We start from the raw sequence: 44613 nt of genomic DNA, 5'->3' as shown, positions 1-44613 counted from the left end.
GCGCCCGCGCGGGGGGGGTGGGCGCCCCCTCCGCGGGCGCCCCCCCCCCGCGGCCCCCCCCCCCCCCGGGGCCCCCCCCGGGGCGGCCGGCCGGCGCGCGCGCCCGGGGGGTTCCACGATCGGTGATCGTGGCCGGATCAGAACGAGATGTGCAGGTCGTTGCCGGAGCCGATGTCGCCGGTGTGGACGTTGCCGATCGCGTTGTGCCCGAGGTCGTTGCAGTTGCCGACGTGGGAGACCACGTCGTGGACGTCGGAGACACCCGCGCCGTTGCCGATCGCGCCGGTGACGTCACCGGCACCGTTGTGCGCGACACCGACGGCGTTGTGCGCGGCGTCGACACCGTTGTGCGCGGCGTTGGCGATCTGCGTGCCGACGTTCGCGCCCGCGTTCCCGGCCAGGTCACCGCCGAGGTGCTTGACGTCGAGGTCGCTGGCGTTCTGCAGGCCACCGGTCAGGTCGCCGATGTGACCACCGACACCGCCGAGGGCACCGGTCACGTCGCCCGCGCTCGGGGCGTGCCCGCCGAGGTCGCCGATCGGGTTCGGCAGCTCGCCCGGGACGGGCAGGCCCGCGCCCTGCGCGGCACCGGCCAGCTCGCCACCGACGTGCTGGGCCTGGCCCACGGCGTTGTCGAGGCTGTTGTTGACCTGGCCCGCGGCGTTGTTGACAGTGAAGTTGGCCTGGCCGACCGGGTTGGAGTCGATGCCGTGCGCGAGGTCACCCGCGTAGCCGAAGGCACCGGTCGGGTTGTGCGCGAGCGCGGTGACACCGGCGGCGGCGTTGGTGACGTCGGCCTCGCCCGGCAGCTGCGGCAGCGCCGGGGCGTGCAGGCCGAGGTCCGGGGTGCCGGGAACGGCGGGAACGCCCGGAACACCGGCCGGGACGGACGGGATACCTGCCGGGACCGACGGGACACCGGCGGGAACCGACGGCAGGCCGGGCAGTTCGGCACCCGGCAGCTCCGGCGCGGCCGGGAGGCCGAGGCCCGCGGTCAGCGCGTGCAGCTGGGCGATGGCGCCCTGGAGGCCCTCCTGCGGGACGTCGGCACGCTCGGTGAGGTCACCGAACTGCGGGACGCCGCCGAGGCCGTTCAGGTTGTCGACCGGGACGTAGTCGAGCACCAGCGGGATGACCTCGTGCACGTCGGCGGCGCTCACGTCGCCGAGCCCGGCGGCGGCGAGCGCCTGCTGCGGGTCGGAGCCGAACGCCTGCAGCGCGGCCGGGTTCGAGAGCAGGTTGAGGGTGAAGTCGTGCAAGGTCTGCACGGAGCTCATGAGGAATTCTCCTGTGGGGAAGGTCCGTTGGGACGGGGACGGCGAGGACCGTCGCTGGTCCCCGCGTGTCGATCAAGCTAGGGAAGACCGGCCCCGGGGCACATCGGGGATTACTCCGAGTCGTCGTTCGGTCAGCCAATAGGGGATCGGTATGACATCGTTAGGGAGTTAGGGGCTCATCCGAGACGCCGCCCGTTGGGTTAAATCCACTCCCAGCTTGCTTGAGTGACCCGAACGGGTGAGGATTTCCGGGCCCTAGGGGTTTCCCGCCGGGTCGCGCGACGAAGGAGGAGATGCCGGTGTCCTACGTCCTCGGCATCGACGTCGCCCCCACCAGGACACACGCCGCCACCCGCACCCGGCTGGGTGACGGCTGGGGGCAGCCGGAACCGCTGTGGCTCGGCGAGCAGGCCCCGTCGGCCGCTTCCGCGCTGTTCCTGGACGACGAGGGATATCTGCTGACCGGTGACGCGGCCGCGCACGCCGGGGCCGAAATCCCGTCCCGGCTGCTCACCGGATTCCACCAGCGGATCGGCGACGAAGTGCCGATCATCGTTGAAGGTGAACGATTTTCACCCCAGTCGCTGAGCGGCGTGCTCGTCGAGGGCATCGTCGAGCACGCGGCCGAACTGGCGGGCGGAGCCCCGGAACAGGTCGTGCTGACGCATCCGGCGGGCTGGGGTGGTTACCGGCGCGAGCTGCTGCGCCGGGAGCTGACCACGGCCGGGATCACCGCGGTGACCCTGGTGCCGGGCCCGATCGCCGCGCTGCACGCCCATCTGCCCGCGCCCGGCCCGGCCGACACCGCGGCCGCGGTGTGCGAGTACGGCCCGGACGGGGTGACCGTCACGCTCGCGACCGCTTCGGGCGCGAGCGGCTGGCGGCAGGTGACCACGGCCGAAGGCGTCGCGCCCGCCGCCGCGGTGAGCACCGTCTTCGCGCTCGCCCACACCGCGTCGGTCCCGCCGAAAGCCTTGGCGGGCATCGTGTTCTGCGGCGCGATCGCACCGGGTTCGCTCCCGGGGCGGCTGCCGTGCCCGGTGTTCGCGGGCCCCCATCCGGAACTCACCACCGCGCTCGGCGCGAGCGCGGTGACCACCAGCGCCCCGGCGCGGCGGGCGGAAGCCGCGGTCGAGACCACGCTGCTCCCCCAGCCCGCCCTCGCCCCCGAGGTCAGCGAACGCCCGGCGCGTCCGCCGGTCGAGATCACGCCGTTCACGCTGCCCGAACGCCGAGGCCCGGGCAAGCTGTTCGGCAAACGACGTCCGCTGGCCGCCGCGGCCACCGTCCTCACGCTCACCGCGTCGATCCTGACGATCACGCTGACCACGCACGAGGCGACCGCGGGCAGCAACCCCCGCCCCGCTCCCCCGACCTCCTGCGCCCGGCCCGGCGCAGCCGCATCCGCTGAGGGTCACTGTTGAACGCACTGCTGGCGACTTCCGGCACCGAGCTCGTCCACCCCGCCGCCCAGCGGCTGCTGGCCGATGTCTCGGCCGATCCCGCCGATCCGTTGCGGCTCACCGTCGTCGCCCCCGGCGGCTACGGCAAGACCACCCTGCTCGACGCGCTCGACGCGTGTTATCGCGCGGCCGGGATCGAGGCGGTGCTCGTCGACAACGCCGACCGGCTCGGCGAAACCGAACTCGACCGGCTCACCGCGCTCGCGGACCGGACGGACGCGCCGATCGTGCTGGCCCACCGGCCACGGCCGCGAGCGGCGCTGCGCCTGCTCGGCGAGACGTTCGGCAGGCGGACCCCCGGCCTGCGGCTGTCCCCGCTCGGCGTACCGGAAGTGGGGCGGCTGTGGGAAAAGGTCACCGGCGACCCGGCGGATCCCGCCGCGGTGCGCGAGGTGCACGCCAGGACCGGCGGCGTGCCCCGGCTCGTCGTCCGCGCGGTCACCGGCAGGCTGACCGAGTTCCGCGGTGAACTGGCCGAACTGGACGACGACGTGCTGCGCTATCTCATCGCGGCCGAGGCGGGCGCCGGCCGGAACCTCGACCTGCTGAGCGTCCTGCTGGGCCGCACTCCGGACCGGCTGCCCGAGGTCGTCGACGGGGCACGGGCGACCGGGCTGCTCGGCACCGACGACGTGCTGCTGCCCCTGGCCGCGGACGCGATCCGCGCGTTCAGCCCACCGGCCCGGCGGCTCACCGCGCTGCAGCGGCTCGTCGACCTCCAGCTCACCAAGGGACTGCCGGTCCTCGACCTCGCCCGGTCACTGCTCGACGCCGGCGGGGCCGGGACGAGCGCGGCCGCGGCCTTCGCGGCCGCCGCGCGGGAAGCGCTCCCCGCCGACGCGAAACTGGCGGCACGTTTCGCCGAAGCGGCGGCGGAAGCCGGAGCCCGCGGCCCCGAGCTGACCGCGGGCTGGGCCCGCGCCGCGGCGCTTTCCGGTGATCTCGACACGGCGTTGCGGCTCGGCGACAGCATGCTCGGCGGTGAGGACGCCGACACGCGCGCGGCGGGCGCGGAAATCGCCGCGACGGTACTGGCCCATCGCGGCGAACTCGCCCGCAGCGCGGAGCTCTATCACTGGGCGGGCCGTGGCAGCGCGGACGCCTTCGCGGCGATCGCCCTCGTCGGCACCGGCGACCCCGACGGCGCGAACCGCCTGCTCGACTCGCCCGCTCCCGGTGTCGTGCCGACCCTGTTCGCGGGCGCCGCCACCCGCATGGCGCAGGGGATCGCCGAATCGGTGGCCCCGGGCGGGGCCGCCGAAAGCCGCGCCGCGGAAGCGCTTTCCACCCTGGTGGGCGCGGCGACGATGCTCGAACCGGCCGGCGGCGGGCTCGCCCTGCCGGACAGTCCCGCCGCGCTGGCCGCGCTCGCCGGGCTGCACTCCGGTGAGCTGGCGCTGGCCGAGTCGGTGCTGACCCGGGCGCTGGCGAACCGGATCGGCGGCGATCTGCTGGCCACCCGGCACCGGCTGCTGCTCGGCTGGGTCGCGATGACCGCGGGGGATCTGGCCACCGCCGCCGAGCATCGCGACGCCGTGACCAACCTCGGCCGTCCCCTCGAAGCGCGGGACGAGCTGTTCTTCGCGACGCTGGACCTCGGGCTCGCCCGGCGCGCCAGTGATCTCGTCGGGCTGCAGCACGCGTGGGAACGCGCCTACCAGGCCTCCATGCGGCAGCAGGCGGACCTGTTCACCCTGCTGCCGCTGGGAGAACTCGCCATCGCCGCCGCGAGGGCCGGTGCCCACGCCAAGCTGGCCCGCCAGCTCGACCGCGCGCACGCGTTGCTGGCCCGGCTCGGCGACCCTCCTTTGTGGACGGTCTCACTGGCCTGGCACGAACTGCACGCCGCCATCACGCTGGAGGATTCCGCCGCCGCGGAAACCCAGCTGGCCACGCTGACGCGGCACGCGGACCACGGCCGGTACCCCGCCACCATGGCGCGGGCGGCCCGAGGCTGGCTCGCCGTGCTCGGCGGCGCCGTCGAACCCGGCGAGGTCTCGGCGGCCGCCGCCGAACTGCACGAGCTCGGCCTGTGCTGGGACGCCGCCCGGCTGGCGGGACAGGCCGCGATCCGCACCTCCGACCGCAAGGCGATGGTCCACCTGCTCGAAGCGGCCCGGCAGTTCCAGGGCAGCACCGCGCGCCGCGAGACCGGCACGCCCGAACCGGCCGGGACGACCGGCCTGAGCGCGCTGAGCGAACGCGAACTGCAGGTGGCGCGCCTCGTCGTCGACGGGCTGACCTACAAGCAGGCCGGCAGCAAGCTCTTCATCTCCGGGAAGACCGTCGAGCACCACATGGCCCGCATCCGCGGCAAGCTCGGCGCCGGGGACCGCCGCGAACTGCTCGCCATCCTGCGCGAACTGCTCGCCCAGCACCCCTGACCCGGCGCTCCGGACCGCACGGCCTAGGCCCGCACCCGCAGCCCCATCGACGTCATCAGCACCGTCGCCTGCTCCGGCGAGATGATCGCCTCGGTCAGCTCGACGTTGAACGGGTCGAAGGCCGACAGATCGCTCCCGCGCAGATCGGCGCGGCCGAACTTGGCGCTGTGCACCTGGGCCGCCGAGAGGTCGACGTCGGCGAACACCGTGTCCACGCAGTTCGCCGCGGTGAGATCGGCCTCCCGGAGCCGCACCTGGTGGAACCGCGCACCACGCAGGTCGGCCCCGGGCAGCCCGGCGAACGACCAGTCCCCGCCGGTGACCCGCAACGGCCGCAGCGAGCATTCGGTGAACACGCTGCCGACGAGCTTGCACCCGACGAACTCCGCGTCGAACAGGTTGCAGCGCTTGAAGGTGCAGCCGGTGAACGCCGAATCGGTGTGCCGCGACGAGTTGAACCGCACGTTGCCGAACACGCAGTCGGTGAACACGACACCGCGCGTGGCCGCCTCGGTGAGATCGACCTCGTGGAACTGGCACCGGACGAACGTGCGCCCGGTCAACTCCTCGGCATACCAGTCCTCCCGCTGGAAGACGGTGTCCTCGGTGGTCTCCCGCCGGGACTCGGCTGTGGGTTCGCTTGGGGACTCGGGCTGGGCATCAGACATGGCTTCTCCGCACCAGGCCACGCTAACCTCTGCCACCGACATTCCGGCCACGGACGATCCCGGAGGAGTGCGATGTCCCAGTGGCTCAGTGCCGGCGAGGTCCGCGCCGCGGTGCCGATGCCTGCCGCCGTGGACTCCGTCCGCGACGCGTTCCTCGACCTCGCCGACGGCTGCTTCGTCCAGCCGCAACGGCTGGCCTTCGGCGGCGAGGCCGCGGGAGGCGACGCGCCCGCGGCGGGCACCGTGCTGGTCATGAGTGCCTACCACCGGCCGACCGGTTCGGCCACGGTGAAGACGACCAGTGTCGTCCGCGGCCGGGACCCGCTGATCCAGAGCACGCTCGTGTGGACCACCGCAGAACGGCAGTTCGTCGCCGAGGCCGCCACCATCACGACCCTGCGCACCGGCGCGGCCAGCGGAGTCGCGACCGACCTGCTCGCACCCCGCGACGCCTCCCGGCTCGCCCTGATCGGCGCCGGCGCCCAGGCAGCCGACCAGGTCCGCGCCGTGGCCGCCGTCCGGGACCTCCGCACGCTGACCGTGTTCAGCCGCGGCACCGGCCGGGCCCAGGCCCTGCTGGCCGAGCTGACCGCCGAGTTCCCCCGGCTCGTCACCCGGGTGGCGACCAGCGCCGACGACGCCGTCGCCGATGCGGAGATCGTCTGCTGTGCCACCTCGAGCGACACGCCGGTCCTCGCCACGGCCGCGCTTCCGGAACGCGTCCACGTCAACGCGATCGGCTCGTTCCGGCCCTCGATGCGCGAACTGCCCGCCGACCTGCTCGCCACGGCGTCGGCCGTGGTCGTCGATCAGCTCGACGCCTGTCTCGAGGAGTCCGGCGAGATCCGGCACGCCGTCGAGACCGGTCTCGTCGATCGCGCCGCGATCCTGGAACTGGGCCCCGCGTTGCGCACCCCGCCCGCCACGGACGGACGCACCGTGTTCAAGTCCGTCGGCGTCGCCGCCCAGGACTGGGCCGTCGCCCGCCTGCTCGACCCGGCCTTCGCCGTGTCACCGCCCGCTCACGGATAGCCGCTTTCTCCCGCCAACCCTTTCTCCCTCCGTTACGAAGATCTCTTCCTTCGGGTGACACCCATCTCACCCCCGCACCAGGGGAAACGCCGCCTGCCCGCGACGTTCCCCCTGGTCACCGAGGCCGCCTCCGCCGCGCCCGCCGGAGACCACCCTCGGCCCATCCCGTACCCCGCCGCTCCCGGCGGCGACGTGTTTCGGCAACACTGGTCCGATGAGCGAGGGGCGATGGTTCGACAGCTGGGTGCCCTGGCCGGAGCTCTCCGGCCTGGCCGCGGCCGGCCGCTCCCTGCTGCCCAACGTCCCGGCCACCCCGGCCGCGCTCGCCCGCACCGTGACCGAGCAGCTCATCGGGCGCAGGCTCACCGCCAAGGTCGGTGACCGCGAGGTCGGCCTGACCCTGACCGAACTCGACTACCCCGCCGGCTCGCTCAAGCTCGCGACCGGCCGCGTCGGCGACGTGCGCATCGTCGCCGAGGACGTCGACTGGCCGGAGCCCGGTGACGGCACCGGCGACACCGACGACCGGATCCCGCTGCGCCGGGTCACGGTGCTGGCCCGCGACGTGAAACTACGGTCGCTCCCCTCCCCCGCGGCCATCCCCGCGGGAGTGGAACTCCAGATAGCCGTCGCCGCCGACATCGTCCAGCGGCGCGTGGCCGAGCATCGCCCGGGAATCGTGGCGACTCCGGCCGAAGACGGCCTGCTGCACGTACGCTGGGCCCGGCGGCCGCTCTGGGGCCACCTGACCCTGGAATCCACTGTGGACGATTCGGCGGTCGTGCTGACCCCGCGCTCGTTCCACATCGGACGATGGAAGTTCCGCCCGCCCCAACGGTTCCAGCCCATCCGGCTACCCCTGCCCGAACTGCCGCCGGGGATCCGGCTGACCGCGGTCGAACCACGGCACGACGAACTCGTCCTGCACACCGTCGCCGACGAGTGGCCGGAACGGCTCTCCCGGATTCCGCTCTCCGATCTGCTGAGCTGGCTGACCACCGCGGCCCTGACCTTGACCCTGCCGAAATTGGGCGCACGTCCCTGACACCTCCCCTTGTCACGCGGGCCGTGTGACCCACACCACGACCATACTCGAACGCCCGTTCGATGCCATCACACGATCAGGTGCTCCGCCACGCGCGTTCAGGAAGCCTCGGCGACCGCCTTGACGTGGCCGTTGCGGACGCGGATCAGCCGCGTCATGTACCGGTCGAGCGCCACTCGCTCGACGAGAGCCCCCAGCAAGCCGAGCGGAGCCGCGAAGTCGACGACATCGCGCATCACCGTCCCACCACGGCCGTCCGGCGCGAAATGGTGCGCGTGATGCCACCGCCGGAACGGGCCGGCGACCTGCTCGTCCACGAAGTACCCCGGTGGTTCACACGCGGTGATCCGGGACGTCATCCGCCACCGCAGGCCGAAATGCCGCGCCTCCCAGGTGACGGTGTCGCCGAGCGCGAGCCTGCCGGAGGTGACACCACCGACCGCCCGCTCCGCGGCACCGGCCATCGACGCGGTGTGCACCTCCACCTCCAGCGAGACATCGAAAACACGCCGCGGCGATGCGGCGATGCCGGTGGTGAGCTCGAAACGCGCCATGACCTCAACGCTACGGCGACACCGCCCCACCAGGTCGACCATATCGTTTATCGATGCTATCGTCTTTCGATAACATCGAAAAACGATATGAAGGAGGCACCGTGACCAAGGCGAGCAAGCAACGCAACCCGTTCCAGCCCCTGCGTGGCATCGCCGAGGTGCTGTCCATCGTGTTCTGGCTCCTGTTCATCTTCGCCGTGGTCCAGACCGTTTACACCGCGGGCTGGTGGCCGGGCGCGAAGCCCACCAGCATCTGCGTCGACGCGACCCACTTCGTGTCCTCGCACATCACCGGAGACCTCGGCACCAGCCTGAAGCCAGGAGTCAAAGCGAGCGCGAACGTGACGAATCTGTGCGCCGAGCCGCCGAGTGCCGGCCAGCGCTTCGCTCGGATCGGAGATCAGCTGCCGCCGGGCGTCTTCATCGTCGGCGCGCTGATCGTCCTGCTGCACTTCCTCAAGACCGCGACCAGGAAAGGGCCCTACTCCGACGTCGTTCCCGGCAAGCTGCGCTGGCTCGGCTGGTATCTGCTGATCGGCGGGCCGGTGCTCGCGATGATCTCCGCGCTGGCGCGGTTCTTCCTGCGCCGGAGCATGGTCACCGACCTGTCCTCGGGCTCGTGGTTCAGTGACTGGGTGGGCGAACTGCCCTGGTGGGCCATCGTCGCCGGCGCCGCGGCGCTGTCCTTCGCGCGGATCCTGCGGATCGGCAGCCGGATGCGCGAAGACCTCGAAGGCACCATCTGATGCCGCCGGACGAGCCGCACGGCATCGAAGTCCACCTCGACCGCCTGCTCGCCGAACGCGGGATGACGCTGACCGAGCTGGCCGAGCGCGTCGGTGTCACGGTCGTCAACCTGTCGGTGCTGAAGAACGGGCGCGCCAAGGCGATCCGGTTCTCCACGCTGAGCAGGTTGTGCCAGGTCCTCGGCTGCCAGCCCGGCGACCTGCTCGGCCACCGTCCCTAGATCGACGCCTGTTCGGTGATCGGCAGGCAGATCTCGAACCGCGTGTTCCCCGGCTCGGACTCCACGCGCACGTCGCCCTGATGCCGTTCGACGACGATGCGCCACGAGATGTCGAGCCCGAGACCGGTGCCCTCGCCGACGGGTTTCGTGGTGAAGAACGGTTCGAAGATCCGCTGGCGGATATCGGCGGGGATACCGGGGCCGGTGTCGCCGATCTCGACCCGCAGCTGGTCGTCGACGCGCCATGTCCGCAGCGTCAACGTGCCTACGCCGTTCATCGCGCCGAGCGCGTTGTCGATGACGTTCGTCCAGACCTGGTTCAGTTCGCCCGCGTAGGCCGGGATCCGCGGCAGCTCGCGGTCGTACTCCTTGACGACGCGGACGCCTTCGCCGATCTTGCCGGCGAGCATGACCAGCGTGGAGTCGAGGCCCTCGTGCACGTCGATCCACTGGTGCGGCGCGCGGTCCATCTGGGAGTACTGCTTCGCGGCGCCGACCAGCGCGGTGATGCGCGTGGTCGAGTCCTCGATCTCGCCCATGAGCATCTCGGTCTCGAGCGCGTAGGCGAGCCAGCGGACGGCACCGTCGAGGAACGTCTCCCCCACCGATTCGAGGACGTGGTCGAGGTCGGCGGCGGTGAGCCCGGCCGCGACGAAGATGCTCGCCAGGTCCCAGCCCTGGCCGATACCGTGTTCGTCGAACCAGTCGCCGATCTCGTCCTCGCGGTCGGCCTGCTGCATCGCCGTCAGCTTCGGCGCCGAAGCGACCTGTTTGACCAGCCGCTCCTGGACTTCGAGCAACAGCTCCAGCAGCTCGGGTTCGATGTCCTTTTTGGCCAGCAGCGCGAGTTTGTGCCGCATCCCGGCGACCCGCTCGCGCAGCGACGCGGTCGCCCGTACCGCGGCGGCGGCCGGGTTGTTGAGCTCGTGGGTGAGCCCGGCGGACAGTTCGCCGAGCGCGAGCAGACGGCGTCGCGAACCGATGACGGTGTCGCTGTTGCGCCAGCCGAGGTACATGCCCTCCAGCAGGTGGGTCGCCATCGGGAACCACTGGCGGAACTCGATCGCGAACTCTTCGGCGGGCAGGGTGAGGAAGCTGAGGTCGCTGACCGCGTGCACCGACGCGCCGTAACTGTGTTCGGAATCCTGGTGCACGAAGAACTGCGTGGCACCGCAATAGGCGCCGCGCTGATCGGAGCGGGTGACCTCGACCTCGGTGCCGCTGACCAGCCTGGTCAGCCGAAGCGCCCCGGAAAGCAGCAGGTAGAAGCAGGTCGCCGGGTCGCCCTCGCGGATGATCGTGGTGCCCGCCGGGTAATGCTCGACGACGGCGTGCTCGGACACCCAGTCCAGCTGTTCCTCGGTCAGATGCTCGAACAGGAAGAGGCCGCGGAGTTCGTCCCGCGGCAATGCGGGTTCGCTCACTGTTCCTCCAGGTAGCGGTGGACGAGGGTGACGGCCATGGCGCCCTCCCCGACCGCGGACGCGACGCGCTTCACCGACTGCGCGCGCACGTCCCCGGCGACGAACACCCCGGGAATGGACGATTCGAGGTAGTGCGGGTCCCGGTCCAGCGGCCAGCCAGGTGGTCTGCGCCCCTCGGTGAGCAGGTCGGGCCCGGTGCGGACGAAACCGTGGTCGTCGCGCAGCAGGTCCTCGCCGAGCCAGTCGGTGCGCGGCGCGGCGCCGATGAAGATGAACAGGTGCCCGGTCTCGACGGTCTCGGTGACGCCGTTCTCACAGACCGTGAGTGCTTCGAGATGGTCCGCGCCATGGGCCTTCAGCACGGTCGTGCGGGTACGCACCTGGATGTTGCCGATCGCCGCGATCTGCTCGATGAGGTAGTGCGACATCGAGACCTCGAGCGATTCCCCGCGGATGAGGATGGTGACCGCGCGGGCGTGCTTCGAGAAGAAGACAGCCGCCTGACCAGCGGAATTGGCGCCGCCGACGATGTAGACGTGCTCGCCGTGACACTCGGGGGCCTCGGTGGCCGCGGATCCGTAGAACACGCCCCGGCCGGTCAGCTCGGCGACGCCGTCAGCCTCCAGCGCGCGATAGGAGACGCCACTGGCCAGCACCACCGCGTGCGCGGCGATCTCGGTGCCGTCACCGAACGTGATCACCCGCGCCGAGCCGCGCGCCTCCAGACCCACGACGTCACGGGCGGTCAGCACCTCCGCGCCGAACTTCTGCGCCTGGCGCCGGGCCCGGTCGGTGAGCTGGGCACCGGAAACGCCGTCGGGAAAGCCCAGGTAGTTCTCGATGCGGGAACTCTGCCCGGCCTGTCCGCCGGTGGCCTTGCGCTCGACGAGCACCGTGCGCAGCCCCTCGGACGCGCCGTACACCGCCGCGCCGAGCCCGGCCGGGCCGCCGCCGACCACCACGAGGTCGTAGAACTCCTGGGCCGGACGGGTGGACAGGCCCACGGCGTCGGCGATCTCGGCACCGCTCGGCTGACGCAGGACCGTGCCGTCCGCGGTGATGAGCACCGGGATGTCGGCGGCGGTGGCCCCCGCGGCGTCCAGCAACCGGCACGCCTCGGCGTCGTCGACCGAATACCAGCGGTAGGGCACGGAGTTGCGGGCGAGGAAGTCGCGCACGTGATACGACGGCGAGGACCAGCGGTGCCCGACGACCTTGATGTCCTCGACCGACCGGTCCCCCACCGTCCGCCACGCCTCGACCAGCGCGTCGACCACCGGATACAGCTTCTCCTCCGGCGGATCCCACGGCTTGAGGAGGTAGTGGTCGACGTCCACCACGTTGATCGCCTGGATCGCGGCGTCGGTGTCGGCATACGCGGTCAGCAGCGCGCGCCGGGCGTGCGGGAACAGGTCCATCGCCTGCTCCAGGAACGAGATGCCGTCCATCTGCGGCATCCGGTAGTCGGCGAGGATGGCCGCGACGGCGTCGCCGCGCAGCTTGATCTCGCGAAGCGCGTCGAGCGCGTCGGCCCCGGAATCGGCGCGGATGACGCGGTAGTCCTTGCCGTAACGGCGGCGCAGGTCACGGGCTACGGACCGGGAGACGGCGGGGTCGTCGTCGACGGTCATCAGGATCGGCTGGCTCACGAGGAGCAGCCTACGGGGAAGCACCGCGACAACGGAGCGTTCCGGGGAAGCGGCCGGTCACGACCGCGGGGCACCCCCCTGCGAACGCCGTCGCGACGGGGTGTATCTTATGAACACACGAAACGCGGAGTTCACCTTCGCTTCGGGGCTATGGCGCAGCTGGTAGCGCACCTCACTGGCAGTGAGGGGGTCAGGGGTTCGAGTCCCCTTAGCTCCACAGTGACGAAACACCGTCCGACTTGCCACTCAGCGCAAGTAGGGCGGTTTTTTCGTACTAGCGAGCTTTGAGTTTTGGGAGCCCAAATTTCAGTTACTGTTCAGTAGCTGAAGCAAAACTGGAGCAAACCGTGACCCCATTTGATATGGGGTCACCAAGACTGCTCCAGTTCTGTCAACCATCCGAGTGATCGTTCGAAGGTTTCTCGCGCGAGCGATGACCGCCACACCAGTCCTGCGCGCACTCGCCGCAGCTGGCGCGCTCGCACTCGCCACCGCCGCGCTCGTGGCCCACCGGCTTTCATATCGGAAACGAATGTAGGCGAGCAGGTCGATACCCTAAGCTGGTGCGGATGAGGGGAAAGTTCGTTTTCGACGCGCGCTTGAGGACGACGAGTTCGGTGGAGTCCTTGCCCTGGCTGGCCAGGACAGTGACGTTGTTACGAATAGGTGCGGATGGCTTGGTCACCCAGGCCAAGACTGACGCCGAGAAGCGCACGATGCTCGGTGCCGCCGAAGAGCGTGACCTGCTGATCGTGGCGTGGCCAGGTGAGTGGAGCCAGGATCTCTTCGTCGTCGACGACTTGCCGGCGGCCAGACTCGCTGTCGGTCTCCCACGCCGGAGGGTGGTTCCCGCCGTGACGGCGAACGAGCACCCTGAACCTTCCTTGCGTACCGGCTGGTCCTCCGCCGAGTCGCGTGGTCTGTGGGAGCGTCTGGCCGCGTTGCCGGATCTGCCAGAAGAAGGAAAGCGGCAACTCGTCGACAAAGCCGCTCAGTGGATATCGTCGCGGGGGATCAAGCCGCTGCTCGCCCGAACGGACCTCGACGACGAGACGCGGCAGAGGCTGCTGGCCGGCGTGGAGTCGTGGGACGCGGCGGACCTCGTCGCGGCCGAGTGCTGCACCGCCGCGGAGGCTCTCGAACTGCTGAACCGGTTTCCCGCCGAGGCAAGCGTTCTCGGGGCCGCGTTACAGCGGCCGGAGATCGAGCAGGCGGCCATGCGTGAGGTCGCCACGCTGTCCTACGACGACGCCGCGAAGCTGTGGTGGGATGCCAAGAACTGGCCCGCTCAGGCGAAAACACGACTCGCCGCGACCATCCTCGACGTGGTGCTCGGTTCGCAGCCACCGGAACCCGCGTCCGAAGTCTGGGGGTGGCGGGATCGGCACACCCCGGAGATGCTGCTCAGAGACCTGATCACCGAGCAGCCGTCCGATCGGCGCAAGGAACTGCTGTCCCACCCGGAACTGGGTTCACGGATCAGGCGCGCGTTTCTCGCCGCGGACGAACTCACCGATACCGAACTGCTTCAGTGTCTGCCGGAATTGAAGACCGCGGAGGCCACTGATGTGGTCGTCTATCTGAAGCGTTTTCCACGGCTCACGCAGCTGGCGCGAGACGAGGTGGGCGACGTGATCGCCAGCATGATCGCCGGCGGATGGGATCCGGTGCGGATCGCCCACGCGGGCGGATGGGCTGATCTCGTCGTGGTCGCCAGCGCGACTACCAGTTCCAAGTGTGTCGATGCCTTGGTGGCCGCCGCAGTGGGCGTCCGACCTCGACAGCAGGTCTCGTACTATCAGCTCGTCGACGCGATCGTGGCAAACCCCGCTGCATCGACCTCGCAGCTCCGTCGCCTGCTCGAACACCTACCGGAGGATCACCTCCGTGACATCGAGGAGCCGCTGCCCGCCCGCAGCCGCGCCCGTCGTCTGTGCGCCGAGGTGCTCGCCGCCCGGCAATCGCGTACAGCCCCTGCGGCCAAGCCAGCGCCAGCCACGGAAAACCTGCCGACGGACGAGGAACTCTCGGCGATGGCAGACCCGGTGGCGGCACTTGCCGACCTCCTCCGCGATCGGGGCCCAGAGCGGGACGCAATCGTCGCTCATGCCCTCAGCTCCGCCCATATGACCGACGACCTCGCCTGGCGCGTGCCGGTGCGCGAACTCGAGTGCCATCCCGTGTACGGGCCGCGGCTCGCGGCGAAAGTCGCCGAAATCTGCGGTGACTCACCCGACCGATGGCGAGCGTTCGCCGCAGCGTGGGGAACGCAGACACAACTCCTCACCACGACCTTGCTCAAACGGATCGAAGCGGCGCGCGGCGACTAACTCCATGAGCTTCCGCCTTGTCCGGACATCTTGACCCAGAGGTGTCCGGACTACCGGAAGGTCGTCCCAGGCCGACGAGGCAGTTGGGCGTAGATGTCGTGCGCGGTGCGGCCTTGGATCATCAGACAGCAGGTTTCGCACAGGATCCCGCCTGGCCCGGGTGGGCGCAGCCCGCACTTCGCGCATTGTCTGACCGCGTGGACGCGGCGGTGCCCGGTGTTGGCACATTCGGTGGTCCGTGGTGCCGGCCGACCGCGGAGCCGGGTTGCCGTACCGGGCCGATATTCGCCGCTGAGCTCGGTCATGTCCTGGAACAGCTCGAGGTCGGCGGGTGAGATGAGCCGGACGTCGCCGAGCAGGTCGCGCATCGCGACGAGTTCGCCGGCGGGGAGCATGGCGGCGACGTCGTCGACGGTGAGGCCGGGCCAGGGCTCGGGTTTCGGGTGCAGGCGTCCGCAGGCGCCCTTGGATCGTCGGCGTTTGGTGCGGCCGGTGGTGGGGCGACCTGCGGTGGGGCAGGTGTTGTAGTCGCTGATCGTGCAGCGGGTGGGGATCATTCGGCGGGGGCCGAGGGCGGGGGCCGCGCGCCGTGGCGGCAGGGAGCTCCAGGGTAGGTCGTTGCAGCCGAGCGTGGGCACCTCGTAGAACCAGGGTGGTTTGCGGTCGGAGTCGAGGAACCAGACCGGCAGCCAGCCGGCGCCGAACGATCTCGTGGTTCGGGATTTGACCTGGCGTGGCTCGATCGCGGAGCGCTGGACTTCGATCCCGGTGCGGTAGGGCCCGTCGATCGCGACGTCCAGGACGGTGCTCCTGCCGGTGTTGTACTCCTTGGTCGCCTGGTAGCCGGCGTCCTCGGCCGCGCGGTACCAGTAGTCCTTCTGCCGGCGGTGCTCGTCCGACTCCGATTTGATCTCGTGCTTCTGGGTGCAGCCGCTGCCGCGGAAGTGCACTGCCCAGTAGCGGCCGCGGTAGAGCTTGACGAACATCTCCGCGCCGTCGTCGTCGCCGGGTGCCTGCTGACACAGCAGGACGCGGTCGCCGCGGTCGATCTGCAGGTGCAGCGCTTTGATCAGGTCGTAGTCGGCCGGGCTGAGCTCCGCCAGGTCGAGCTCGCGTTCGTTCCCGTCGTGGTTGTACCGCACCAACGTCGACATCGGGCGCCTCCCTGCGACAACTTCCCAGGGTACGACCGCGCACCGACAGTTTCCTCGAAGTTCCTGCTCAGGACGTCAACGCGTTCGTAGACCCTGCAGGATCCGGCTCACCCCGGGCCCTTCGACATCGCTCGGTACACGCAACTCTGCTGCATTAGCTCAGCTGCCGCCGACGAAGTCAGGTGAGGGCCGGATTCGCTAAACATCCTGAGGGACGGTCCCGACGTCCTAGAGTGGTGATCGTGACCACGGCGACCCAAGAGGCGTTCCTGCGCGATTTCCATGCCAGATACCCGGCGGCGGCCGTTGACTGGTCGGGATGGTTCACCCGTCGGTGCCGTAGTCGGAGGCGACGAATCCGCAGTCTCAGGGCACGTTTTCGGTGTAGAGAACGCGCATGGAGTTGAGCGCGGCGGATGTCACGGCAATCCCTGGACATGGCGTCCTCGGACGGAGCGACTTCGCCAGAGCGCATGCTCGCCGCTTCTAGAGAGCACCCGCGGGAGAGGTGACGGCCGAGGCACGTGGCTTGAGGGAAGCCGTGCGCTGGTACCGCCACCCCTCCGATGTGCCGGATCGTCCTGGCCGCGGGGGGGAAACCAGGATTGCGCGACCCGGCGAGCCACGGTCTGACGTCGGCAAGTAACTGTGATGGCTGTGTCCTGCCCGGATGCCCGGTCTCCAACGGACGCAATGCGGGGCCAGCAAGCCGGTACGCGGGAGGCGCCTGCCGGGTGGCCCAGTGCGTGGCATCGAACCAACCTCTGGCGCAACGCCGAGCGATGTCGTCGGGTACACGACCTGTTGCAACACACACGGTGTCGCCGAGGTCGACTTGGCTCAGCATCCCCTCCTCGCTTCCCGTCGGTAATCACGACGACGACCCGCCCCCTCGACGTTTCGTTGCCGCATTAATCGACACATTCCTGATGGCAAATCGAATCTCGCAAGACGTCTAGGGGTCTATTACGAAAATCGCATCAAATCGTGCGATTTCTTGCCACCTGACACGCAACTCGCACCACTGCAACCTCGTCGACACCACGGGCCAAGGCGACACCAAGAGCTTCACTTTCCCCTGCTACAGCAACGAAAATTGCACGAGCGGGCGTGACACCACCTCCCCGTGGCGCCGCCTTGCACCGGGAAGCGATGAGATCGCAAATCTCTTCACTTCAGTTGAAACTCTGACGCAAGGAAGAATAGACTGAGCGATGACGCACCGTCAACCAGTTCGAAGTTCTTACCTGATTGATCTTCATTTCAGTACAAACCAGAGGTGGGGGCATGGCTGCAGATCAGCGTCGGTCGTTCGCCGAAATCCTGGACGAACTCTGCACGGCTCCACCGGCGGGCCGACGTCGGCCCTACTCCAATGTCGAGCTGGCCGAGGCAGTCGGCGTGAGCCACAGCTACATCGCCCAGCTGCGCAAGGGCACACGCGACAATCCCAACCTCCGTGTCGTCGACAGACTGGCCTCGGCGCTGCGGGTTCACCCCGCCTATTTCGTCGGTGGCCGCCGGGAGCCGCCCCTCCCCACGCGAGTTCGGCGTCCGTTCCGGGACAAGCTGAACCGGTTGTTCGCCTTGGTCCACCCACCTGGCCAAGGGGAACTGACCCTCAACTTCGTCGTCGGCGCGGTGCGGCGCCGGGGTCAGGAGCTGGGCGACCGGCACTGGACGATCTCGCCCAGCACGCTGGCCGGTCTGCGTGATGGTTCGATCGTCGATCCCGAGTTGAAGCATGTCCTGGCGCTGGCGGACGTCTTCGGCGCCGATCCGCCGTACTTTCTCGATGACGAACTGGCCGCGCTGGTGGACGAACAGCTGGAAACGCGGCTGACCATGGCGTCGCTGGGGGTGGACACCGTCATCATGCGCGCAGGCGAGCAGGAACTCGAACCACGGATCCGCGACAAGATCATCACCGCTCTGACGCAGGCACTCAAAGGCAACAAAACCACACCGGAAAACCAGGAGGACCCCGGCGGTGCGAAGCGAAACCGCACGATCAACCGCGACAGGCCGGAGACCAACGACGACACGGGCCGCTGATGACCACCGTCGCCATCTGGAGTGCTCCGCCGACCCGACACGGTGACCTGATGAAATCCAGAGAGATCCGCAGATTGCGGAACGAGCTGATCGATGAACTGGCCCTGGACAAGTCGGCGACGACCGAGACCGTGTGCGTCCGGTTGTGCGAGATAATGGCCCAGCGGCTGCAACGCGAGATCCGGCTCCGGTTCGACGACCTCGGCGACGGAGTGAGCGGGCTGTGGGCAGTCACCCACGACGGCGTGCACGTCATCGTCGTGACGACGGCGCGCAGCTGGATGCACCGCCTGGTGATCCTGCTCCACGAGATTGCGCACATGCTCTGCCGACACGAACCGGTCACCCTGACCAGCGGCGAGGCCCGGCGCCTGTTCTATCCCGACCTGCCGCCAGCCATGCTGGAGATCATCGCCGGGCGGACCTGCATGACACATCACGAGGAAATCGAAGCGGACATCCTCGCCGGCGAACTGACCCGCGGCCTGATCCACTGGGCGGGACGCCAGGACATCCAGCCCTTCGACCCCGCCACGGAAGACGCGCGAGTAGCGCGCACCTGGTATGCCCTGGGCTACTCTCCCTGGCGAGGTGAGCATGGGCAGTAACCTGGCTTATCTCCTCAGCGCCGCCTGCGGGGCCGCCATATTCATTTACAAGCTTCCCGCGCTGCTGCGTGCACCCCAACAGGCCCGCCGCACCATCCGGCCCCTGTGCCTGGGTGGGCTGGTCACCTTCGCCTCATTCTTCTTCGCGGCACCGACGATCGCAGAGCAGGCCCGGGCGCTCACCGGTATCGCCAACCTCGCACCACTGCTGGTCCACATCTTCTCCATCGGCGTGGTCTGCGCGGCACAGACGCTGGTGCTGAACTGGCGATTCGACGCGCCCCAGGCATGGCAGCGCAGTCGGCGGGTGCTGATCGGCGGCGCCGTGGTGATGACTGCCATGTGCGTGCTGTTCGCCCTGAGCCCCCGAGTCGAAGAACGGCATCTCGACTTCACAATGGCGTTCGCGACCACGCCATACCTCGCCGAGTTCATCATCCTCTACTTCGTGGCCTACCTGCTCGGATTCTGCGACGTCGTCTACCAATGCTGGCGCGGCGCGCGTGACACCCCGGACGACAAGAAGTGGCTGCGCCGCGGTATCCGACTGACCGCCATCGGCATGCTCTTCACCGTGGCGTACGCGGTGATCTCCGTGGTCGCCGTCGTCGCGGCCTGGTTCGGCGTAGATCTCAGCTATTGGGGCGCGTTCGTCGCGCCGCGGGTCACGACCTTGGGAGTGCCGGAGTTCCTTGTGGCCATCAGCATCGCCTCCTGGGGCCCTCGCCTCCCGTCGGTTCGGCAAGCGGTGCGCAACTGGTGGACCAGCGGGCGCGACTGCCGACGGCTGCGGCCGTTGTGGACGCTCCTCAAGGATGTCGATCCGAGGATGGTGCACACTCCCCGCACTCTGGCCGATCGGATCAGCATCGAGTTCCGGCTGTTCTGGCGCGTGGTGGAGATCAACGACTGGCTCGAGCGGCTGCGCGCCCTCGCCGACCCGGACCTGGCCACGGTCGCGGCACACCGGGCCGCGGACGTCGGGCTGCCGGACGAGCAGGCGGCGGCACTCGTAGAGGCGGCGCAGATCCGCGTGGCGCTGCGGGCGTTCTTCCGCGGCGCTCCGCGCCGGACACGAGCCGCGCTCGAAGGGACTCCCGCTCCGGAGAACAAGCACGCGTTCGCGACCGAACGAGGGCGCCTGGTCGCCGTGGCTCAAGCCCTCGCAAGCCCGCACCTACCCGGCCTGATCCCTGACCAGCATGAAGCGGAGGCAACGCGATGACCCACCGGACCCGCATCGAGCACGCCCTGGTCCTCGGCGGCGGCCTGGCGGGGATGCTCGCGGTGCGTGTGCTCTCCGAACGCGCGCACCACGTCACACTCGTCGACCGCGACCGGTTCCCGGACGGGCCCGAACCCCGCAAAGGGCTTCCCCAAGCACAGCACACCCACCTGCTCATGGCCGGCGGCGCACGCGCACTCGACCAACTCTCCCCTGGACTGGTGGACACACTGCTGCACGCCGGAGCGCAACGGCTCGGCCTGCCGAATGAGGTCCTCACCTCCTCCCGCCTCGGCTGGTTCCCTCGCTACGACGAAATGCAGTTCCTCATCAGCGCCAGCAGGTCCCTGCTCGACCATGTGATCCGCCGCGAAACCGCCAAACACCCGATCACCGTCATCGAGAACACCGACATCGCCGGGCTGCTCGGCAGCCCACGACGCGTCACCGGCGCCATACTCCGCGACCTCGACACCCACCGGACACGTGAGGTACCAGCCGACGTCATCATCGACGCGACCGGCCGGAGCTCGAAGGCCCCCGAATGGCTCACCCGGCTCGGGCTGCCATCGGTCACCGAAACCGTGATCGACCCCGGAATCGTTTACGCCACGCGCTTCTACCGCGCCCCCACCACACCGCAGCGTTTCCCCGCCATCAGCATCCAGCCGGATCCGCACTCCAAGGCCGCCGGTGCCGGCGGGGTGGTCATGCCGATCGAGAAGGGCCAATGGATCGTCACCGTCGCCGGCATGCGCGGCGCCGAGCCCTCCGCCGACATCGCCGGATACGAAGAATTCGCCCGCCAACTGCGCCATCCCATCATCGCCGACCTCATAGCCACCGCCGAACCTCTCACCCCACCCCGCGGTTTCCGCGCCCCACCCAACCGGCATCGCCGCTTCGACCGCCTCAAGCCCTGGCCAGATGGATTCGTCGTCCTCGGCGACGCCTACTGCACCTTCAACCCCATCTACGGACACGGCATGAGCGCCGCGATCACCAGCGTCCTCGCCCTGCGCGACGGCATCAGAAAACCCGAACCCGATTACGCGGCCATCCAGCGCGCGGTCGCCAAAGCCGTCCAGCCCGCCTGGTCCATGGCCGCTGGCCAAGACGTCCGCTACCGCAGCACCATCGGACCAACCCAACGCCGCAGCGGACGACTCCAACAGCGCTACCTGGACCGCCTCAGCCGCGCCATCGGCGAACACAAAACCGTGGCCAAAGCCCTCCTCGACGTCTACACCCTCTCCGCCAGCCCGCGCCGACTCATCTCCCCCACCGTCCTCATCAACGCCATCCGCCACCCACAGCCCGGACTTGACCGCGCCAATCCGCCACTCTCACCGCCCGAGCTCGCAATGCTGCAATAGCACGTTGACTGCCCTCCGTGACCCTGCGGACGATTACGGCCGAGATAGCCGCTCATCCGAGTTCCGAACGACATCTCCGCCGCACTTCTCCGTCAGCGCCGACAAACCCCCAACGCCAGCTCTACGCATCCAACGCTAGAAGCGCCCTCGTCTCAGCAGCGAACGCGCCAGCATTCGACCGTCAACTACCACACTTTGCGACACGACTTTTCGAAAACAGCAACAAACATCTACCCAGAGATCGGAATCAGGAATATTAAAACTACATATCTACACTAATCCCAAAGGGGGAGCCACACAGAAGTCGATATTTTATGACGAGACGAGGCGGCACTCGGAGGAAATGGCCATACAGCTCACGCCGCGTCCGGCAGGGGCAAGGCCGGCGCAGGTCCACCACAAGGCGTTTCCCTCGGATCGTGAGCCTGGACAGCGGAAACTTCTCAGGCATCCCGCTTCCTGGGTGACTCAGTAGCGAGAAAGATTAAGCGGGGCAGCATCGAGCAAAGAAAGGGGAGGATACATGTGGAGTCCATCTTTCATGGCAACACGTCCGCATCAACGGAGGAGCTCCAGTACTTAGCGGTACGGCTGGGAAGTCATGATGACAGCTCAATAGCCACAGAGAACGTCTCGCTTAGCCAGCTACGACCGGCCGATTCACCACGGAGCGGTTACGACGACAACGATCACATTCGGTCGCTTGCCGAGTCAGACTGCACGCTGCCGCCGATTGTTGTCCATCGCCCGACGATGCGTATCATCGATGGAACATATCGAACCCGGGCGGCCTCCCTCCGAGGCGAAACCTGCGTCCAGGTAAGGTTCTTTGAAGGCAGTATCGAAGAGGCGTTCGTACTGGCGGTCGAGTTGAACTCCAGGCACGGCTTACCGTTATCGCGTACGGAACGATCCACCGCAGCAACCAGGATCGTCAGGTCCTACCCGCACTGGTCGAATACGAGGATAGCTGCTGTGTGCGGCATCTCGGACAAGACAGTCGCCGCCATCCGAAGGCGTTCAACCTCGGAGTTTCCGGCCTTGAACGGCAGAGTCGGCCAAGACGGGCGCGTCCGACCGATCGACCCAGCACACGGAAGATTGCGCGCCAGCAAGGTCCTTGCCGAGCGACCTAACGCCTCCTTGAGGGAGGTATCCCAAGCAGCTGGGATCTCTCTCGCGACCGCCAGGGATGTCCGGGAGCGGCTACGGCAGGGCGAAGACCCTGTCCCCGTTCGTCTTCGAAGAACCAAGAAGGAATCACACCAAGGCGATCCTCAAAGATCAGGAGCCTTCGAGAGCAGGAGTCGTTCGACGACGCAAATGTCTGCGGAGCGATACGCCGACATTATGGGAACCCTGAGAAGGGATCCTTCGCTGAGGTTCACCGACGCAGGGCGCACGACCCTTCGCCTGCTAGATGTGCATACTATCAACGATGATTGCTGGGAGTATCTCGCCGCAAACATCCCTTCCCATTGCAGCCACGCCGTCGCGGACGCTGCTCGACGATGCATCGACATTTGGAGCCGTTTCATCGACCAACTGGAATCTCGCAGCGCTGATAACTCTGGCCATTCACCGACCTAATTTAAGTCGACCGGCCCCTCTGAGGGGTAACGAGGCAGTCGCGTTGAAACCCGGACAGCGTGTCGCGACCGCGCGTGGGCCTGGGGCTGACATGGTGTCCGACGTGAAAACGTCCAGGGCTCGAAGCCTGGGACCGAGCCGCGGAGTCCTGTGCTGGCCCAGTTGCGTCTCAGCCTCAAGGTGCTACTCCAAGCCTTGTCGCCCAACTCCCTATGCTGCGCAGGTGGTGGACGAACGGGCAGCCTCCACGGGCTCCTGGTGCTCGACGAGGTCCCACGTAGTAGCCTTTATGTGAATCGAGATCCCGGCATCAGGCGGAATATAGTGTATTACGTAGATTGCACGATCGTCTCCTACAACAGCGCGTCCGACCTGCCCCGTTGTATCGAGTCTCTTCAGCGTCAACTCGACGTGCATGTCGGTATCACGGTCGTTGATAACGCGTCATCCGACGACAGTGCGGCGATAGCCGAGCGACTCGGGGCGGTCGTGGTGCGAAATGGGGGCAACCGCGGCTTTTCCGCGGCGGTGAACCAGGGGACGCGCCATGGGACCGCGCCATGGGTGCTGGTTTTCAATCCCGACGCTGTTTTTCCAGCAAACGGCATTGCTCAGCTAATCAAAACAGCGGATTCCCGGAGGGGGATCGGCTGCGTTGGTCCACGAGTCGTTAACGAAGATGGAACTGAATACCCCAGCGGCAGGCGTTTTCCCACTATAGTGGATGCGACAGTCCATGCTCTACTGGGAAGGGTCAAGCCGGATAATCCCGCCACTCAGCGCTATCATGCCCGGGAGATCGATCGTACCAGTACTGCGACCGTCGACTGGGTATCCGGGTGTTGCATGCTGGCACCGAGGCAGGTATGGGAAGATCTGGGCGGCCTCGACGAGGCGTATTTTATGTATGTCGAGGACATGGATTTTTGTCTCCGCGCCCGAAAGGTTGGATACGCCACCTTGTATGAACCTTCTGTGAGCGTAACGCACCTCGGCGGACGGTCGTCTCGGTCTCGGCGAATCCGTAGCATCTACCATCATCACCTAGGTGCATTGCGTTTCCAGTGGCGCCTCGGCACCGGAATCTCTCGTGTGCTCACCATTCCGTTTGCCGCAGTATTTCTGGGACTTCGTTTTGCGTTGACCGCGGCCGCGTCGCTCGTCCAGTGGTTCGGCAACCGCTGACGCTGGCACGCTGGTTGCGGAAGTTCGGCTCGGATGTTTGAAGATCTACGCGAGATCGCGTCAGCCTCACCGATGCAAGCTCATCCGTCTGGGCCTCGTGACGTCGACTGGCGCACGCCCATCGACGCCGCTGTCTCGCCAATTGGCATGGGGAACGGGCGAACGGAAGCGGCGCAGTGCCACACCCTGCCCGCGACGCCACGGCCGCCGCGATCTGATCAGCGCGGGCGGCCGCCATGCGAAGGTCCTTCTCGGCCGAGGCCACGCTGGGGGGCGGCCAGAGTACGCTCCTCGCTCGCCAAGCTAGCCGATACCGTGCCAGGTAACCGTGGTGAGGAGGTACACGACTGCCACGATGTCCGGAAGTCGGCGCTTGACTACGGTCAGTATCTATTTTCACCCCGTAGAGCCGAAGCATCGGGCAGTGGCGTGCCGCCAAGCCTCGTAGGCGGGCAGGTCACCGTCGAGTGGATCGGCCGGCTGAGTCTCCCGAGTGACCCGCGCCGCGTTTTCCGGAGTGGTACCGCAGAACACCGATGTCGCATGCTCGGTGTACGGCGCGACGAACCCGCCGGAGACCCGTGCCTCGGCGGCGAACGCACTTCCTTGCGCCAACGCGGGTAGATGTGCTCCAGCGTGGCCGCGGAACCGCACCAGTTCCTCCCTCGTCACACCGCCAGCGTAGGTGGCAGCGAGGCCCGCGCCGCTGTACAGATCGGACCGCCGCATTTCCGGGAACTTTTCGATTATGGCGGCGACCTCGTCGGGATCGGTTCCGCCGACGAACCAGATCGCACGCCCGATCCCCTGGTCGACCACCCGGTTGGCATAACGACCACAAGCTTTGTCCGGCCAGCTGAGCGAGAGATTCTGGTGCTGCTCATGCACGTACTTCCTGGTGTGGAAGTAGCCCTGGTGGAAGCCGTAGCCGTCGAGCACTAGCCAGCGCAGCAACGGATCCATGCGCTTAGCTCGGGGCCAGCAGAAGCGTGGCAACCGTGCCATCGCCCAGCCGATTCCGACGTAGACCAGATAGCGTTGCTCAGCGCCCGGCTCGGTCTGCAGCAACTGCGCGATCCTGCAGGATCCGCGCATCCGCAGGCTGTCCAAGATGGCCAAGCCCATACCAGCTCCCTCGTAGGCGAAGCCCCGGAACTGATCCGGAATGGAAGCCAGTTGCGCAATGGTGTCCCGCATCGACCGGGAGCCGACCGCGATACCGTACCCCTCGAGGAAGGCATGGCCGACAGCTTCCAGTAAGTACCGCGAGACGGCGTCTTTTTCGTGGAAGCCTCGGATGTCGAACCGGGTCTGGGCGGTGCTCGGGGTGAGCACTTTCCGCCGGACCGCTCTGAAAATGTCGCCCGGCCCGTGCCTTCTCCCAGGCCAGGGTGGTGTAGACCTTTCGCGCAATGGCATATGTCAACTCCTCAGGCGCCGGGTTCGACGATGTGGAAACGTTGCTTGGTCCAGGTGGGTCGATGGGGCTGCGCTCGGCAACGGCCACCCCGTCCGCGATCAGGGTCGGATTATCGGAGTCGCCCCTGACGAGAGCGTATACCTTTGGTTCGGTGTGTCTACCGCGCGTGGCCGCCACGGCGGTCCGAAGTGTAATTTGCAGCCTGGCGGCCATCGACGATGCCGAGGGCGACGATCCCGGACATCGACGTTGGTGACGATTTCGTGGACGGCATGGTCATCGACCCCCATCACATCTGGTGGAATAACTACGAGCTACTATTTGTCGCACGCTGACAACCTTTTCACATAGTTCGCCCTCGACTGCTACGAAAAATCCGACAGCGGCTGTCTCATGTTCCTTAAAACGTAACTTCTCAGGATGCACGAAGCGGTGATCAACGCCTTCGGCGACTGAGCGCCGGCAGCAGAAACCCATTGGCCGACGATGCCAGAGCAATCGATCATGGAGTTTCCCTTGCGTGGCGAGCCGTACTTGTGGGATAACAATGAGAGCTGGACGGACTATAGGGGAGAGAGGACCGAGACAGCTGCGTGACCATCTAGCGACGTCTAGGTGATCGTGGTCCGCGACCTTACTCGACGTTGCCACCAGGCAGCGACAAGGGCGGGCCGAAGAAATTTTGTGCGCGCAGCGCCCGCCACGTTGTGGATCTACGTCTTGGCAAGTTTTGTGTCCACCCCGCTGCTCGAGTAAACGCGATGCGCGCAGCGCCTCCATGTCCGTACGGTGGGCCAGACGTAACTTGAGATCTGGGGGTTTCGATGCGAACAGCACCCCTTAAGCGGCCGATATACCAATCGGCACTATTTGCGGTTCCCCTTGTCGCGGTCGCGCTGGGATTCATGGTCGCCCCAGCCCCGAATGCAACCAGCGCTGAGCCTCTTGCCCTCAGCGTCACCTCTATCACGCCAGCGGAGGCTCCGGTCCAGTCGCTGCGCAAGGTCAACCCCTCCGTCGCCCACATCGCACCGTGGATCAGCTCGGTCGGCGCGGGAGCGGCAGTCGCTGACCTCGACGGTGACGGCTACGCCAACGACGTCTGCCTTGTCGACGCGCGCTCGGACTCCGTCAGCCTCCACCACATTGATCGCGCGGATATGACCAGCAAACCGAAGGTGACGTTGCTCAACCATGATGGGATCGCCACGAGCGGAGGCACACCGAAACCACCCTATGACGCGGACAAGCAAGCGCCGATGGGCTGCCGGCTCGCCGATATCGATGGGAACGGGTGGACGGACGTTCTTGTCTACTTCTGGGGGCGCGCACCAGTCGCGTTTCTCAACTTCGGTGGCTGGCGATTCGAGCCGCATGAGGTGCTCCCCAACGGAGCAAACCTCGATTGGTACACGAACACCGCGGTATTCGCCGACCTGAACGGTGATGGCGTACTCGACATCTTCATCGGCAACTACTTCGGAGACGGCTCCGAGCTCCTCGACCGAAGATCGTCGAAAACCGTTGCCATGAACGACTCACTGTCTCGAGCGTTCAACGGCGGCAGAAACTACGTGCTTCTCGGGCGCCCCGGAGCCCGAGACGCCTCCTTCCAGCTCATCGCGGACGCCTTCCCGGATGACTACTCGAGGGGCTGGACGCTCGCCGCGGCGGCGGCCGACCTCAACGGCGACTCGCTGCCCGAGCTCTACGTCGCCAACGACTTTGGCCCGGACCGCCTCTTTGTGAACCGTTCGGCGGGTGGCCAGCTCGCGTTCGAGAGCGTCGATGGCGGCGGCAAGGGTATTGCTCAACCCCGGTCAACGATCATCGGTAAAGACTCCTTCAAAAGCATGGGCGTGTCCATCGCCGACGTCAACGGCGACGGCAGGTACGACATCTACGTCAGCGACATCACCCAGCAGTTCGGCCTGTTCGAGAGCCAGCTACTCTATCTGGGCGAGGGCCTGACCGACAACGGCGTACCGCTCTTCCGATCGGCGGCCGAGGAACTCGGCCTTGCCCGCACCGCCTTTTCGTGGGACAACAAGGTGGCCGACCTGAACAACGACGGACGGCCCGAGTTGTTACAGGCCACCGGATTCGTGCGCGGCGCCGTGAACCGATGGCCGCAGATCCAGGAACTCGCGCTCGCCAACGACACGGTGACTGCCGACCCCGCCTACTGGCCCGATCTGAAGGGGGCGGACATCAGCGGCAAAGCGCCCCGAGTCGTGCTGACACCAACCCAGGACGGCCGGTACGCGAACATCGCCGAAGCCTCCGGCCTGCGTGACGCGGGCGTGACACGCGGGATCGCGCTTGCCGACATGGCAGGCAACGGCACCCTCGACTGGATCGAAGCCAACCAGTGGGCCGACGCCCGGCTCATCGTGAATCACTGCCACGACTGTGGCACCTTCCTCGGCCTCCGGATCCTGCGCGCCAACAACACACCCGGCGGTCCACCAGGTGATCAACGTGCGCCGCTGGTGTTCGACGGTCTCCGTCCGCAACAGGAACTAAGGTCGAGCGCCGCGATCGGCGCCTCGACCTCCGTCACCACCGCTGACGGAAGAACGTTCCGCTCCTACGTGGACGGAGGAAACGGCCACGGCGGCCAGAGCAGCACTGACATCCACTTCGGTCTCGGGCCGGGCCCCAAGGAACCGTCCACCGTCACGCTGACCTGGCGCGACACCGCGGGACAGGTGCGTACCGCCAAGGTCGAGGTCGGCCTCGGCTGGCACACGGTGGTGCTGCCGTGAACGCGCCGTCGACACTCGCAACCACTCCGGCGCGACCGCGCACCCGGATGCGGGACCTCCCGGCGAAGATGCGGCCGACTGACCCTACGAAACTGCGGTTAGCCGCACTGCGGCGGTTCGCCGTCGGAATCACGATCCTCAACATCGCTGGGCACCTGTTCCTCGGATTCGAGCAGACCATTGCTCAACTGATCGTCGTGGTGCTGACGTGCTACGTCACAGAACTCGCGGTCGAAACGCTCGTAGCCGCACGCGACTCGAGGCGGCCCGGCTACCTTCCCGACGCCGACTCCCCCTCTCGCCGCACGCGCGTTCTGACCCTCGTCAACTTCCTCCTCGCGGCGCACATCAGCGGGTGCGCGTTGGGGATGCTGCTGTTCGTCAACGATCGCCTCGATCTGTTCGTCGTCGCAGCGGTCGTCGCGATCAGCAGCAAATACCTCTTCCGGGTCCGCGCCCGCAGCGGCGACAAACACTACTTCAATCCGTCGAACTTCGGCATTACCGTGGTGCTGCTACTGTTCGCAGACACCGTAAGCATCGCGCCACCGTACCAGTTCACCGAATACCTCGGTCATCTCGGTCAGGTCGCGCTTCCGGCATTTCTGGCCTGCATAGGCTTGTTCATCAACTTCATCTTCACCGGCAAACTTCCACTGATATTCGCGTGGGTCGGCGGCTTCACGGCTCAAGCAGCAATCCGCGCCTTCTTTGATGAAGAAACCTCATTTCTCGCCTCGATCGCTCCGCTTACAGGGATGGCGCTCCTGCTGTTCACGCTTTACATGATCACTGATCCCGGAACGACGCCGCGGTCGAAGCTTGGCCAGGTCGAGTTCGGACTTTCGGTTGCCGCCGTCTATGGAACGCTCATGGCCTTCCATGTGGCCTTCGCCTTCTTCTTCGCACTCACGATCGTCTGCGCTTGCCGCGGAATCGGAATGTGGATGGCGAACACCGCGGCGTGGCAGCATCACACCGGGTACGGCCGGTTACGATCTAATGTGGCGGAGCTTCAACGACGATCGTCAAACGTCGCACGTCAGAGCGGAGTCGGGTCGCCGATGGAACTGGTCGACGAACAGGCCAGGCGCTCGCGCTAGTCGACTAGACCGAAGGGGAAGAAGAGAAGTGGAACTCGAAGATAAGATTCGAGAGACGGTCGCCTCCTCAGTCATGGTCGAGCCAGAAGATATCGGACTCGACCAATCGTTTACTGAGCTGGGCATCGACTCGCTGAGCCGTATTGAGCTTGTCGCTCTCGTCGAGCAGCACCTTGGCAAGATCGTGCCTGAGGACGAGATTCCCGAACTGGACACCATCAACGAGGTCACACAGTTCGCGAAAGCGATCGCGGCCGTATGATCGCCAGAAACCCGGTCATCACTGGCCTAGGAGTCGTCAGCGCCGCCGGCATCGGAACCACGAACTTCTGGATGGGCCTGCAACACGACACACCTCGATTCCGTGAGGTCTCGCTGTTCCCGACGGACGACCTGCCGAACCATGTCGCGGGCGAGATCGGGCCCTGGACGTCTGGTTTTGATCGGATCGACGTCGACCGGCTCGACACCGCGCGAACTGCCACCTTCGCACTGGCGGCGCTCAACGAAGCGATCTCCGACGCCGACCTCGGTGGCATCCAACCAGACCGTGTACTGGTTGGCACGACGGTCGGTGACGTCGCGGACCGCGAACGAGGATGGCGCCAAGCCGCGCGGACGAGCGCCGGTCACCCTGGCTCCCTAGGCGTGGATGAATCACTCCGCACTCAGATCGCACAGCACATTGGTAGCTCGGTCCCGGTCGAGTTGACCGTCGCGGCGTGCGCTGCGGGCAACATGGCACTGATCCGTGCGGCACAGCTTATCGCTGGCGGCTTCGCAGACGTCGTGATCTGCGGAGGTGCGGAGACGATTTCACGGCTGGCATTCAGCGGGTTCTCGCGCATGCGCGCGATGGCGCAAGAGCGCTGTCGCCCGTTCAGCGACAACCAAGACGGTATGCTGCTAGGCGAAGGCTCCGCTTTCCTGATCGTGGAGTCGGCCGCCCACGCCACCGCCCGTGACGCAACAGTGCTAGCGACGATCGCCGGGTACGGCCTCACCTGCGACGCGAAGCACCCCGCAGCGCCGGACCCCTCCGGCGAGGGCGTAGCTCGGGCAATGACATCCGCGATCGCGGCCGCAGACCCGTCGGAAGTTGACTACGTCTGTGCCCACGGCACTGGCACACCGCAGAACGACGCAGCCGAAGTCGCAGCCTACTTGCAGGTGTTCGCTGCGCCGCGCCCGCCGATCAGCTCCATCAAGGCGCTTATCGGGCACTCTCTGGGCGCTGCTAGCGCGATTGAGGCGGTCGCCTGTGCGCTCGTGATCACACACCAGCGCACGCTCCCGCAGTGGGGGCTAGAGGAAGCCAGCACATCCCATGGCGTCCGGCCAGCGACCGGCCGACGCGACGACCCGGCCCACATCGATCTAGTGCTCAACAACGCGTTCGCCTTCGGCGGCAACAACACATGCGTCGGCCTACGTCGGCCCGACACTGCTTGGGGAGATACCACCGCATGACGAACGAGATTTACTGCTCTGCGGCGACTGTCGCGACCAACATCGACCCCAGCCAGGTCCCGGACCTCGTCGTCCCGGCACCACCGAGCGACCTCGCCGCCCTCATTCGGCAATACCGTTCGGTGCGTTCGGCAGTGGTAGTGCAGGCCATGAAGGCATGGCTGCAGCGAGCCGGATCCGACCTTCCTGACCCCGACCGTCGAGGCATAGCTCTCGGCACGGCAACTGGCGCCGGCCCTGACATCGAGGAGTTCCTTGACGAGTCGATTCGCCTCGGAGACCACCTCGTGAATCCCGCGAAGTTCCCGATGACCGTTCACAACGCAGCGGCCGGTAACGCAGCGATCGCCGCGCATTGCCGCGGCCCGAACATAGTCGTTAGCGAAGGCATACACTCTGTTTGGTCGGCGCTCACCGCAGCCCATGCCTTGCTTCACGACAACAGCGCCGACATCATGTTCGTCGGAGGGTTCGAATCGCAGCGGCTGGCCAACGGCTCGACGGGCACCATCGCGGCCTTCATCGCCCTCAGCGCGGGCACAGCGATATTCGGTGAGAACCGCATTGCTTCACCGAACACGCGGTCACACTGGGCGGGTGTGCTACCGAGGCCGCAGGGGCACGCGGACTCACCCGAAGATCCCCATCCCTGCGAGGTCGGTGCGGCAAGCGTCATGGCCCTCGTCAAGTTCGCGAACACATTTGCCCCCGCGCACGGCGGCGCGGCTGCGATGGGAGTAGTCGATGAGTCGGAGGCGGTGGCACGATGACCTCATCACCGGAGATCGACACGCGCCACGCGGCCAGGAGCGACACGACGCGGCCCGTGACATTCCTAATCGGCGCCAGTGGTGATCTCGGCCGAGCGATGGCGACCCGCTTCATCAACGCGGGCCACCACCTCGCACTCACCTACAACGCGCACGAGGAGCGGATCCGGGGCCTCCTGCGATTAGCCGACCGATCCGGGGTGGACAGCATTGGCAGCCAATGCGACACGCGGAACCCTTCGTCGATTCGTTCGACCTATCAAGGCTTCGTCGATGCACTCGGGCCGCCCACCGCACTTGTCTACTGCGCTGGCATCCGACGCGATTGTCTCCTCCTGCGCATGACCGACGATGACTGGGCTGACGTTCTCGACACGAATCTGCGAGGAGCAATGCAGTTCGTTCGCCTCGCGGGCTCGGATATGGTTCGTGCCAGGTTCGGCCGAATCATCCTAATCTCCTCCATCTCCGGACAGGTCGGCGTTCCGGGGCAAGCCAACTACGGCGCGAGCAAAGGCGGCCTGGACGCGATGATCAGAGCGCTGACGCGAGAGTTCGGGCAGTTCGGCGTCACGATCAACGGAGTCGCACCGGGCTTGGTGGAGTCGGCCATGACCGCCGAGCTTCCAACAGCTGTCAAACGTCGCTATCTGAACCGTATCGCGCTCCGGCGCTTCGCGGAGCCAGCGGACATCGCCCCACTCGTCAGTTTCCTCGTCTCGAACAGCGCGCGTTACATCACCGGTCAGACCTTCGTTGTCGACGGCGGATTGACAGCCTAGGCGGCGCTGATGACCAGGGGAGTGGTAATCACCGGACTCGGTGTGGTCAGCGCCGCTGGCATCGGCATCGAGCGAACATGGCGAACGATCGAGAACGCACCACCTCGCGCTGAGGTCGTCGAGCTGCCGTCCACCCATGAGAAGGACCGCAGGGTCAGGCTATTCCTCGCTCCGGATTATCGAATCGCCGACATCACCGAGACCTGCATCGACGGCGTTCAACTTGAACGCGAAGGCATCGACCAGCAACGCGACATCAAACACCTTATCGCCGCGGTCGGCCTTGCCATCGACGATGCCGACTTGCGGTCGACCGCGCGCCTGGACCTGCGCGAGATAGGACTCGTGGTTGCCGACGAACATCCAGGAATCGAGCGCTTGGCACGTACCTTGTACGCGTCGGTTGCCTCCGCTACACCACCGCGTCCCGACTACGACGAGCTGTCGGAACAGATCTTTGCGCTGAACACATACCTCGTCCCTTACCTCGTCGCTCGAGCGCTCCACATCGGCGGCGAGTGCGCGTTCGTCAACTCCGCGTGCGTGTCAGGCCTCACCGCGATCGACAACGCCGCCACACAGATCCGGCTCGGCCGCAGCTCACTTGCCATCGCGGCCGCCTCTGACGACCCGCTCAGCTCGGGCAAGTTCCGATGGTTCGCCGACATGCACCTGTACGCGATCGACGGGGTTCCTCGGCCGTTCCACGCGGAGGCTTCGGGTACCGTGTTCGGCGACGGCGGCGCTGCGGTCGTTCTCGAAGACGAGGAGCAGGCTCGCCGCCGCGGCGCGCGGATCTACGGCCGCATCCTCGGCGCCGGGTTCACGCAGGACGGGTGGCGTATCAACGCACCCAACCCCGTGGGCGCCAACCAAGCGCGCTCCATCCGACGAGCGCTCGATGAAGCGGACCTCGACACAGAACGCATCGACGCCATCGTTCCCCACGGCACAGGCATCCCGATGATCGACAACTACGAGGCCAAAACGATTCGCGAGCTCTGGCCGGACCGGCGCGCACAACCGGTGTGCCTGCCGCTCAAGCCATTCGTCGGTCACAATCTCGGCGGTTCGTCGCTGCTAGAGACAGCTTTGCTGCTCAAGGCGATGAAGGAGCGGCGCGTTCCCGCGGTACGCGCCGAAGATTCGGCTGCCGTCCCGGCTCACGGCCTCGACCTTCCTACCACATGGTCGGCGAAGGTCATTCGGCACGCTGTCAAGACCGCCGTCGGTTTCGGCGGGTTCTACGGAACGATCGTCGTGGAGGCGATGTAGATGCGGGGCGAACTGACCGACCAGACATATGCCGCAGCTGGCCACCTTGAAGCATTCGTCGACGAACACTACCTCGACGCGTGCGCTCACGCCTGGGAGATCACGAGCGAACTCGCGCAGTCGATCCTTGACGCAGTCGACGGCGATGGTGTCGACCCGGCCGACGAGCATCGAGTGCACTGCCTCGACTGGCTTCGCCGGGCAGCCACCTACCGGATGCTGCCCAGATCGACCCACGTGGCGACCTCGTCAGCGGGCGCCCTCGCCCCAACGGTCGACCTCCTGCGCCACGCGGCCAGCGCCTACCCCCGGTTTATCGAGAGCGCCACCTCCGGCTGGTCGGTTCTTTTCGCTGGTGAAGGCATGCGACTGTGGAACAGCTACTTCCACTCGCGCAACGGGCTATACCGACCTCTGAACGCCGCTGCCGTGGCCACAGTCACCCAGACCCTGCGTACGGGAGGCGGCACACAGATCCTAGAAGTCGGCGCCGGAACCGGCGGCGCTACCTCTCACCTGCTCGCGGAATGGCCCCGCGACCTCGCTAGCACATACGACTACACCGTCACCGACACGAGCGCCAGCCTCTTGGCGGCTACCCGACGGACGCAGCGCGAGCAAGCCCCGTCCAACGTTCGACTCGAATTTCGACGATTCAACTTCGACCTCCCCGACGACCAGGGTCTGACGCGGGGGAGCTTCGACCTCGTGCTTGCTGTCAACGCGTTGCACAACGCCGCCGATCTCCCCTTGACCCTACGCAACCTTCGATCGCTGCTGCGCCCGGGCGGTACTTTGGTACTCAGCGAATCGCTCTGCGCTCCCGGCGATCTCGTACACCAGGAGCTCATCTTCAACCTACTTCCCTTGCCAGCTGACGCCTATCGACGCGGAAGTCGTTTCTACGCCGAGGCGATGTGGCGAGCTCACTTCGACGCCGCCGAAATCGACGCGACCATTCAGGTCAACGCGATGGGCCCCGAGCTAGTGATGGTGGCCAGCGCTACTAAGGGGCAGCCGTGAGCCAGCGGGCCCGTCCTCGGGGTGGCGACGCCCGCACCTTCACCATCGACGCAGGGCCCACGGCGCGCCCCGTGCGCGTATTACTCACCGGCGCCACGGGATTCCTCGGCAGCTGGGTCGCCGAGGGGTTCGCCGCACTTGGCGATCACGTAACCACCTTTTCCGGGCGGCTGCTCGCTGAACCATCCGCCGGAACGGCCCGAGCCTTGCGTACGGCAACAACCGAGGCCGACGTCGTCTGCCATCTCGCCGCCGCGACACCGACCCAGCCCGGCCCACCAGGCGACCTTGCCTATGCACACAGCAACGTCCGCGCGACGCGCCTGCTTCTCGACGCGGTCGCCGCGACGAGCCGCTGTCATATCGTGTTCGCATCAACCGCACTGATTACCGGCCTTGGCGAAGCGTGGACCAGGCCGGCCTCCAAGAGGGTGGCGTACGCCGAGTCGAAGCTGGACGCCGAGCATCTGGTCGAGCAATACAGCTCTCACGCGGACTCGGGTATCTCGTTGAGGTTCCACGCACTCTGCGGACCGCGAAGCCAGCCCGACCGCGGCGTCGTCGCAGCAGCGCTACGCGCCGCACACGAAAACCTGCCCTTTCCCATCTACGGCAAGGGAACATCGAGCCGCGACTACCTGCATGTCCTCGATGCCGCGTGCGCGACCATCTCCGCAGCACACCAACCGACCGCACACTATCGGGCCATCGAGATCGGCAGCGGCCAGCTGAACACCATCGAAGCCGTCGTCACGGCCGCAGAACGCGTGACCCGACGCCGCGTACGACGCCGATACCTGCCATGCCGCGCCGATTTCGACCAGCGGACCGCGTGCGACCTGCGCGCAGCCCGTGAAGCGCTCGGCTGGACACCGACCCGATCCCAGCTCACGACGATCGTCCGCGACCAGTGGGCCGAACAGCAGACCCCAGGCACCTTCGCGACCCAGCTCGTGTGGGACATCGACGCGGCTGGTCGGCCGTCCACGGTGATCCTGCCTCACGGGGACCGTGTCGCCACGAGGCGATCAGGAGGCCGACAATGACGAACGCACGTTCCGCTTCGCAAGCGCCGACCAGCGCCACACGGGCATTCGACCTGATCGTCATCGGGGGTGGCATCGCAGGATTATCGGCCGCCTACTACTGGATCGCAGACGTCGACCGAAACGCACGCATCTTGATCATCGAGCAAAGTGCGCGGATAGGTGGCCCAGCGATTCAACACACTTTCGACGTCAACGGGCAGAGGCTGATTTCACCGGGCGGCGCACACGAACTCACCTTTCCCTCAGCCTTCGCCCCCGCGGTGAAATCCGCCATGTCCGTACTCGGCATCGAAACCAAGCGCTTCTACTCCGACACCGCACCGACGCACTACCTCGACCGAGGCGCCGGCGGCCACGGATTCGCCTTCGCAGCGTCGGTCTGGGGACGAAGCCACCTAGTCGTCTACGACCAGTCAACCACCGCCAGCTTCACCGAGGCACCCGTCGCGCTTCGCGCAAGACCAGAGATCGCTGCGCTAGTCAGCACGCCAACCGACTGGCTCCAGGGCCGAACCGATAACGAAAAACTCGCCGAGCTCCGAAATCGCAGCTGTGACCAACTGCTTCGCGACTTCGCCTCGCTCGGCGAGGACACGCATCGATTCTTGCGATACAGTACATCCGCGCAATCGGGAATGACGTTCGACCAGCACCCCGCTCTCGACGCAGCGCTCGTCGGCTACATGGGCCTGAACGGGCTCGGCATCCGCGCGGTCGGTATCCCCTGGGAAGGCCTGACCCAAACCGGCGCACGGTTCTTCCCCCACATGGACCCGCCCATCTTCCGGTTCCCGGACGGCAACGCAACCATCGCTCGGGCGATCGCGCACCACCTCATCCCCGGTCTCTTCGAGGCCGCAAGCGTTGACGAGCGGCTCACGGCCGCAATATCCGTCGACACGCTCGATCGGCCAGGTAACCAGGTCCAGATCCGCTTGAACTCCACGGCCACCAGCATTCGGCACGACGGCCCCGACAACGTCCTTGTCGACGCCGAACACTTCGACGAATGCACGGCCACGTACCGGGCCCCAGCCGCGATCGTCGCTGCCCCAGCAGTCGCCGCAGCGCGGCTCATCCCAGAGCTCGAGCGAGACCAGCAGGCGACTGCCGCATCCCTCGGCCGCTATCCCATCGTGTCCGCCTCAATAGCGCTCCGGAACTGGCGCGCCTGGCAGGCGCTCGGCATCTCTCGCATCTCCTGGCCCGGCCACCCCACATGGCAGGTCGCAGCACTCGAGTTCCCCGTCAACATTGGCGCCTTCACCGTGTCGCAGTCACCCGACCACCCCACGACGGCAACCACGCTCGGATCACTCACCGCGGCAGGCATGACCCCCGCCGCCGGCGCAACCGCAGGCCGTCAGCGGCTTCTCACTGCTGCCGCACGCCGCGAGATCGACTCAGAACTACGGCGCCTGCTGACCGACGCCCTCGCTCCCGGTGGATTCCATGCCGAACGCGACATCGCCGAAATCCGGATCGAGATCTGGCCGCACGGCTACGCGCGCTACAGCACCTCGCGTGACCTGCCCGGCGACGGCAGTGCCCCAACCGAGGCCAAACGCAGGCTCGCCGCTGGTGTCGGCCGGATCGCCATCGCCGGTGTCGACGTCATCGACCATCCGTTCCTCGACGGCGCGATGGAGTCGGCTCACCTCGCCGTTTCCCATCTCGCAAGCCGTCAGGCGGCCGACCAAAGCGACCACTAGCACAACATCCTGTACGACACCATTCAACACGGAGGTACGCATCGCGATGAGGCTACTTTTCTGCAGTTTGCCCGCACACGATCACCTGCTCGAGCTGATGCCCGTCGCCGAAGCCGCCAAGCGGTGCGGCCACGACGTCGCCGTCGCCGTATCGGGGCGCTTCGCCGCCACCGTCGAGGCGCTCGGCCTCGAGCACATCACCGCGGGCCCGGACTGGATCGGCGACTTCATCGACAGCATCGACCGCAACGTGCCTCCCGAGGAGATGGACGACTTCACACAGGACTTCATGGCTGAAATGTTCTGCGGAGACCCGGCCACCGCCATGGGCCACGACGTCGCCGAAGCGATCGAGAACTGGAATCCTGACCTCGTCCTACGCGACACCGGCGAACTCGGCGGCTATCTCGCTGCCGAGCGAGCAGGCCTGCCGCACGTCACCGTCGGCGTCGTCGACTTCAACGGCATGATGCTCGGCAGCGGCGTCGTCGCCGCACTCGACCGTCGCCGCCGGCAGTTCGGACTGCCACCGGACCCCGACGGTCGACGCCAGTATGCCTACGGCCACATCAACATGCTTGCTCCGGACTTCGTGCCGGAAGAACTCGAACTACCCAACGTCTTCACTGTCCGGGTGGACGGCGTCCGTCGCGGCGACGTGCTCCCGGCGTGGGTCGGCGAACTCGTCGACGACAAACGCCCGCTCGTCTATGCCAGTTTCGGCACCGCCGCCTCAACGATTCCCTCCTATGGGCCGCCACTGACAAAGGTGATCACCGGCATGGGCGACGTCGACGCCAACGTCATCGTCTCGACCGGCAAGAGCCTCGACTGGCACGGCAAAGAGATCGTAGGCGGGATCCAGGTTCCCGAGAACGTCCGCGTCGCCGAGTGGGTGCCCCAAGGACTGCTCATGCGCTCCATCGACATGCTGATCACACACGGAGGCCCGGCCACTTCCCGACAGGCGATCGTCAACGGCGTCCCCGTCGTGGTGATTCCGCTCCTCTTCGACGCGTTCAAAATCGCCGACCGTTTCGAGCAGCACGGCATGGGTGTGCAGTTGGACTGGACGAGCCTCACCCCTGGAGACGTCGCGACCGCGGCGACCACCGTCCTCAACGACCCGACGTACCAGCGGGCGGCGCGTCGGCTGCAAGCCAGGACGCTCACGGTGCAGCCGATCGACGACGCCGCGGTCAAGTTCCTCGAAAGGATCCATGCGGAGAACGCGCGCTGACGACGACAACCGGCTGTCACTGTTCGCCCGTGCAGATGACGCCGACGGCGACGTCAGAACTGCCATCACGCCAAGTCCCCGACAGCGGCTACATAGCCCGACAATGACAGGCCCGGACCGAACTCTCACTCCTCGAGCAACCAGAATGACCACACCACGACGCGTCTGCGCCATCCGCGACCCCATTCCGGCCTACCGACGAGGAATCGCACGCGAACTCGAGGCCGTCGGCTACGAAACCGCCGAACCAGGCGACTGTATCGCGTGGATCCAGCGCTTTCACCAGGCAGCTCATTCCACCGAATATCGCCTCGCGGCGCTCCTGTCCATCCGGAGCGAAGCCGATGTTGACGTCCTTGCGATGCTGCGCACATATGATGAGCAGGTCGCACTCCTCGCCCTGCTCGTAGACCCTGACATCGACAACTACCGCCAAGCGCTCGACGCTGGCGCTGGCGGAGTCGTTGACTACGCCGCCTCACCCGACGACATCGTGGCGGCGCTCGACGCGACGTGGGACGGAGCGGTCCGACTGCCCCGAGCCGTCGTCATCGAATTTCTCAGCCGCCCCAGAAGGAGCAACGGGATTCCGCCGGTGTGTGAGTCCGACGTCAGGCGTCTCGCCGCACTTGCCAACGGATGGAGCGTCGAACGCCTCGCCAACCATGAAAACTTCTCGACACGGGAGATGTTTCGGCGCCTGCAGGAGCTGTACCACACGCTCGGCGTGTCGAACCGCCATCAAGCCATCGCCGCCGCCGCTCGACATGGCCTCCTCGACGGATCCCTGGAGACCGGGCAAGGGCCAAGCTGCCACCGAGCGGCGAACCGCTGACAACCTCACACACAGTCGCCCCGACGACTGGACAGACGCTCCACCGGGTGCGGCCACACAATGCGCCCTAGGTCGAACGCCGGCGAGAGCGCCGAACAGCGCACGATTCGACCGGGCAGCTAGCCGATCCGGACGTCCGGCACGTAGCGGATCCATCGGCCGCCCCGGTCGATGAACTTCCGCTCCTTGGCGAGGATCTCGTCGGTGTGATTCCAGCCGAAGAGCAGAAACGTGTCTGGATAGGCGCCGAAATCCGTCGGGAACGGCTCAACCGGGATGTGCGAGCCCGGAGTTACGAGGCCCTGCTTCTCGGGCGTCGTGTCATAGATGACAGGAAGAAGGTCAGGTCCGATACCGCAGTAGTTCAGAACCGTGGTGCTCTTCCCGGTCGCGGCGTATCCAGCGACGCGTCGACCCGATCGGTGCTCCTCGACAAGCACGTCTCGCAGCCGGGCCCGACGGGCAACCACCTCTGCCGCGAACACCTCAAGCCGAGCCAGACTGTGCTGTCCTTCACGATCTTCGGTTGCGATTACGGTGGCAACGTCAGGCGACGGAGCGCGACCATCACGTGCGAGAGTATACCGCAGCTCGCCGCCGTGAACGTCAAGATGTTCGACATCCACTAGCGCGAACCCGTGCAGATTCGCGATGCGTGCGACTGCGGTTGCCGAAAACAGGTAGAAATGCTCATCATAGATCTGGTCAAACGAAACGAGGCGAAGGACGTCGCCGAGATAGGGACCTTCGAAAATAACGACTCCGCCGTCATACAAGAGTGTCTCCAGTCCTTTGAAGACGGTGTGGAGATCCGGAATATGGCAGATCGTGTTTGCCGCGTAAATGATGTCGGCCGGACCGAACTCGTTGCGTGTCCGGGCAGCTGTTGCGGCGTCAAACCAGTCCACGCGAGCGTTGACCCCACGGGAGATCGCTTCGCGGACCATGCTGGCGGCCGGATCGATGCCGAGGTGCCGAATGCCACGATCGGCGATCGCGGCGAGCATGGTGCCGTCATTGCTGCCAATCTCGACGACGAAGGGGTCCGGCGTTGTCAACCCGGCGACGAGACGCTCGGCGGTCGCGGTGAAATGTGCCGACATCCGAGCGGACGACGAGGTGCGGAACGGATACCCGGCATGGAACATCCGTTCGGCTGGCCCTGGCTCGGCGAGCTGCACGACTTTGCAACCGTCGCAGACCATGGACCTCAGACGAAGCCGGAACTCAGCCGAGGTGTCGTCGGCCCTTCGGAAGGCGTTCGCCAGCGGTTGCAGGCCGAGATCCAGGAACTGCGTCACCTCGGCGCCACAGGATCGGCAAGGCATATAACGGATACTAGACAAGTACCAGCCGCCGCAGCCCGCCGTCTGCGTGGATTCCCTACACCGTGGCGTGGCCATGTCGGTGCGCGTCGCGGGTGTGCCGTGATTCTTGGCGTAGGTTGTCATTGGCTGGCGTGCCCCTCCGGTGCTCATTCGCGGCCCGTGCGCTCTAGAGTCACGGGGTACCGGAAAACCTTCGGCGGTTCGATCTATCTGATTGCTCGGTTCTGATGCGCCAAATTGGCGTTATCAGCTCTCCATAATGATGACGCGCACGAAGATCGAAAGGTCAACGCGATGATCCAGATTGGTGATATGCTCCTCGAAGAGCTCGGCAGGGATCTTCCCAGTGAGATCGCCGACCCTGTTGCCGCCTTGCGCGGCCGCGCAGGGCGGGTGCTCGAGGTCATGACGCCGCGGCGAACCTTCGCCGATGGAGGCCGCGGCTACCACGCGCTCGCGCAGACAACGATCGAGGTCGTTGTTGGCACGAACCCCACCGACGAGAGCGCGCCACGAGAACGGTTCGAGTTCCCGGAGTCCCCATGCGTCATCCAAGTCCACGACCCGGTGCTCACGCTCAACGGCGCACTCCGGCTCGACCTTGAGATCAAGTCGTACCGGACCTCGACGGTCAGTCATGTGTTGTTCCCCGGGGAGAAGGTCGCCCTCGGCCTAGGCCGGTCGTTCGACGTCAGCCTGCCGCCGTCGCTTGGCCGCTTGGAGATCCCGCTCGGGATCGACTTCGCCGCCGGCGATGTGGTGCGGAGTCACCAAATGATTTACCTCGCCGTCGAGACACCGGTCGGTACGCTGCACAATCCGGACGCGGCCCACATGTTCGCGACGATCAACAAGGTTCCCCCGATCGGCTTCAGCTACGTTCAAGAGGGCCTCGTGCCGATGGCGAACGCGAATGACGAAGTCATCGCGATCAAGGTGTCCACCGTAACCACCCTGCGCGCAGTGCTCCCGGAAGACTGACGCCACGGCGATGGACCGGGGTTCGTTCGGCAGTTTCGCCATCAGCGGCCGGTTCATCCAACCAGGCTAAGTCGAAGCAAAACGGAACGACAGAAAACTGGTCGATCGAATGAAATCCCGGGCGGGAGCAGAAAATTCGAACGCGCGGCGCACGCTGCAGTTGCGGTTCGCCGACAGCCTTGCGTCGGCGACAGGCAAGCCCGGTATCTCGGTCGTGCAACGCGTTCCGCGCGTTCCGCAGGTCCCGACCGGCCCCACCTGGGTGGCGGTCGGTGACCTGCATCCGCGTCATGTGAACTTCGACCAGATCGCGAACACTCCAGGTGGCCAATCGGTCTGGCACATCGTCTACGGCACCGAGTTGTCGGGCGGGCTCGCTGGACAGACCGAAGACGTCGAGTTTCAGGTCATGGATCCCCACGGCACCGGTGCGATCAACAGTGTCGGAGCCTTCACCGGCTACCTCGATGGACTTGAGGGCGGCTTCATCTTTAAGTCGGAAGGCGTGCAGAACGCCGACGGAACGTTCGTGATGGACTTCGCCATCGTGCCAGGCACCGGCTATGGTGAAATTGCGGATGTGGCCGGACGCTACACGGTGGTCGCGACCCGCGAACATTGCCACCCAATCGGTGATCCAGATACCTGTGAAACGCTGGTAGTGTCGTATACCCTCACGTACCGTCTACCACAGGCGTGAGATCTGCACGCACCTACCTGAAGGGACAGCCTGTCGTGCCGAACTTCAAGAATGTCAACGCGGTTTTGCCGGTCGCCGACCACGCCGCGGCGCTCGCGTGGTACAAGCGGTGGATTGGACGGGATCCCGATGTCGTGCCCACCGAGGGCGTGGCGGAGTGGAAGTTGGCCGAAAACGCATGGATCCAGGTCGCCCACGCTCCAGAGGCCGCTGGCAAGACCAGCGTCGTCATCGGTGTCGAGGACATCGATACCCACGTTGCTGGCCTCACGAGTGAGGGCGTGACCTGTGGCGAGGTTCAGGACTACGGCTTCATCAAGCTGACGGATGTCGTGGATCCGGAAGGCAACAAGATTAACTTTGTGTGGGAGAACCCGAACTACACGCCTCCGTCGGAGTAGGTCGACGCCGGAAGCGAGTGGGAGACATTCGCTTCCGGCACACCTTCCACCCGCCTTTGCCAGAAGGAGTCGTCATGGCAGCAGCAGCCTACGGAGACAGCTACGCCGAACTCTTTGACTTCGTCTACGGTGCGCAGGCGCCCGACTCGACGGTGGACGCACTGGCTCAACTGGCTGGAGACGGGCCGATACTCGAACTGGGCGTCGGTACCGGCCGCGTCGCGATCCCACTTGCCGCCCGCGGGCTCACGGTGACCGGTATCGACAGCTCGAAGGAGATGCTCAACGCCCTGGCCGCTAAGCCCGGCGGCGAAGCCGTGCGAACCACACTCGGCGAGCTACCGCAGACGACAGTAGACGGCCAATACAGGCTCGTCTCGTGCCTCGATAACACACTCTTGCTTTTGACGACGCAGGATGCACAAGCACAGTGCATCATGAACGCCACCCAACTCCTAGCCGATGACGGAGTGCTGGTTGTTGAGATTTTCGCGGGTAGCCCACCAAGCGATCTCGCAGTAGTGCCCGCGTACCTCGGCGAGAACGCCACTGCGTTGTGGGCCTACCGGCTAGATCCGCTGTCACAGCAGTTCCATATTCACGAAATCATCTTCGGTGATGATCTGGTGCGTGTTATCCGGTTCGATGGTCGCGGGGTTTCAGCTGCTGAGCTAGACCTCATGGCACAACTTGCCGGGCTGCGGCTGCGCGAGCGGTGGTGCGACTGGGAGCGGACGCCCGTCGAACCCGACAGCCGCCTCATCATTTCGGTCTACGAACGTACGACCAACCGTTGACGCAGGCCAACGACAAAGTCGGCTTATCCCAGGAGAGTCCGAACCCTCAACGAGACGTCGATCGCCCGAGCCGGGTTCGGCGCAGCCAAAGCTCGGCCACGGGTAGCTGATGCCCAGACTCGGGGAGCTACCAGCAGGATCTGCTCGACGCGGCGTCGGGGTCTTCGTCGGCTCGGCGGCCCCGGTTTCATCCGGAATACTGGGCCCACGCCGTCAGCCTGTTGCCGGTGGCGGACTGGCCACTGCTGCGCTGGTGCATGCCGTCCACGGTGACCGCGGCGGACCCGGCCGTGAACCTGTTCGGGTTCGTCGGTCACGCCTATACCGCCTACGGCATTGGCGTCTGCCTAGTGTGGCAGCAGCGCTACGTTCGCCTGGCACAGCAGTGGCTGGCTCGCGACCTGACCGTATCGTCGGCCGGGCTGATCGTGATCGGCGTATCCGCTGTCCTCATCTGCCTGACCACTGCCCTCCGCCTCGCCGGCGTGGACGCGCCCAGCTGGCTGCCGCAACCGGTGGTGGCGGCAGGTAACCTGCTGTTCCTGGTGGTGTCGCGGCACCGGGCGTGCGGGTGCGGTGGTCGGCATCCCGGGTGTGGTAGCAGCATCTGCAGGCCTACCACCGGCTGCGGCCGCTGTGGACGTTGCTGCGCGCCACATTCCCCGAGAACTCGCTCACCCGGGCACCCGCCAGCCCAACGCTGGACCATAGTCCAGCTCAGCGTAGCCGGGTAGAGACCGTTGGCGCCGGCAACCGGCACGTCCGGAGCCGGGGGGCGCGGCCCCGGTGGGCGCGTAGGCGGGAGGGGTGGCGGGCGGTGGCGGGGGCGGGCGGGGGGGGTGGGGTGGGGGGCCGGGGCGGGGGTCCTCTCCGCGCGAGCGGGGGCAGCCCCCCCCGCGGGGGCCGGCGTGCGCGCCGGGCACCCCGCCGCGGCCCCGCGCCCGGTCCCGCCGAGCAGCGCGCCGGCCGTGAC

The 44613-nt window shown here is 66.6% G+C and carries 37 protein-coding genes and 1 tRNA gene; 30 read left to right on the top strand and 8 right to left on the bottom strand.

Annotated features, from left to right (window positions below):
- Positions 1-137 precede the first annotated feature (137 nt).
- A complete protein-coding gene (locus tag ACFWX1_RS22740) occupies positions 138-1277 on the bottom strand; it encodes an IniB N-terminal domain-containing protein (RefSeq protein ID WP_378390324.1) in 1140 nt (379 codons plus the stop codon).
- A 293-nt stretch (positions 1278-1570) separates the two neighbouring features.
- On the opposite strand from ACFWX1_RS22740, the gene ACFWX1_RS22735 reads away from it, so the two are divergent.
- Both ACFWX1_RS22735 and ACFWX1_RS22730 read left to right on the top strand, forming a co-directional pair.
- Positions 1571-2701: a molecular chaperone DnaK gene (locus ACFWX1_RS22735; protein ID WP_378390322.1), complete on the top strand. Its 1131-nt coding sequence runs from the start codon at positions 1571-1573 to the stop codon at positions 2699-2701.
- A complete protein-coding gene (locus ACFWX1_RS22730) occupies positions 2698-5124 on the top strand; it encodes a LuxR C-terminal-related transcriptional regulator (protein ID WP_378390320.1) in 2427 nt (808 codons plus the stop codon). The genes ACFWX1_RS22735 and ACFWX1_RS22730 overlap by 4 nt, the downstream gene beginning before the upstream one ends.
- Before the next feature lie 23 nt (positions 5125-5147).
- On the opposite strand, the gene ACFWX1_RS22725 is transcribed toward ACFWX1_RS22730, so the two are convergent.
- Complete coding sequence (locus tag ACFWX1_RS22725) at positions 5148-5792, bottom strand: pentapeptide repeat-containing protein (RefSeq protein WP_378390318.1); 645 nt, start codon at positions 5790-5792, stop codon at positions 5148-5150.
- A 72-nt stretch (positions 5793-5864) separates the two neighbouring features.
- Here ACFWX1_RS22725 and ACFWX1_RS22720 point away from each other — a divergent pair, with 72 nt between their 5' ends.
- Positions 5865-6824 (top strand): ornithine cyclodeaminase family protein, encoded by a 960-nt coding sequence (locus tag ACFWX1_RS22720; RefSeq protein ID WP_378390316.1) that lies wholly within the window; start codon positions 5865-5867, stop codon positions 6822-6824.
- A gap of 214 nt (positions 6825-7038) precedes the next feature.
- Positions 7039-7869, top strand: a complete 831-nt coding sequence (locus ACFWX1_RS22715; protein WP_378390314.1) for a hypothetical protein — start codon at positions 7039-7041, stop codon at positions 7867-7869.
- Between the two features lie 98 nt (positions 7870-7967).
- Here ACFWX1_RS22715 and ACFWX1_RS22710 read toward each other — a convergent pair whose 3' ends face one another.
- On the bottom strand, positions 7968-8423 hold the full coding sequence (locus ACFWX1_RS22710; RefSeq protein ID WP_378390312.1) for an SRPBCC family protein: 456 nt from the start codon (positions 8421-8423) through the stop codon (positions 7968-7970).
- Positions 8424-8524: 101 nt separating this feature from the next.
- On the opposite strand from ACFWX1_RS22710, the gene ACFWX1_RS22705 reads away from it, so the two are divergent.
- Positions 8525-9169 (top strand): hypothetical protein, encoded by a 645-nt coding sequence (locus ACFWX1_RS22705; RefSeq protein ID WP_378390310.1) that lies wholly within the window; start codon positions 8525-8527, stop codon positions 9167-9169.
- On the top strand, positions 9169-9390 hold the full coding sequence (locus ACFWX1_RS22700; RefSeq protein ID WP_378390308.1) for a helix-turn-helix domain-containing protein: 222 nt from the start codon (positions 9169-9171) through the stop codon (positions 9388-9390). The genes ACFWX1_RS22705 and ACFWX1_RS22700 overlap by 1 nt, the downstream gene beginning before the upstream one ends.
- Here ACFWX1_RS22700 and ACFWX1_RS22695 read toward each other — a convergent pair.
- The gene (locus ACFWX1_RS22695; protein ID WP_378390306.1) at positions 9387-10814 is read right to left on the bottom strand and encodes an ATP-binding protein; all 1428 of its coding nucleotides are present in this window, start codon (positions 10812-10814) and stop codon (positions 9387-9389) included. The genes ACFWX1_RS22700 and ACFWX1_RS22695 overlap by 4 nt on opposite strands.
- Positions 10811-12463, bottom strand: coding sequence for an FAD-dependent oxidoreductase (locus ACFWX1_RS22690; RefSeq protein ID WP_378390304.1), 1653 nt, complete (start codon positions 12461-12463; stop codon positions 10811-10813). The genes ACFWX1_RS22695 and ACFWX1_RS22690 overlap by 4 nt, the downstream gene beginning before the upstream one ends.
- 144 nt (positions 12464-12607) lie before the next feature.
- Between ACFWX1_RS22690 and ACFWX1_RS22685 the strand changes: the two genes are divergently transcribed.
- Together ACFWX1_RS22685 and ACFWX1_RS22680 are read left to right on the top strand one after the other, a co-directional pair.
- Positions 12608-12680 (top strand) — tRNA-Ala (locus ACFWX1_RS22685).
- Between the two features lie 352 nt (positions 12681-13032).
- Positions 13033-14793, top strand: coding sequence for a hypothetical protein (locus ACFWX1_RS22680; RefSeq protein ID WP_378390302.1), 1761 nt, complete (start codon positions 13033-13035; stop codon positions 14791-14793).
- A 50-nt stretch (positions 14794-14843) separates the two neighbouring features.
- Here the strand turns inward: ACFWX1_RS22680 and ACFWX1_RS22675 are convergent, their stop codons facing one another.
- Entirely contained in the window at positions 14844-15947 is a 1104-nt protein-coding gene (locus ACFWX1_RS22675; protein WP_378390300.1) for a hypothetical protein, read from the bottom strand.
- A gap of 1287 nt (positions 15948-17234) precedes the next feature.
- Between ACFWX1_RS22675 and ACFWX1_RS22670 the strand changes: the two genes are divergently transcribed.
- The 6 genes from ACFWX1_RS22670 (at position 17235) to ACFWX1_RS22645 (ending at position 23986) form a co-directional block, all read left to right on the top strand.
- Complete coding sequence (locus tag ACFWX1_RS22670) at positions 17235-18002, top strand: helix-turn-helix domain-containing protein (protein WP_378390298.1); 768 nt, start codon at positions 17235-17237, stop codon at positions 18000-18002.
- Positions 18002-18610, top strand: coding sequence for a hypothetical protein (locus tag ACFWX1_RS22665; protein WP_378390296.1), 609 nt, complete (start codon positions 18002-18004; stop codon positions 18608-18610). Before ACFWX1_RS22670 ends, ACFWX1_RS22665 begins: the two co-directional genes overlap by 1 nt.
- The gene (locus tag ACFWX1_RS22660; protein WP_378390294.1) at positions 18600-19835 is read left to right on the top strand and encodes an MAB_1171c family putative transporter; all 1236 of its coding nucleotides are present in this window, start codon (positions 18600-18602) and stop codon (positions 19833-19835) included. Before ACFWX1_RS22665 ends, ACFWX1_RS22660 begins: the two co-directional genes overlap by 11 nt.
- Positions 19832-21211: an FAD-dependent oxidoreductase gene (locus ACFWX1_RS22655; protein ID WP_378390292.1), complete on the top strand. Its 1380-nt coding sequence runs from the start codon at positions 19832-19834 to the stop codon at positions 21209-21211. Before ACFWX1_RS22660 ends, ACFWX1_RS22655 begins: the two co-directional genes overlap by 4 nt.
- A 525-nt stretch (positions 21212-21736) precedes the next feature.
- A complete protein-coding gene (locus ACFWX1_RS22650; protein ID WP_378390290.1) occupies positions 21737-22801 on the top strand; it encodes a ParB/RepB/Spo0J family partition protein in 1065 nt (354 codons plus the stop codon).
- A 324-nt stretch (positions 22802-23125) separates the two neighbouring features.
- Positions 23126-23986 carry a glycosyltransferase family 2 protein gene (locus ACFWX1_RS22645; protein WP_378390288.1) on the top strand — a complete coding sequence of 287 codons (861 nt, stop codon included), beginning with the start codon at positions 23126-23128 and terminating at the stop codon, positions 23984-23986.
- A 396-nt stretch (positions 23987-24382) separates the two neighbouring features.
- Here the strand turns inward: ACFWX1_RS22645 and ACFWX1_RS22640 are convergent, their stop codons facing one another.
- Positions 24383-25405 carry a DUF1702 family protein gene (locus ACFWX1_RS22640; RefSeq protein ID WP_378390286.1) on the bottom strand — a complete coding sequence of 341 codons (1023 nt, stop codon included), beginning with the start codon at positions 25403-25405 and terminating at the stop codon, positions 24383-24385.
- 906 nt (positions 25406-26311) lie between these two features.
- Between ACFWX1_RS22640 and ACFWX1_RS22635 the strand changes: the two genes are divergently transcribed.
- The 12 genes from ACFWX1_RS22635 to ACFWX1_RS22580 all read left to right on the top strand — a co-directional run bounded on the left by ACFWX1_RS22635 (position 26312) and on the right by ACFWX1_RS22580 (position 39433).
- Entirely contained in the window at positions 26312-28174 is a 1863-nt protein-coding gene (locus ACFWX1_RS22635; protein WP_378390284.1) for a CRTAC1 family protein, read from the top strand.
- Positions 28171-29277 carry an enediyne biosynthesis protein gene (locus tag ACFWX1_RS22630; RefSeq protein WP_378390282.1) on the top strand — a complete coding sequence of 369 codons (1107 nt, stop codon included), beginning with the start codon at positions 28171-28173 and terminating at the stop codon, positions 29275-29277. The genes ACFWX1_RS22635 and ACFWX1_RS22630 overlap by 4 nt, the downstream gene beginning before the upstream one ends.
- Positions 29278-29305: 28 nt before the next feature.
- A complete protein-coding gene (locus tag ACFWX1_RS22625) occupies positions 29306-29539 on the top strand; it encodes an acyl carrier protein (RefSeq protein ID WP_378390280.1) in 234 nt (77 codons plus the stop codon).
- On the top strand, positions 29536-30747 hold the full coding sequence (locus tag ACFWX1_RS22620; protein WP_378390278.1) for a beta-ketoacyl-[acyl-carrier-protein] synthase family protein: 1212 nt from the start codon (positions 29536-29538) through the stop codon (positions 30745-30747). Before ACFWX1_RS22625 ends, ACFWX1_RS22620 begins: the two co-directional genes overlap by 4 nt.
- A complete protein-coding gene (locus tag ACFWX1_RS22615) occupies positions 30744-31517 on the top strand; it encodes a beta-ketoacyl synthase chain length factor (protein WP_378390276.1) in 774 nt (257 codons plus the stop codon). The genes ACFWX1_RS22620 and ACFWX1_RS22615 overlap by 4 nt, the downstream gene beginning before the upstream one ends.
- On the top strand, positions 31514-32299 hold the full coding sequence (locus ACFWX1_RS22610) for an SDR family oxidoreductase (protein WP_378390274.1): 786 nt from the start codon (positions 31514-31516) through the stop codon (positions 32297-32299). Before ACFWX1_RS22615 ends, ACFWX1_RS22610 begins: the two co-directional genes overlap by 4 nt.
- Positions 32300-32308: 9 nt before the next feature.
- Positions 32309-33574, top strand: coding sequence for a beta-ketoacyl synthase N-terminal-like domain-containing protein (locus ACFWX1_RS22605; RefSeq protein ID WP_378390272.1), 1266 nt, complete (start codon positions 32309-32311; stop codon positions 33572-33574).
- Positions 33575-34597 carry a class I SAM-dependent methyltransferase gene (locus ACFWX1_RS22600; protein WP_378390270.1) on the top strand — a complete coding sequence of 341 codons (1023 nt, stop codon included), beginning with the start codon at positions 33575-33577 and terminating at the stop codon, positions 34595-34597.
- Positions 34594-35643 carry an NAD-dependent epimerase/dehydratase family protein gene (locus ACFWX1_RS22595; RefSeq protein WP_378390268.1) on the top strand — a complete coding sequence of 350 codons (1050 nt, stop codon included), beginning with the start codon at positions 34594-34596 and terminating at the stop codon, positions 35641-35643. The genes ACFWX1_RS22600 and ACFWX1_RS22595 overlap by 4 nt, the downstream gene beginning before the upstream one ends.
- Positions 35640-37358: an NAD(P)-binding protein gene (locus ACFWX1_RS22590; RefSeq protein ID WP_378390266.1), complete on the top strand. Its 1719-nt coding sequence runs from the start codon at positions 35640-35642 to the stop codon at positions 37356-37358. The genes ACFWX1_RS22595 and ACFWX1_RS22590 overlap by 4 nt, the downstream gene beginning before the upstream one ends.
- Before the next feature lie 67 nt (positions 37359-37425).
- Positions 37426-38598 carry a glycosyltransferase gene (locus ACFWX1_RS22585; RefSeq protein WP_378390264.1) on the top strand — a complete coding sequence of 391 codons (1173 nt, stop codon included), beginning with the start codon at positions 37426-37428 and terminating at the stop codon, positions 38596-38598.
- Between the two features lie 145 nt (positions 38599-38743).
- The gene (locus tag ACFWX1_RS22580) at positions 38744-39433 is read left to right on the top strand and encodes a hypothetical protein (protein ID WP_378390262.1); all 690 of its coding nucleotides are present in this window, start codon (positions 38744-38746) and stop codon (positions 39431-39433) included.
- A gap of 119 nt (positions 39434-39552) precedes the next feature.
- On the opposite strand, the gene ACFWX1_RS22575 is transcribed toward ACFWX1_RS22580, so the two are convergent.
- Positions 39553-40761 (bottom strand): methyltransferase domain-containing protein, encoded by a 1209-nt coding sequence (locus tag ACFWX1_RS22575; RefSeq protein ID WP_378390388.1) that lies wholly within the window; start codon positions 40759-40761, stop codon positions 39553-39555.
- A 294-nt stretch (positions 40762-41055) separates the two neighbouring features.
- On the opposite strand from ACFWX1_RS22575, the gene ACFWX1_RS22570 reads away from it, so the two are divergent.
- From ACFWX1_RS22570 to ACFWX1_RS22555, 4 genes are all read left to right on the top strand, one after another.
- The gene (locus tag ACFWX1_RS22570) at positions 41056-41742 is read left to right on the top strand and encodes a hypothetical protein (protein WP_378390261.1); all 687 of its coding nucleotides are present in this window, start codon (positions 41056-41058) and stop codon (positions 41740-41742) included.
- Between the two features lie 109 nt (positions 41743-41851).
- Positions 41852-42442, top strand: a complete 591-nt coding sequence (locus ACFWX1_RS22565) for a DUF3224 domain-containing protein (RefSeq protein ID WP_378390259.1) — start codon at positions 41852-41854, stop codon at positions 42440-42442.
- Between the two features lie 35 nt (positions 42443-42477).
- Positions 42478-42843: a VOC family protein gene (locus ACFWX1_RS22560; protein ID WP_378390257.1), complete on the top strand. Its 366-nt coding sequence runs from the start codon at positions 42478-42480 to the stop codon at positions 42841-42843.
- Positions 42844-42917: 74 nt separating this feature from the next.
- Positions 42918-43640: a class I SAM-dependent DNA methyltransferase gene (locus ACFWX1_RS22555; protein ID WP_378390255.1), complete on the top strand. Its 723-nt coding sequence runs from the start codon at positions 42918-42920 to the stop codon at positions 43638-43640.
- Positions 43641-44613: the final 973 nt, after the last annotated feature.

Source organism: Amycolatopsis sp. NPDC059021, from assembly GCF_042739895.1.
Classification (GTDB): Bacteria; Actinomycetota; Actinomycetes; order Mycobacteriales; family Pseudonocardiaceae; genus Amycolatopsis.
Note: the sequence above shows the minus strand (reverse complement) of the source record. Positions and strands in the feature narration are given on the sequence as shown.

Bases quoted from the DNA above. Each gene is read 5' to 3' on its own strand.
- ACFWX1_RS22725 (WP_378390318.1), bottom strand. From the start codon at position 5,792: ATGTCTGATGCCCAGCCCGAGTCCCCAAGCGAACCCACAGCCGAGTCC.
- ACFWX1_RS22720 (WP_378390316.1), top strand. From the start codon at position 5,865: ATGTCCCAGTGGCTCAGTGCCGGCGAGGTCCGCGCCGCGGTGCCGATG.
- ACFWX1_RS22740 (WP_378390324.1), bottom strand. From the start codon at position 1,277: ATGAGCTCCGTGCAGACCTTGCACGACTTCACCCTCAACCTGCTCTCG.
- ACFWX1_RS22635 (WP_378390284.1), top strand. From the start codon at position 26,312: ATGGTCGCCCCAGCCCCGAATGCAACCAGCGCTGAGCCTCTTGCCCTC.
- ACFWX1_RS22575 (WP_378390388.1), bottom strand. From the start codon at position 40,761: ATGCCTTGCCGATCCTGTGGCGCCGAGGTGACGCAGTTCCTGGATCTC.
- ACFWX1_RS22735 (WP_378390322.1), top strand. From the start codon at position 1,571: ATGCCGGTGTCCTACGTCCTCGGCATCGACGTCGCCCCCACCAGGACA.
- ACFWX1_RS22565 (WP_378390259.1), top strand. From the start codon at position 41,852: ATGAAATCCCGGGCGGGAGCAGAAAATTCGAACGCGCGGCGCACGCTG.
- ACFWX1_RS22615 (WP_378390276.1), top strand. From the start codon at position 30,744: ATGACGAACGAGATTTACTGCTCTGCGGCGACTGTCGCGACCAACATC.
- ACFWX1_RS22665 (WP_378390296.1), top strand. From the start codon at position 18,002: ATGACCACCGTCGCCATCTGGAGTGCTCCGCCGACCCGACACGGTGAC.
- ACFWX1_RS22660 (WP_378390294.1), top strand. From the start codon at position 18,600: ATGGGCAGTAACCTGGCTTATCTCCTCAGCGCCGCCTGCGGGGCCGCC.
- ACFWX1_RS22570 (WP_378390261.1), top strand. From the start codon at position 41,056: ATGATCCAGATTGGTGATATGCTCCTCGAAGAGCTCGGCAGGGATCTT.
- ACFWX1_RS22700 (WP_378390308.1), top strand. From the start codon at position 9,169: ATGCCGCCGGACGAGCCGCACGGCATCGAAGTCCACCTCGACCGCCTG.
- ACFWX1_RS22680 (WP_378390302.1), top strand. From the start codon at position 13,033: ATGAGGGGAAAGTTCGTTTTCGACGCGCGCTTGAGGACGACGAGTTCG.
- ACFWX1_RS22620 (WP_378390278.1), top strand. From the start codon at position 29,536: ATGATCGCCAGAAACCCGGTCATCACTGGCCTAGGAGTCGTCAGCGCC.
- ACFWX1_RS22610 (WP_378390274.1), top strand. From the start codon at position 31,514: ATGACCTCATCACCGGAGATCGACACGCGCCACGCGGCCAGGAGCGAC.
- ACFWX1_RS22710 (WP_378390312.1), bottom strand. From the start codon at position 8,423: ATGGCGCGTTTCGAGCTCACCACCGGCATCGCCGCATCGCCGCGGCGT.
- ACFWX1_RS22670 (WP_378390298.1), top strand. From the start codon at position 17,235: ATGGCTGCAGATCAGCGTCGGTCGTTCGCCGAAATCCTGGACGAACTC.
- ACFWX1_RS22580 (WP_378390262.1), top strand. From the start codon at position 38,744: ATGACCACACCACGACGCGTCTGCGCCATCCGCGACCCCATTCCGGCC.
- ACFWX1_RS22590 (WP_378390266.1), top strand. From the start codon at position 35,640: ATGACGAACGCACGTTCCGCTTCGCAAGCGCCGACCAGCGCCACACGG.
- ACFWX1_RS22655 (WP_378390292.1), top strand. From the start codon at position 19,832: ATGACCCACCGGACCCGCATCGAGCACGCCCTGGTCCTCGGCGGCGGC.
- ACFWX1_RS22675 (WP_378390300.1), bottom strand. From the start codon at position 15,947: ATGTCGACGTTGGTGCGGTACAACCACGACGGGAACGAACGCGAGCTC.
- ACFWX1_RS22555 (WP_378390255.1), top strand. From the start codon at position 42,918: ATGGCAGCAGCAGCCTACGGAGACAGCTACGCCGAACTCTTTGACTTC.
- ACFWX1_RS22640 (WP_378390286.1), bottom strand. From the start codon at position 25,405: ATGCCATTGCGCGAAAGGTCTACACCACCCTGGCCTGGGAGAAGGCAC.
- ACFWX1_RS22715 (WP_378390314.1), top strand. From the start codon at position 7,039: ATGAGCGAGGGGCGATGGTTCGACAGCTGGGTGCCCTGGCCGGAGCTC.
- ACFWX1_RS22600 (WP_378390270.1), top strand. From the start codon at position 33,575: ATGCGGGGCGAACTGACCGACCAGACATATGCCGCAGCTGGCCACCTT.
- ACFWX1_RS22605 (WP_378390272.1), top strand. From the start codon at position 32,309: ATGACCAGGGGAGTGGTAATCACCGGACTCGGTGTGGTCAGCGCCGCT.